The organism is Pseudomonas sp. NFACC43 (assembly GCF_900119645.1).
Classification (GTDB): Bacteria; Pseudomonadota; Gammaproteobacteria; order Pseudomonadales; family Pseudomonadaceae; genus Aquipseudomonas.
In genome coordinates, this window is the sequence record NZ_FPKK01000001.1 from 552,876 (window position 1) to 610,546 (window position 57,671).

A 57,671-nucleotide genomic window follows, 5' to 3' on the forward strand; every position below is an offset into this window, starting at 1 on the left:
TGCTGGCCGGCCGATACCTGGAGCGCCGGGCCCGGGAACGTACCGCCGCCGCCACCGCGCAACTGGTCAACCTGTTGCCCGCGTCGTGCCTGCGCCTGGAAGACAACGGCCAGAGTGAACGCATCCTGCTCAGCGAGTTGCGCGTCGGCGACCGGGTACTGGTACAGCCCGGCGCGACCCTGCCGGCCGATGGCCGGATCCTCGACGGCCAGTCCAGTGTCGACGAGTCGCTGCTGACCGGCGAATACCTGCCCCAGCCTCGCCAGGCGGGCGATGCAGTCACTGCCGGCACGCTCAACGTCGAAGGAGCGCTGACGGTCGAAGTACTGGCCCTGGGACAAGACACTCGGTTGTCGGCCATCGTGCGCCTGCTGGAACGAGCCCAGGCCGAAAAACCGCGCCTGGCGGAAATCGCCGACCGCGCCGCCCAGTGGTTCCTGCTGTTTTCCCTGATCGCCGTGGCCGCCATCGGCCTGTTGTGGTGGCAACTGGATGCGTCCAGGGCATTCTGGATCGTCCTGGCGATGCTGGTCGCCACTTGCCCTTGCGCATTGTCCCTGGCGACCCCCACCGCCCTCACGGCCGCCACCGGCTCCCTGCACAAGCTCGGGCTGCTGTTGACCCGCGGGCATGTGCTGGAGGGATTGAATCAGATCGATACGGTGATTTTCGACAAGACCGGCACCCTCACCGAAGGTCGCCTGGCCTTGCGTGCCATTCGTCCGCTGGCCGCCCTGGACAGCGACCAGTGCCTGGGCTTGGCCGCAGCCCTGGAAAACCGCTCCGAGCATCCCATCGCCCGCGCCTTCGGGCGTGCGCCCCTGGCCGCCGAGCAAGTGCAAAGCACCCCGGGGCTGGGCCTGGAGGGATGGGTGGCCGAACGACGCCTGCGCATCGGCCACCCCGGCTTCGTTTGTGAGTTGAGCGGCGCCACCGTTCCATCGATGCCAGACGAACCCGGTCAATGGCTGCTGCTGGGCGATACCGACGGGCCGCTGGCGTGGTTTGTCCTGGACGATCGGCTACGCGCCGATGCCCCGGCACTGCTGGCGGCCTGCAAGGCGCGCGGCTGGCGTACGCTGCTGCTGTCGGGCGACAGCTCGCCGATGGTGGCCGGCGTGGCGGCCGAACTGGGCATCGACGAGGCCCGGGGTGGCCTGCGCCCGGACGACAAACTGGCGGTGCTGCAGCAGTTGCACCAGCAGGGTCACAAGGTACTGATGCTCGGCGACGGCGTGAACGACGTGCCGGTGCTGGCGGCCGCGGACATCAGCGTCGCCATGGGCTCGGCCACCGACCTGGCCAAGACCAGCGCCGACGCGGTGCTCCTGTCCAACCGCCTCGACGCCCTGGTCCACGCCTTCGCCCTGGCCCGCCGCACCCGCCGGGTGATTATCGAGAACCTGGCGTGGGCCGCGCTGTACAATGGCCTCATGCTGCCGTTCGCCGCCCTCGGCTGGATCACACCGGTTTGGGCGGCGGTCGGTATGTCCATCAGTTCGTTGACCGTGGTGTTGAATGCGCTGAGGCTGACTCGCCAGCCCCGGGCGCCCGTTTGCGCCACCACCCCCGACACCCGCCCGCTGCCGGCCTGAGCCGCGCGGGCATGGAGTTCCGACAATGCCAGCTCTGTATGTGATGATCCCGGCGGCACTGCTGATCGTCGCCATCGCCGTCTACATCTTCTTCTGGGCCGTGGACAGCGGGCAGTACGACGACCTCGACGGCCCGGCCCACAGCATCCTGTTCGACGACCAGGACCCGAACCACAAGGCCGCGGTGGACGAGGCCGACGGTCAACCCCGCGAACCGGACGACAAGGCCCCTCCTCATGCTTGAGCTGGCGCCGCAACTGGTCTCGGCGGTCATTCTCGGCCTGTTGGGCGGTGGGCACTGCCTGGGTATGTGCGGCGGCCTCATGGGCGCCCTGACCCTGGCGATTCCCAAGGAACAGCGCAGCCGGCGCTTGCGGCTGCTGCTGGCGTACAACCTGGGACGGATCCTGAGCTATGCCACCGCCGGACTGCTGATCGGCCTGGCCGGCTGGGCTGTCGCCAACAGCGCAGCGGCGATGATCCTGCGGGTCCTGGCCGGCTTGCTGCTGATCGCCATGGGCCTGTACCTGGCGGGCTGGTGGAGCGGCCTGACCCGTATCGAAAGCGTCGGTCGCGGGCTGTGGCGGCTCATCCAGCCCGTCGCCAATCGCTTGCTCCCTGTTTCGAGCCTGCCTCGGGCCCTGCTGCTGGGCGCGTTATGGGGCTGGCTGCCGTGCGGCCTGGTCTACAGCACCCTGTTGTGGTCGGCGAGCCAGGGCAACGCGCTGGACAGCGCGCTCTTGATGCTTGCCTTCGGCCTCGGCACCTGGCCGGTACTGCTCGCCACGGGCCTGGCGGCAGAGCGCGTCACGGCGCTGTTGCGCAAGCGCAGCGTGCGCGTGGCCGGCGGGCTGCTGGTGATGGTCTTCGGCCTCTGGACCCTGCCGGGGCCGCACCAGCATTGGCTCATGGGGCACTGATCGGCAACCGTCATCCCTCGCAGGCTCGCTCGTACACTCACCACGCCCCTGCCCACAGTCGACGCCCGTTGATGCAAATCAAGACGCTCCCCCGCTGGCATCCCTAGACTCGCCCCATGCCAGTTTATCCGGGGAACGCCCGCATGCTCGACGCCATTCGTTGGGACCCAGACCTGATCCGCCGCTATGACCTGGCGGGGCCTCGCTACACCTCGTACCCGACCGCGGCGCAATTCACCAGCCAGGTGGGGACCTTCGACCTGCTCCACGCCCTGCGCGAGAGCCGCAAGGCATTGCGGCCACTGTCGCTGTACGTGCACGTGCCGTTCTGCGCGAACATCTGCTACTACTGCGCCTGCAACAAAGTCATCACCAAGGACCGGGGCCGTGCCCACGCCTACCTGCAGCGCCTGGAACAGGAAATCCAGCTGATCGGTTGCCATCTGGACCCGACCCAGCGCGTGGAACAGTTGCACCTGGGCGGCGGCACGCCAACGTTCCTCAGCCATGACGAGTTGCGCCAGTTGATGGCCAAGCTGCGCAAGCACCTGAATCTGCAGGACGACGATTCCGGCGACTACGGCATCGAGATCGATCCACGGGAAGCCGACTGGTCCACCATGGGCCTGTTGCGGGAACTGGGATTCAACCGGGTCAGCATCGGCGTGCAGGACCTCGACCCTGCCGTGCAGCGGGCCGTCAATCGCCTGCAAAGCCTGGATGAAACCCGCGCCGTGATCGAGGCGGCCCGCACCTTGCAATTTCGCTCGATCAACATCGACCTGATCTACGGCCTGCCCAAACAGACCCCGGAAAACTTTGCCCGCACCGTACAGGAGGTCATCCAGCTGCAGCCCGATCGCCTGTCGGTGTTCAATTATGCCCATCTGCCGGAGCGCTTCATGCCCCAGCGGCGCATCGACAGCCAGGACCTGCCGAGCCCCGTGCAAAAGCTGGCCATGCTGCAAGGCACCATCGAACAGCTGACCGCCGCCGGTTACCGCTACATTGGCATGGACCACTTCGCCCTGCCCGACGACGACCTGGCGATCGCCCAGGAAGAGGCCACCCTGCAACGCAATTTCCAGGGCTACACCACCCATGGCCACTGCGACCTGATCGGCCTCGGCGTGTCGGCCATCAGCCAGATCGGCGACCTGTACTGCCAGAACAACAGCGATTTGAACCAGTACCAGAACACCCTGGCCGACGGCCAACTGGCGACCAGTCGCGGCCTGCTCTGCACCGCCGACGACCGCCTGCGGCGGGCGGTGATCCAGCAGTTGATCTGCCATTTCAACCTGGAATTCGCCGAGATCGAGCGAGCCTTCGACATCGATTTCGTCGAGTACTTCGCCTCGGTGTGGCCATCCCTGCAAGTCATGGCCGACGATGGCCTGATCGAGCTCGACAGCGAACACATCAGGGTCCTGCCCGCCGGGCGCCTGCTGGTGCGCTCGGTGTGCATGGTGTTCGACGCCTATCTGGAGCAGCAAAATCGCCAGCGCTTCTCCCGCGTGATCTGAGCGCGACAATTTGACGACGAAAGCGCACTGGCCGGGTTGCCTGAGCTGGGTTACCCTTACGGCTGATGTGTGTTTTTCCCACAAGGATTAAAGAAATGTCCGAGCCCGTCAAATTGCGCGCACACAACCAGGCCCATTGCAAGGATTGCAGCCTGGCCCCTCTATGCCTGCCACTTTCTCTGAATCTGGAGGACATGGACGCGCTGGACGAAATCGTCAAGCGGGGCCGCCCCTTGAAGAAAGGTGAGTTCCTGTTCCGCCAGGGCGACACGTTCGACTCCGTGTACGCCGTGCGATCGGGCGCCTTGAAGACGTTCAACCTCAGTGACAGCGGCGAGGAGCAGCTCACCGGTTTCCACCTGCCCAGCGAGCTGGTGGGCCTGTCAGGCATGGACACCGAAAGCCATCCGGTCTCGGCCCAGGCGCTGGAAACCACCTCGGTCTGCGAGATTCCGTTCGAACGCCTCGACGAACTGGCGCTGCAACTGCCACAGCTGCGTCGCCAACTGATGCGGGTGATGAGCCGCGAGATCCGCGACGATCAGCAGATGATGCTGCTGCTCTCGAAAAAGACCGCCGACGAGCGCATCGCCACCTTCCTGGTCAACCTCTCCGCGCGCTTCCGTGCCCGGGGCTTCTCCGCCAACCAGTTCCGCCTGAGCATGTCGCGCAACGAAATCGGCAACTACCTGGGCCTGGCCGTGGAAACCGTGTCGCGGGTATTCACCCGCTTCCAGCAGAACGAACTGATCGCTGCCGAAGGCAAGGAAATCCACATCCTCGACCCGATCCAGCTCTGCGCCCTGGCCGGCGGCTCGATCGACGGCTGATGAATGCGAGCGGCTGAGGGTTTCCCTCGGCCGCGCTATACTGCCGCGTTTGCAGCCTTGCCAGGACACCTCGACGATGGTCTTCGACTCCTTCGACATCAAATCCCTGATCCGCCCCGTAATCGATTTCCCCAAGCCCGGCGTGATCTTTCGCGACATCACCCCACTGTTCCAGTCCCCCACCGCCCTGCGGCTGGTCATGGACAGCTTCGCCCACCGCTATGTCGAAGCCGACTTCACCCACATCGGCGCGATGGATGCCCGGGGCTTCCTGATCGGCTCGATCCTGGCCTACCAGTTGAACAAGCCATTGGTGCTGTTTCGCAAGCAAGGCAAGCTGCCAGCCGATGTGCTGGCCGAGGGTTACCAGACCGAATACGGCGAAGCCTTCCTTGAAGTGCACGCCGACAGCCTGTGCGAGGGTGATTCGGTGGTGATGTTCGATGACCTGATCGCCACCGGCGGCACGCTGATCGCCGCCGCCAACCTGATCCGTCGCATGGGCGCCAAGGTCCATGAAGCCGCCGCGATCATCGACCTGCCGGAACTGCTCGGTTCCCAGCGCCTGGAAGACATGGGCATCCCCACCTTCTGCCTGACGCAGTTCTCCCTCAGCGAAAAATAACGGGCAGGCAACCATCGAACCTGTGGGAGCGAGCTTGCTCGCGATGGCGGTTTATCAGTCGCATGGAGGTTGGCTGATCCACCGCTATCGCGAGCAGGCTCGCTCCCACAGGTACTGTGTAGCGGTTACAACGCGATCGGCTTGCGACCGGCAAACGAATGCGCCAGCGTCCCGCCGTCCACCAGCTCCAGCTCCCCACCCAGCGGCACGCCATGGGCGATGCGTGAGGCGACCAGGCCTTTGTTGCTCAGCAGCTGGGCGATGTAGTGCGCGGTGGCTTCGCCCTCCACTGTCGGGTTGGTGGCCAGGATCACTTCCTTGAAGGTGCCGGCCTCTTCGATGCGCGCCATCAGCTCAGGAATGCCGATGGCTTCCGGCCCCAGGCCGTCGAGGGGCGACAGATGTCCCTTGAGCACGAAATAACGCCCACGAAACCCGGTCTGCTCCACCGCGTACACGTCCATCGGCCCTTCCACGACGCACAACAGGCTGTCGTCCCGCCGCGGGTCGGCGCATTGGGGGCACAGGTCGTCCTCGGTGAGGGTCCGGCACTGACGGCAATGCCCTACCCCTTCCATGGCCTGGCTCAAGGCCTGGGCCAGGCGTGAGCCGCCGCTGCGATCACGCTCGAGCAACTGCAACGCCATGCGCTGGGCCGTTTTCTGACCCACGCCCGGCAAGGTTCGCAGGGCATCGATCAGTTGGCGAATCAAAGGGCTGAAGCTCATTGAGGAAATATCCGACATGACAACGAGACGCGGTTTATACCCGCGCCTCCGATTAGCGTCAAATACTCAATCCTGTGCCACCCGCACTACCAGCTTGCCGAAATTGCGTCCCTCCAACAGGCCGATAAACGCCTGCGGTGCGTTCTCGAGGCCATCGACCACGTCTTCGCGGAACCTCACCTTGCCGTCCCGGACCCAGGGTGCCATGGCACTGAGAAATTCCGGCTGCCGGTCGCCGTAGTCGTCGAACACGATAAACCCTTGCATCCGCACCCGCTTGGTCAGCAAGGTGCGCTGCAGGAGCGGCAGGCGGTCGGGACCGTCCGGGGCCTGTTGATCATTGTAGGAAGCGATCAGCCCGCAGAGTGGAATGCGCGCCTTGGCATTGAGCAGTGGCACCACGGCATCGAAAACCTTGCCGCCGACATTTTCATAATAGATGTCGATCCCCTTGTCACAGGTCCGGGCCAGCTCCTCGGCAAAATCCGCGCGTTTATGATCGACGCAGGCATCGAACCCCAGCTCCTCCACCACGTATCTGCATTTCTCGCTGCCGCCGGCCACGCCTACCACCCGCAGCCCCTTGATCTTCGCCACCTGGCCGACCACCGAGCCGACGGCGCCCGAGGCCGCCGCCACGACCAGGGTTTCCCCGGCCCGGGGCTGGCCGATGTCCATCAACCCCATGTAGGCGGTCATGCCCGGCATGCCCAGCACACCCAGGGCCATCGACGGGCTGGGCAGCCCGGAGGGAATGGGGATGATGTTGCGGCCGTCACTGATGCTGTGGCTCTGCCAGCCCGTTACCCCCACCACCAGGTCGCCTTCCTGGAATTTCGGATGCAGGGAGCGCTCCACGCGACTGACGGCCCCGCCGGTCATCACTTCATCGATCTGCACGGGCGCGGCATAGGACGGTGCGTCGCTCATTCGCCCGCGCATGTAGGGGTCCAGGGACAGGAACAGTGTCTTGAGCAGGACCTGCCCTTCTGCCAGGTCCGGTAATGTCACCTGCTCGATGCGGAAATTCTCCGGGACGGGCGCCCCCTTGGGACGGGAAGCAAGAACGATGCGCTGGTTGGTTATCGATGCCTGTGACATGGAAACGTCTCCTTGATCGTGGATGGGCGTGCATAGGCAGCAGACCACTGCCCAAGGGGCAGCGTTCGATGTTTGTGCGCTCGGCCCGCGACGCCAGGAATTTCTGAAGCGGACACAAAAATGCCAGGCGCGGTGCCTGGCATTGTGTGTAGCCCATCCCCGTCGGGATCGCGAATCAGAACGGCAGCTTCATGCCCGGTGGCAGTTGCATGCCGGCGGTCATGCCGGACATCTTTTCCTGGCTGTTGGCTTCGATCTTGCGCACCGCGTCGTTGACGGCGGCGGCGAACAGGGCCTCAAGCATTTCCTTGTCGTCTTCGCTCAGGCCTTCGACCACGCTTGGATCGATGCTGACGCGCTTGATGTCGTGGCGACCGGTCATGACCACGGTCACCATGTCACCGCCGGATTTGCCGGTGACTTCGGCGTTGGCCAGCTCTTCCTGCATCTTGGCCATTTTTTCCTGCATCTGCTGTGCCTGCTTCATCAGGCCGGCCATGCCACCTTTCATCATGGGAATCACCTCGAAAGTACTTGGATAGATACCGCGCCCGAACCGTCCGGTCCGGCGCTTTCAGTTATGAGCCCTGGCTGACCGGGGCCTCGACAGGTTCGATAGTATCGTGACGGACCACGGCGCCGAACTGTTGCATCATCTGCTGGATGAACGGATCGTTGTGGATCGACTCCTCGGCCTCGCGCTGACGGTCGGCACGGCGTCGTGCCGCCGCCTGGGCCGGGGTTTCCTGCTCGGGCTTGATCAGCTCGATGCTCAGGGTCAGGGTGCGCTGATGATACTGGTTCAGCGCATCGTTGAGGCGACGCTGCTGGGTCGCGTTGAACAGCGCACTGTGGGCCGGATCCAGGTGCAGCAGCCAATGGTCGCCTTCCACGGAAATCAGCGTGCAGTTGGCGGCGATACTGCCGGTCATGCCGGAAATCGGCAGTTTCGCAAACAGCTCCAGCCATTGCAGGGCCAGCCCGGTGGCCGGCATCGCGGCAGGTTCCGGCTCGGGTTCGGGCGTCGGCTCGCGGGCATGCTCGCTGGCCAGGTCGTCCAGATAGCTGTAGGCCGAGTCCAGGTCCGGCTCGATGTAGTCTTCATCCAGCGGAGGCTCGTCGTCCAGGTCAGTGCCAGGGGTGGCGAGATCGACCTCGGCCGCCGTCGGCTCCGGCATGGGGGCCGCGACCCACTCGGGGGCGTCGGGCACCACACTGTCCGGGGTCGGCATGGGGAGCGGCGGCAGCTCGGGCTGCTGGGCTGTGGTATCCAGCACAGGCTGCCGGGCAGGCGGCTGGACGATCTCAGGCTCGACCGGATCGTTCCAGGGCAGGTCGATGACTGCTTCGGCAACCGGTTCGGGAGCTGGCTCTGGTTCGGGCACAGGCTGCGCAGCCGCGACAACAGGTGTCGGGGCCGGTTGCGCAATGGCTGCTACCGTAGCCGGGGCAGAAACCACTGCCGGCGCAACAACAGGCGCGGCAGCCACTGGCCTGGTGGAATCAGCTGTGGCCTGGCTGATCCCCACTGGCTTTAGCACCGGCCTCGGCGCGTCCGCCGTATCGGCGGGCCGGAACGCCAGCATTCGCAACAGCACCATTTCGAAGCCGCCTCGCGGATCCGGCGCCAAAGGCAGGTCGCGACGGCCGATGAGGCCCATCTGGTAATAGAACTGCACGTCTTCGGTTGGCAAGGCCTGGGCCAGGGCCAATACCCGATCACGGTCGCCATGGCCATTGTCGACACCTTCAGGCAAGGCCTGGGCGATGGCGACACGGTGCAATACGTTGAGGATTTCCGACAGCACGCCATTCCAGTCCGGGCCTTGCTCGGCCAGGTGACGCACGGCTTCGAGCAACGCCTTCGCGTCGCCTTCGATCAGCGCATGCAGCACGTCATAGACCTGGCCATGGTCCAGGGTACCGAGCATGGCCCGCACGTCGGCGGCCATCACCTTGCCTTCGCCAAAGGCAATGGCCTGGTCGGTGAGGCTCATGGCGTCACGCATCGAACCGTCGGCGGCGCGCCCCAGCAGCCACAATGCGTCGTCTTCGAACGGCACGTTCTCGACACCCAGCACATGGGTGAGGTGCTCGACGACCCGCTCCGGCGTCATGTTCTTGAGGGAGAACTGCAGGCAACGGGACAAAATTGTCGCGGGAAGTTTCTGCGGGTCGGTGGTCGCCAGGATGAACTTGACGTAGGGCGGCGGCTCCTCAAGCGTCTTGAGCAGCGCATTGAAGGAATGGCTGGAGAGCATGTGCACTTCGTCGATCAGGTAGACCTTGAAGCGCCCACGGCTCGGGGCGTACTGCACGTTGTCGAGCAGTTCGCGGGTGTCTTCGACCTTGGTGCGACTGGCGGCGTCGATCTCGATGAGGTCGACGAAACGGCCCTCGTCGATCTCGCGACAGACCGAACATTCGCCACAGGGCGTGGAAGTGATGCCGGTTTCGCAGTTCAGGCACTTGGCGATGATCCGCGCAATGGTGGTCTTGCCCACGCCCCGCGTCCCCGTGAACAGGTAGGCGTGGTGCAGCCGCTGGCTGTCCAAGGCATTGATCAGAGCCTTGAGCACATGGGTCTGGCCGACCATTTCGCGGAACGAGCGCGGACGCCATTTACGTGCAAGAACCTGATAACTCATCGAAAACCGTCGCAACGAAGGAACAGAAGCGGCTAATGCTAGCGGAGCAGGGGCGAAATTGCATCCGGTGCGCTCGCCTAATCTGACTAAGCTGTGGATCATGACTCGGTTGTCGACAGGATTCGCGGGATCAGGAGAGCGTATGCACGGGGCCATGGGGGCTTTGCTGTTGTTGAGTACGGGTTGTCTGGCCGCCGAAACGCCCTTGCGATTTGCCGTCACCGACGGCTGGGCCATGCCCATGGTACAGATCGAACGGGGCCGTCCGACCCAGGGCATCATGCCCGACATCATGACCAGCCTGGCGACCCAGGCAGGCATGCCGGCCGAGTTCCACGTGCTGTCTCGGGCCAGGCTCGACTCGGCCATGCAGAATGGCGAAGTCGATATGCGCTGTTATGTCAGCCCCGACTGGGTGGATGGCAACGGCAATTATCTATGGAGCGTCCCGCTGTTCTTCCAGCGCGACCTGCTGATCGGCACCACCAGCGTGTCCACGCAACTGTCGCCGGCGGCACTGGCACCACAACCGATCGGCACGGTGCTGGGCTATACGTACCCGACCTTGCAGCCGCTGTTCGACAGCGGCCACTTGCGGCGCGACGATGCGCGTAGCCAGGAGCAGGTGCTGGCCAAGCTGCTTGCCGGTCGCTATCGCTATGGCGTGAGCAATCAATGGGCACTGGACTGGTTCAATCAACGGCATGGGGCTGACCGTCAACTGCACGAGGTGGCTGTTCTCCAGGAACAACAGCTGGGCTGCTACCTGCGTAACGATCCCGGTCTTGCGACACAACGCATTCTGCGCACCCTGGAAAAAATGAAAGCGTCGGGGGAAATCGACGCCATCATCCGGCTCTATACCGGCCGCAACGCCGCATCGCAGGCAGAGACCGAGTCGCCCTGAATGCCGGGCCGTTGCTTCCACTGCGGCGGTGGAACAAAGCCCCTTACCCACCCTGGTATCTGCTCGGGGGGCATGGGTCGGGCAATGAAATACCCTTGAGCCACTTCACACCCCAGCCGCAGCAACAATTGCCCATGTTCCAGGCTGTCCAACCCCTCGGCCACCACCTGGCGCCCGAATGCCTGAGCCAGACCGATCACGGCGCGGGTCAGGGCCAGGTCGTCCCGGTCCTCCAGGATGTCGCGGACAAAGGTCTTGTCGATCTTGATGGTCTGGGTGCGCAGGTGCTTGAGGTCATTGAGGGAACAGTGGCCCGTTCCGAAGCCTCCCAGGGAAAACACCACGCCCAAGGCCTGGCAGGCCTGGAGACAGTCGCTGACGTGGGCCAGGTTTTCCACCGCGACGGATTCGACGATCTGCAGGTCCAGCATGCGCGGCGACACCGTCGGGTGTCGTTCCAGCACCTGCCGCAGGCGCTCCACGAAATCCGCGCGCTGGAAGTGCCGCGCCGAGATGTTGATGCTCACCGGCCAACACTGCCCCGCCTGCTGCCATTGCTGCAACTGGGTCATGACCTGCTCCATGACCCATTCGCCGATGTCGACGATCAGGTCGGTTTCTTCCACCAGGGGCAGGAACTCCCGGGGCGGCACCAGTCCACGTTGCGGATGTTTCCAGCGCAGCAGCGCCTCGAGACCGACCACGCAGCCATCGCGCATATTGACCTTGGGCTGGAAATGCAGCCGCAACTCGTCGTCCACCAATGCCTGCCGGACTCGCTCGACGGACTGGTACGTGGCCTGTACCTCCCTGTCCCGGGACACATCGAACAGATGGAAACGATTGCGACCGCTCTGCTTGGCCACGTACATGGCCTGGTCGGCGTGGCGCAGCAAGGTTTCGGCATCCTCGTCGTCCCACGGGTACAGCGTGACACCGATGCTGGCGAACACCTTGATACTCTTGCCATCGATCACGTAGGGCGCGGAGACGGCGATCAGCACCCGGTTCAAGGCGCCATGCAGCTCATCCATCCCACGCACATGACGCAGCACCAGTACGAACTCATCCCCGGCCAGCCGCGCCACCACGTCCTCGCCACGCACGATACTGCGCAGCCGCCTGGCCACCTCCACCAGCAGCCGGTCGCCACTGGCGTGGCCATGACCATCATTGACGGCCTTGAAGCCGTCGAGGTCGAGCATGCATATCGCCAGGGGCAGGTTTTCCGCCCGGGAAAAGGCCAGGGACTGATTCAACAAGTCCGACAGGTAGGTGCGATTGGGCAGCCCGGTCAGCACATCGTGTCCGACCCGCCATTGCAGGGAATGCAGTTGCCGACGCTTCTCGCTGACATCGAAACGAATCGCCAGGTAACGCTCGATCCGCCCTGTCGTATCGTCGGCCACCGGTACCAGGGTGGTGTCGACCCAATGCAAGGTTCCGTCCTTGGCCCGGTTGCAGATCTCGCCTTTCCAGATCTGGCCCAGGGCAATGGTGCGCCACATGGCGCTGAAGAACTCGCCAGGGTGCTGTCCGGAGTTGAGCAGGCGATGATTTTCGCCCAGCAGTTCATCGCGCCGGTAGCCAAAGAGAAGACAGAACTGATCGTTGACGTAGGTGATACGCCCGTTCAAATCGGTTTCGGAGAAAATCGCGGCTGCGTCAACGGCTCTGCGGTACTTCTTATCCATCGAAGCAGTCATCCATGAGTCATGGCTGGGCAGACGAAACAGCCAACTCGCTTCGAACACCTCGAAATGAGTTGGAGCGCGGGCCGTGCCGGCGATTGGGGTCAAGCCTCTACCGTTTGTCGCGACAATAAACGCAAGCGCTGTGTTTTTCGCGCATCCCGGTGTCTGATGCAGGTCACCAAATACCCGTGCCAAAGGCCGATTCTACGAAACACATCACATTTTGCAAAGCAAAGTGATGGAACATGCGGTTGCCTAATGCAAAAATCTATCGTTAAGTTCTTGATTCTAAATGGGAATTGAGCGATGCGAATTTCGAGCTTGGGGGCGGCCATCAGACGCTATCGCAAAGTAGCGGGGCTGACTCAGGCTGAACTGGGCGAAAAGACCGGCTTTGACCCCAAAACCATCAGCCGTTTCGAAACCGGCACCTACACCCCCAGCGTCGAAGCGCTGATCCTGCTTGCCAAGGCGCTGGACGTACAGCTCAAGGCATTTTTTGTCGATATGAACGACGAAGACGAACAACGCGCCTACCTGTTCGGCGTCATCCACAAAGCCACGCCAAAGGACCTGGGGAAGCTGATCGCGGCGGTAGACCAGGCGCTGTCCAAGCCTTAGGGCATGTCCCCTGAAATCCAGGGGAGCAGGTCATCGGCCAGTCAACGCTCCCCCTTCGCCCGATCCACGGCAATCACGACCAGCGATATCACCACGAACCCCACCAGCACCATGGCCGCATTGCCAAGCGCCTGCATATAACCCAGCCGATTCACTTCGATGAACGGATAGGGATAGGTGTCCAGCAGATGGCCGCGCACCAGGGCGTAGATGAAATAGGCCAACGGATAGATCAGCCACGGCCAGGCGTTGCGCCAATGCAGCCCCTTGGGAACGCAGAACCACCAATAGATCACGAACACCACTGGCATCACGTCGTGGAGCAACTCGTCGGCCACCCATTGCCAGCCCTGGGGATCCCACACGTTACGCAGCAAGAAATTGTAGGCCAGACCCACCAGCACGATGGCGGCTGCCACGCCGCCTTGTGTCGACGGTCGGAGAAAGAAGCTGCGCAGCGCCGAGCTCCCTGTCGTCGCGGCATAAGTCAACACCACCGCCACCAGGATATTGGTCAGCACCGTGAAGTAACTGAAGAAGATATCCAGCCCACCCGCCAGGCTCTTGCCGGCCTGCCAGCGCGAAGTCAGGATCAAGTAAAGCTGGAGCACCAAGGCAAACCAGGCCAGCCCAGCGGCCAGCTTCACGGCCACATTGCCCTTGCCTTGCGTTAACACCATGTCGTCGCTCATCACGTTGCCCTCCGGCCACGTGGCAGCTGCGACTGCGAAGTCCCTGAAAGGGATGTTCAACGACAGGCTGCCTGTTGGACGAGACCCTAGAAAAGCACCCGCAAGGATTCCACTGTCATTGCTGACAGTTCCGACCAGTGGTCATGCTGCAGGCGGCACAAGGCTGCGAAAGCATTCGAAGAGCAGAACAGGAAGACAAGGAAGGATGAAGTGAGAAGAACCTTGCGAAGGAAGGTTCGGGCGTTATGGAGGCAACCCCACCAGCCACACCCCGGCACACAATGTTCCCGCTGTGGCTGCTTCCTTCCGGATCTGACCAGGTTCACGGGTAATCGTTGCGGGGGGACCGATGGGGTCACCATAACGACGCCCGCCTGACGGCGAGCCGCGCCATTGTACCTATCTGGCAAGAACTTACAACCGTCCGCGCCGGATTAAAAACCGAAGATGTTCAAGCACTTGCCGCGCAGGCAAGGCCCGCGTGGCTATAGCAGCACTTCATCGGCCCGACCGCCCTCCTCCTGGATCACCATGTGGATGAAATGCAGCTTGGTAATCACCGCGGCCGGCAGGACGAAAGGGTAGAAATCCGGCTGGCCCATGCTGCGGGACAGCTCGTTGAGCATGCCGGCCAGTTCGATCCAGGCGTTGACGAAGGACAGGAAGGCCGAGCCACCGGAATGCCCCGGGTCGAACAGGGTGTCGGGCGGGAACGGCTGGTAGTCGAAATCCATGTCCTGGGCGCTCATGCCAAACCCCAGCGCGGTGTCCACCGCGTCCATCATGTGCAGGTAGTGAGCCCAGGTCTCGGCCCAGTCCTCCCAGGGATGCATGGTGGCGTAGGCGCTGACGTAACGGCTTTGCCAATCCTGGGGCGCGCCTTGCTGGTAGTGACGCTCCAGGGCTTCGGAATAACTGGCGCGCTCGTCGCCGAACAATCCACGAAACGGCTCGAGCCAGTGGCTGTTGGCGACCAGCCGGTCCCAGTAGTAATGGCCCACTTCGTGACGAAAATGCCCGAGCAGGGTGCGATACGGCTCGCGCATCTGCTGGCGCACGTATTCGCGATGGGCATCGTCGGCTTCCTTGATGTCCAGAGTGATCAATCCGCTGGCGTGACCGGTGGTCGGCGGGGTGCCGTCAGGGTCGACGCCGATGAAATCGAAGGCCAGGCCAATGTCTTCATCGACACTTTTCGGGACCACCGGCAAACCCAGGGTGATCAGTTGCGCCACCAGGCGGCGCTTGGCGGTCTCGACCTTGCGCCAGCGCTCCGGGTTTTCCGGGAGCGACAGATCCGGAATGGTGCGGTTCAGGCTGCAAGCAATGCACAGTGTGTCCTGGTCATTGGCCGGCAGCAACCAGTTGCAGGCCGCCGGGGTATCCAGATTGGCACAGCGACGGAACAATCCCGCCTGCGGATCGGCATCCAGCGTCCAGGTGCCCGGTTGCTCGCCGGGTTGCAGGGAAGACAGACGGCTCTGTTCGGGCTGATACCCCAGCGCCGCCAGGCAGGCCAGGCATTGGCTGTTGCGAAAGAACAGGGACTGGCCGCAGCGACACGGCCAGATCTTGCTGTTACGCGAACGATCGGCCATGAAAGGCGCGGCGATGCGTGAACTCAGCTGTTCGAAGAAGCGGTACATGGCGATCTTTCTCCCGGGAGCCTGAAGATTAGTGGCCTGTGTGGCTAATTCGTGCCCTCGACGTCAAGTTGACCGTACAGACCACTAGATCACCCCGCGCGCAGGATCGTTCCTGCGCGCATCGCTTCAAACGCGGCAAGGAGCGGCTCGCGTCATGGAGCCCCGCTCCACACCACAGGCCTGCTCAGGACTGGACGGCGATGCCATGCTTGCCCAGGAAAGCCACGAACGCCTCTTCGTCCAGCACCTCGATGCCCAACTCGTTCGCCTTGGCCAGTTTCGAACCTGCCCCCGGCCCAGCCACCACGCAATGGGTTTTCGCTGACACGGAACCGGCCACCTTGGCACCCAGGCTCTCGAGCTTGTCCTTGGCGACGTCGCGACTCATCAGTTCCAACGAGCCGGTCAGCACCCAGGTATGCCCCGCTTCGGGCAAGCCTTCGACGACTTTCTTCTCGCTCTGCCAGTGCATGCCGAAGTCCCGCAGCTGTTTTTCGGCGGCCTCGGCCTGCCGGCGATTTTCGGCGATGGCGAAGAATTCCCGAACGGCATTGGCCTGTTTCTCCGGCAGGGTCTGGCGCATGTCCAGCCAGTCCGCCTCCATCACCGCTTCGAGGGATCCGAACCTGTCCGCCAGTTTCTGCGCCCCACCGGGCCCGACCGAAGGGATGTCCAGCTTGTCCAGGAAACCACCCAGGGTGGTGCTGGCCGAGAATTCCGCCCCCAGTTCGCCCTGGTCCTGGATATCCAGACCGTGGCGCAGCAGTTCCTTGATCACCTGGCGGTTATGCGGGTCTTCGAAGAAGCTGTGGATCTCGTGGGCGACTTCCAGCCCTACATCCGGCAGGTAAGTGAGTACCTGGGGCAACGCTGCCTGAACGCGCTCCAGCGACCCCAGGGAGCGGGCCAGGACCTTGGCGGTTTCCTCGCCGACATCCGGAATGCCCAGGGCATAGATGAAGCGCGCCAGGCTCGGCTTCTTGCTGTCGGCGATGGCCGCCAGCAGGTTCCTGCTGGACAGCTCGGCGAAGCCTTCCAGGTCCACCACTTGCTCGAAGGTCAGGGCGTACAGATCGGCGGGCGAGCCCACCAGGCCCTCGTCCACCAATTGCTCGACACTCTTCTCCCCCAGCCCTTCGATGTCCATGGCCCGGCGCGACACGAAATGAATGATCGCCTGCTTGAGCTGCGCACCACAGGCCAGGCGCCCGACGCAGCGATACACCGCGCCTTCGCTGACGGTCTCGCGTCCCTTGCTGCGCCTGATCAATTGCGTGCGCTCCACGTGGGAACCGCACACCGGGCATTGCTGGGGGATCGCCACGGGACGTGCGTCATCCGGACGACGTTCGGTGACCACTTGCACCACTTGTGGAATCACATCCCCGGCGCGGCGGATGATCACGGTGTCGCCGATCATCAGGCCCAGGCGCGCCACTTCGTCCATGTTGTGCAGCGTTGCATTGGCCACCGTCACGCCGGCCACCTTGACCGGCTTGAGCCGTGCCACGGGCGTCACCGCTCCGGTGCGGCCCACCTGGAACTCGACATCCAGCAGCTCGGTGAGCTCTTCGCTGGCCGGGAATTTATGGGCAATGGCCCAGCGTGGCTCACGGGCGCGGAAGCCAAGCTCGCGCTGGGAAGCGATGCTGTTGACCTTGAACACCACCCCGTCGATTTCATAAGGCAGTGCGTTGCGCCGCTCACCGATGTCGCGGTAGTAGTCCAGGCATTCATCGATGCCATGGGCAAGCTTCAGCTCGCGACTGATGGGCAGGCCCCAGGCCTTGAGTTGCTTGAGGTTACCGATGTGGGTATCGGCGATGTCCGCTGTCACCTGGCCGATGCCGTAGCAGCAGAACTCCAGGGGTCGGTTGGCGGTGATCCTGGAATCCAGTTGCCGCAGGCTGCCGGCCGCCGCGTTGCGCGGGTTGGCGAAGGTCTTGCCGCCCGCCTCCAGCTGCGTGGCGTTGAGCCGTTCGAAGCCGGCCTTGGACATGTACACCTCGCCCCGTACTTCCAGCACGGGTGGCCAGCCGCTGCCCTGCAGCCTGAGGGGGATGTTGCGCACTGTGCGCACGTTGACACTGATGTCTTCGCCGGTAGTGCCGTCACCGCGGGTGGCACCGCGTACCAGCATGCCGTCCTGGTACAACAGGCTGACCGCCAGGCCATCGAGCTTCGGCTCGCAGCTGTATTGCACCGCCGCGCCGCCGCCCAGCAGATCGCCCATGGGCAGGTCGAGCCCCTCGGTCACCCGGCGATCGAACTCGCGCATGGTGGTTTCATCGAAGGCGTTGCCCAGGCTGAGCATCGGAATCTCGTGGCGGACCTGGCTGAACGCAGACAGGGCGACGCTGCCGACACGCTGGGTCGGGGAGTCGCTGGTCACCAGTTCCGGATGCTGCTCTTCCAGGGCCTTGAGTTCATGGAACAGACGATCGTACTCGGCGTCCGGGATGGTTGGTTCATCGAGGACATGGTAACGGTAGTTGTGCTGATCCAGCTCGGTACGCAGCTCTAGGATGCGGGTTTCGACGGCATTCATGGTGTTCTCTCATAAAGCAAAAGAGCAGCCGAGGCTGCTCATTTCAATCAGTCATGCAACGCTCGGCGGAAAACCTGCGGCAACTTAATATTTTGGGAGCTGCTTCGCAGCCCAGCGGGGCGGCGCGACGTTTCGCCAAATCCCCTCGCCACAAAAGCGCCTCGCCAGTTGGCAGCCTCAGCGCTTCTGGGTCAATGCCCGGCGCTCGAATTCGACGATGCGCTGACGGTAATGTTCGATGGTCTGGGCCGTCAGCACGCTGCGTTGGTCATCCTTCAATTCGCCGTTGAGTTCCTGGGACAGCTTGCGGGCCGCCGCGACCATCACGTCGAATGCCTGTTTGGGGTGGCGCGGTCCTGGCAGGCCAAGGAAGAAACTCACCGCCGGGGTGCTGAAGTGATCGATGTCGTCCAGGTCGAACACGCCTGGCTTGACGGCGTTGGCCATGGAAAACAGGACCTCGCCGTTACCAGCCATGCTTTCGTGGCGGTGGAAGATGTCCATCTCGCCGAAGCGCAGGCCGCTTTCCAGGATGTTCTGCAACAGCGCCGGGCCCTTGAATCCGCCCGGATCGCGGCAGATGACGCTGATCACCAGCACTTCTTCTGCCTGGGCCTGGTCCTTGTCGCTGCCGGAAGTCTTGCTTTCGTCCGGGAAATCGTCGCGGCTGCTGAAGCTCGGACCACCGTCCAGGTCGAGGTTGAGGTTCAGGTCGCCCTGGGACGGCTCACTGTTACGCTTGCCGCGCTTGGAGCCCGACTCCCGTGGTTCGCGTGCGGGTGCGCTGACCGAAGGCAGGTCATGCTCGTCCAGCTGCGGCTCCTTGTGGGTGTCCAGCACCCGGGGCGGCCCCAGCAGCTCGGTGTTGTCATCGTCATCCGGCAGGTTCGACAGGCTGCGATCAAGGCGGAACTTGAGCTTCCCCTTGCCGCCGCGCATCCGGCGCCAGCCGTCGAAAAGAATACCGGCAATGACAATGATGCCGATGACGATCAGCCACTCGCGCAGACCGATTTCCATGTAATCCCGTGCCTCTATAAAAATGCTGAAAAATAAGGGGCTTAGCTATTTGCAAACCGCTTTAAAACGTGGCGCCAACTCTATGTTCTGAATGGCGTTTTGCCCACGCATAGGAAAAATTGACATTAAACTAGCACGACCAAAGATAACTTTACACCGTCTGTCGCATAGGCTTGTGCCAATCTGTGATTTGCACGGCACCGTTCAACGGTTAAAAGCCCCGCGGCCCTCCAGGAAGATGTCCGGCTTGCCACTTCAGGCATCCACCATTGCCATGGCCTCCTCGACATCCACCGCCACCAGACGCGAACAGCCGGGCTCATGCATCGTCACCCCCATCAACTGGTCGGCCATTTCCATGGCGATCTTGTTGTGGGTGATGTAGATGAACTGCACCGTTTCGGACATTTCCTTCACCAGCCGCGCGTAACGACCCACGTTCGCGTCGTCCAGCGGCGCATCGACCTCGTCGAGCATGCAGAACGGCGCCGGATTCAACTTGAAGATGGCAAATACCAGGGCCAGGGCCGTCAGCGCTTTTTCACCGCCGGAGAGCAAATGGATGGTGCTGTTCTTCTTTCCGGGTGGACGCGCCATGATCGTCACCCCAGTATCGAGTAGATCTTCGCCCGTCAGTTCCAAATACGCGCTGCCGCCACCGAAAACTTTCGGGAAAAGTGCCTGCAAACCGCTGTTGATCTGATCAAAGGTATCCTTGAAGCGATTTCGGGTTTCCTTGTCGATCTTGCGAATGACGTTTTCCAGGGTCTCCAGCGCTTCCACCAGGTCAGCATCCTGGGCGTCCAGGTAACGCTTGCGCTCGGACTGCTGCTCGTATTCGTCGATCGCCGCCAGGTTGATCGCGCCCAGGCGCTGGATGCGCGCGGCGATGCGCTCCAGCTCCTCCTCGGCGTCTTTCTCGTTGGCGCCGGGCACCAGTGTGGCGAGCACGCCATTGAGGTCGTAACCGTCTTCGAGCAACTGATCCTGCAACGCCTTGCGGCGCACTGTCAGGGCCTGCCACTCCAGGCGTTGCTGCTCCATCTGGCCACGGATCAGTTGCGATTGCTGCTCGGCCTGGCTGCGCCGCTTCTCGGCGTCACGCAGCTCTCGGTCGGCGTCTTCCAGGGCGATCTGCGCAGTCTTGAGTTCTTCGTCGACGCTCATGCGCTTGTCCAGCAGCTCTTCGAGCTTGAGCCGCAGTTCCTCCAGCGGTGCCTCCCCCTCCTCCAGGTTGAGACTCAGCTGTTCGCGCTTTTCAGTCAGGCGCTCGGATTGCATTTCCAGGCGCTCCAAAGCCTGACGGGTGGAATCGTACTGGGCCTGGAGCGAGCCCAGGCGTACCGCCAGTTGATGGGCATGGTCCTTGTGCTGGCGAGCCTCCTGGCGTACCCGATCCAGGCGCTCGCGCAAGCTGTCGCGCTGGGCCAGCAACAGTTCGCGTTGCTCGGTGTCCAGAGCCATGGCATCGAGGGCCTCTTGCAGTTGCAAGCGCGCCTCGCCGATCTGTTCATGTTCCAGTGCCCGTTGCTCGCCCAGCTCGGCGATCTCTTCTTCGAGACGAGTGCGACGCAGGGCCAGTTGTTCGACCTTGGCCTTGCCGGCCGACAGCCCGGCCTTGAGCTCACCCTGATGGCGCGCTTCGTCCTGCAACAGCCGACGCAGGTGTTCACGGCCATTTTCCTGCTGACGTTGCTGCGCCCGCAGGTTCTGCAATTCGCTTTCCAAGGCCTCGACGCTGGCTTCGCGCTCTTCGCGTTCGGCCCCCAGGCGCTGGATCTCCTGGCCTCGGGCAAGCATGCCGCTCTCGGCTTCGCTGGCCCGGCGCACCCGCAGGAAGTGTCGGCCAACCCAATAGCCGTCGCGGCTGATCAGGCTCTCACCCGCCGCCAGTTGTCCGCGCAAAGCCAAGGCCTGTTCGAGGCTATCCACGGGCTTGACCTGGCCCAGCCAGGGCGACAGATCGACCTGGGCCTCGACCTTGTCCAACAGGCTGCCCGGCATCCGCACACCGTCACCGGCCGGACTGAGCAGCCGCAGGTCGCCCTGGGTAAAGCCCGACAGGTCGAAACCGGCGAAATCGTCCACCAGTACCGCCTGCAGGTCGGCACCCAGCACCGTCTCCACCGCCAGTTCCCAACCGGCGTCGACCTTCAGGCCTTCGGCCAAGCGTGGACGCTCGGCCAGATGCTGGTCGCGCAGCCATTCGGCGGTGCCGGTGCCTGGGTCGAGCGCGGCTTGCTGCAAGGCTTCCAGGGAGGCCAGACGCCCATTGAGTCGCTGCAACTCGCCCTGGGCCTGTTGCTGGTTGTGCAAGGCCTGCTGCAAGGCCTGGCGCAACTGTTCAAGGCGTTCGACCTGGGCGTCTTCACTGGCCTGTAAGTCTTCGAGGGTGGCTTCGCTGGCCGCCAGCTGCTCGCTCAGGTCCAGGATCGCCGCGTCTTCCGGGTCGGCCGCCAGCAGGGCGCGCTCTTCGGCCAGGCGCCGCTGGCGCTCGGCCAGGCGCTCCATGCTGGTTTCCAATTGCTGGATGCGCGACTGCTGCACCTCGGCCTGGCGCCGCGGTTCGGCGGAAGTCAGGTTGAAACGGTCCCACTGCTCCTGCCAGCCATGCATGGTCAGCTCGGCTTCCTCCAGGGCAGCGGCAGCCTCTTCGGCCGCGGCGCTGGTAACTTCCTGTTCCGGGGTGAGTCGGTCCAGCTCTTCGCCGAGGGTCAGCAGCAACGTACGGTCGTGCCCCAGGTGAGACTCGGTTTCCAGCCGCGCCCGCTCGGCTTCCTTCAAGTCATCCTGCAACTGACGCAGCCGTTGCTGGCCGTGCTGGATACTCTGCTCGACCCTGGCGATGTCGCCGCCCACCGAATAGAAGCGCCCCTGCACCAGATTGAAGCGCTCGGACAGTTCGTGATGCCCGTCGCGCAGGCGCTCGATGGCCGCGTCGGCGTTGCGCTGCTCGGCCACCAGGGCTTCGAAGCTGACCTCCTGGTTGCCGATGATCGACTCGCGCTGGCCGACCTGCTCATTCAGGGCCTGCCACCGCAGGGCCGAGAGCTGGGCCTTGAGCTGGCGCTCCTCGCCCTTGTATTCCTGGTACTTGCGGGCGGCTTCGGATTGGCGGTGCAACCGTTCGAGCTGGCGATCGAGCTCTTCGCGCAAGTCGGTCAGGCGGGCAAGGTTTTCGTGGGTGCGGCGGATACGGTTTTCAGTCTCGCGCCGCCGCTCCTTGTATTTGGAAATACCCGCGGCTTCCTCGATGAAGTTGCGCAGGTCTTCGGGCTTGGCCTCGATCAGCTTGGAGATCATGCCCTGCTCGATGATCGAATAGCTGCGCGGCCCCAGGCCGGTGCCCAGGAAGATATCGGTGATATCGCGCCGCCGGCACTTGGCACCATTGAGGAAATAACTGTTCTGGCTGTCCCGGGTCACCTTGCGCCGAATGGAGATCTCGGCATAGGCGGCATATTCGCCCACCAGGGTGCTGTCGGAGTTGTCGAACACCAGCTCGATGCTTGCCTGGCTCACCGGCTTGCGACTGGTCGAGCCGTTGAAGATGACGTCGGTCATCGACTCGCCGCGCAGGTTCTTGGCCGAGCTCTCGCCCATCACCCAGCGGACGGCGTCGATGATATTGGACTTGCCGCAACCGTTGGGCCCCACCACCGCCGCCATGTTGCTGGGGAAGTTCACCGTGGTCGGGTCGACGAAGGACTTGAACCCCGCCAGCTTGATGCACTTGAGTCGCACGTCAGGCCGCCGTCAGGGCAGAAACCACCAGATCGCAACTGCGCTGGGCATAGGCCGTCAGCACGATGCGAATCTGCGGCAGGTCACGGGCCAGCACGGCCACGAGCAGGCGCTGGAACAGATCGAGGAACTCGCTCATTTCCGCCTTGCGCTGTTCCAGGGCCAGGAAGTAGGCACGGCTCATGGCCGGCTGCAGGTTCTCGACGGTTTCCTGCAGGTACGGATTGTTGGCGAAAGGATAGGCGGCACGCATCACACTGAAGCTTTCATCGACGAAGGTACGGATGTCCTGTCGGACGAAGGCCTCCTTGAGGCGCTGCTGGATCACCAGGAAGGGCGCCATGTCGGCCTGATCCTTCCAGCCCTGGGCCACGGCGTTGCCCAGCAGGATGTACAGCTCGCTCATCAGCGCGCAGAGGCTGCGTACCTTGTGCTCGGTGAGTTCGGTGACATGGGCGCCACGGCGCGGCAGGATCGCGACCAGATGGCGCCGTTCCAGGATCAGCAAGGCCTCGCGGACCGAGCCGCGGCTGACATTGAGCGCCAGCGTGACCTTCTGCTCCTGGATGCGCTCCCCCGGCCTCATTTCGCCGCGAATGATGCGCTCGGCGAGATGATGGGCGATTTGCTCAGCGAGGCTGTCCGGGGCCTTGAACGTCATGGTTGTCCTTCAAACTCTTCGATTTGCACAAGCGGCGCAGTGTACCGCACTCGATACGTCATGGCGCAGGGCCTGCACCGGGTTTTTGGCACGATATAAGCAAATTTTCAAGGGCCCGGCCTTTGCGCAAGCAGGGCTCGCCCGCGAACGTGGACCGACCGCCGCAGATCCTTGCGCAGGCCGGCATCCGAGCAAGCAAGCCCGTCCCACAAGGATTTGCGCTTAACTGATGGAGAGAGGACATCGCTCGAAGTTCGACCCCGAAACCTGTTGTTCATCGACAAAGCGAATTTTCCTGACCTTAAAGTCAGAAAATCGTTGACCGAAAAGTCAGAACTGATAAATTCGGCCCACGTCGATACAACAATAATGAATCTGCGAGGCCTTCCGTGATCCAGTTTTTACTCAACCAGGAACTCCGTAGCGAGCACAGCCTGGACCCGAACCTGACCGTGCTCAATTACCTGCGCGAGCATGTCGGCCGGTCCGGCACCAAAGAAGGCTGCGCCAGCGGCGACTGTGGTGCGTGCACCGTGGTGGTGGGCGAACTGCACGTAGATGAATCCGGTCATGAGCGCCTGCGCTATCGCAGCCTCAACTCATGCCTGACCTTCGTCTCGTCCCTGCACGGCAAGCAACTGATCAGCGTCGAAGACCTCAAGCACCAGGGCCGGTTGCACAGCGTCCAGCAGGCCATGGTCGATTGTCACGGCTCGCAATGCGGCTTCTGTACCCCCGGCTTCGTCATGTCGCTGTTTGCCCTGCAGAAAAACAGCGAACAGCCCGACGCGCACAAGGCCCACGAGGCCCTGGCCGGCAACCTGTGTCGCTGCACCGGCTACCGGCCGATCCTGGCTGCCGCCGACCAGGCCTGCTGCGGCAAGCAAACGGACCAGTTCGACGCTCGTGAAGCCCAGACCATCGCTCGTCTCAAGGCCATTGCGCCCAAGGAGACCGGCGAACTCAACAGCGGCGACAAGCGCTGCCTGGTGCCGCTGACGGTCGCCGACCTGGCCGAACTCTACGACGCGTATCCCCAGGCGCGCCTGCTGGCCGGCGGCACGGACCTGGCCCTGGAAGTCACCCAGTTCCACCGTACCGTGCCGGTGATGATCTATGTGGGAAACGTGGCCGAACTCAAGCGCATCGAGCGCTTCGACGACCGCCTGGAGATCGGCGCCGCTACCGCGCTCTCCGATTGCTACGAGGCCTTGCAGGCCGAATACCCCGACTTCGGTGAATTGCTGCAGCGCTTCGCCTCGCTGCAGATCCGCAACCAGGGCACCCTGGGCGGCAACATCGGCAACGCCTCGCCCATCGGCGACTCCCCGCCCCTGCTGATCGCCCTCGGCGCGCAGATCGTACTGTGCAAGGGGCAGGTGCGCCGCACACTGGCCCTGGAGGACTATTTCATCGATTACCGGGTCACGGCTCGCCAGGAAAGCGAATTCATCGAGAAGATCATCGTGCCGAGGGCCAGCGCCGAGCAGGCATTTCGCGCCTACAAGGTTTCCAAGCGCCTGGATGATGACATTTCCGCCGTGTGCGCGGCATTCAACCTGCGGATCGACAACGGCGTGGTGCGCGACGCCCGCGTAGCGTTCGGCGGCATGGCCGCGACGCCCAAGCGCGCCAAGCATTGTGAGGCGGCCCTGATCGGCTCTGCATGGAACGACAGCACTGTCGAGCGTGCCTGCGCGGCCCTGGGCGAGGATTTCACGCCGCTGTCGGACTTCCGCGCCAGCAAGGAGTACCGCTTGCTCGGCGCCCGCAACCTGCTGCGCAAATACTTCATCGAACTGCAAACGCCGCACATCGAGACTCGGGTGACCGCTTATGTCTAACCATCACGCCGCAGAAAAGACCCAAGCCGAACTGGCCGAACTGTTCGCCCGCGACCTCACCACTGGCGTGGGCCGCAGCGTCAAGCACGACAGCGCCGCCAAGCATGTGTCTGGTGAAGCCCAGTACATCGATGACCGCCTGGAGTTTCCCAACCAGTTGCACGTCTATGCCCGGCTGTCGGACCGCGCCCACGCCCGGATCCTGCGCATCGACACCACGCCGTGCTATGCCTTCGACGGGGTGCGCATCGCCATTACCCATGCGGATATACCGGGCCTGAAGGACATCGGACCGTTGCTGCCCGGCGATCCACTGCTGGCCATCGATGATGTGCAGTTCGTCGGCCAGCCCGTGCTGGCCGTGGCCGCCCGGGACCTGGAAACCGCGCGCAAGGCGGCGATGGCGGCCATCGTCGAATATGAAGACCTGGAGCCGGTGCTCGACGTGGTCGAAGCCCTGCGCAAGCGTCACTTCGTGCTCGACAGCCACACCCATCGGCGCGGTGATTCGGCCGCCGCCCTGGCCGGTGCCGAACACCGTATCCAGGGCACGCTGCACATCGGCGGCCAGGAACATTTCTACCTGGAAACCCAGATTTCCTCGGTGATGCCCACCGAAGATGGCGGCATGCTCGTCTACTGCTCGACCCAGAACCCCACCGAAGTGCAGAAACTGGTGGCCGAAGTGCTGGGGGTTTCGATGAACAAAGTCGTGGTGGACATGCGCCGCATGGGCGGTGGGTTCGGCGGCAAGGAAACCCAGGCCGCCAGCCCGGCCTGCCTGTGCGCGGTCATCGCCCATCTCACTGGCCAGCCGACCAAGATGCGCCTGCCCCGGGTCGAAGACATGCTGATGACCGGCAAGCGCCACCCCTTCTACATCGAATACGACGTCGGCTTCGACAGCACCGGGCGCCTGCACGGCATCGCCCTCGAACTGGCCGGCAATTGCGGCTGTTCGCCGGACCTGTCCGCCTCTATCGTCGACCGTGCGATGTTCCACGCCGATAACGCCTATTACCTGGGCGATGCGACCATCAACGGCCATCGCTGCAAGACCAATATCGCCTCGAACACCGCCTATCGCGGCTTCGGCGGCCCCCAGGGCATGGTCGCCATCGAGGAAGTCATGGACGCCATCGCCCGACACCTGGGCCTGGACCCGCTGGCCGTGCGCAAGGCCAACTACTACGGCAAGACCGAGCGCAACGTCACCCACTACTACCAGACCGTCGAGCACAACATGCTCGAGGAAATGACCGCCGAGCTTGAGCAAAGCAGCCAGTACGCCGAACGCCGCGAGGCGATCCGCCGCTACAACGCCAACAGCCCGATCCTGAAAAAAGGCCTGGCGCTGACCCCGGTGAAATTCGGCATTTCGTTCACCGCCAGTTTCCTCAACCAGGCCGGCGCGCTGATCCACATCTACACCGATGGCAGCATCCACCTTAATCATGGTGGCACCGAAATGGGCCAGGGCCTCAACACCAAGGTCGCCCAGGTGGTGGCCGAAGTGTTCCAGGTGGAAATGGACCGGGTGCAGATCACCGCGACCAATACCGACAAAGTGCCCAACACCTCGCCCACCGCCGCCAGCAGCGGCGCCGACCTGAACGGCAAGGCCGCGCAGAACGCCGCCGAAACCATCAAGCGGCGCCTGGTGGAGTTCGCTGCGCGGCAGTACAAGGTCAGCGAAGAAGACGTGGAATTCAAAAACGGCCATGTTCGGGTGCGCGATCACATCCTGACGTTCGAGGCGTTGGTGCAACAGGCCTATTTCGCCCAGGTCTCGCTGTCCAGCACCGGTTTCTACAAGACTCCGAAGATCTACTACGACCGCAGCCAGGCCCGTGGCCGGCCGTTCTACTACTACGCCTATGGCGCGGCCTGCGCCGAGGTCATCGTCGATACCCTGACTGGCGAATACAAGATGCTGCGCACCGACATCCTCCACGACGTCGGCGCCTCGTTGAACCCGGCGATCGATATCGGCCAGGTCGAGGGTGGCTTCATCCAGGGCATGGGCTGGCTGACCATGGAAGAGCTGGTGTGGAACGACAAGGGCAAGCTGATGACCAATGGCCCGGCCAGCTACAAGATCCCGGCCGTGGCCGACATGCCCCTGGACCTGCGGGTCAGGCTGGTGGAGAACCGCAAGAACCCGGAAGACACGGTGTTCCATTCCAAGGCCGTTGGCGAGCCGCCCTTCATGCTCGGCATCGCCGCATGGTGCGCCATCAAGGACGCCGTGGCGAGCCTGGGGGATTACAGGCACCAACCGAAAATCGATGCGCCGGCGACGCCGGAGCGGGTGTTGTGGGGGTGTGAGCAGATGCGAGGGTTGAAAGCGGTCAGGACTGAGGAAGCTGAAGTCGAAGTGGCTTCGCTCTAGACCGCGGCGCGGCTATCGCGAGCAAGCTCGCTCCCACAAGGGACTGCGGACACCGTCCCAATGTGGGAGCGAGCTTGCTCGCGATGAGGCCGGAATAGACAAAAGAGATGTCGAGGTGAATATGTACAACTGGATCAGCGCCCTCGCCGACCTGCAGACCCGCGGTGAACCCTGCGTGCTGGTGACGATCATCGAAGAACTGGGTTCCACACCGCGCAATGCCGGCTCGAAGATGGTCATCAGCGCCAGCCAGACCTTCGACACCATCGGTGGCGGGCACCTGGAATACAAGGCCATGGAGATCGCCCGGCAAATGCTCGCCAGCGGCCAGCAGGACACCCATCTGGAGCGTTTCAGCCTCGGCGCCAGCCTGGGCCAGTGCTGCGGTGGCGTCACGGTGCTGCTGTTCGAACCCATGGGCCAGGTGCAGGCACAGATCGCAGTGTTCGGCGCCGGTCATGTCGGTCGCGCGCTGGTGCCGCTGCTGGCGAGCCTGCCTTGCAAGGTGCGCTGGATCGACTCGCGGGAGACGGAATTTCCTGAACAACTGCCCCACGGCGTGCGCAGGATCGTCAGCGAAGATCCGTTGGATGAAGTCGACGCACTGCCGCCCGGCAGCTACTGCATCGTCATGACCCATAACCATCAGCTGGACCTGGAGCTGAGCGCCGCGATCCTCAAGCGCAATGACTTCGCCTATTTCGGCCTGATCGGTTCGAAGACCAAACGGGTCAGGTTCGAACACCGCCTGCGCGACCGCGGCTTCGACAGCGGCGCCTTGCAGCGCATGCGCTGCCCGATGGGCATTGGCGAAGTCAAAGGCAAGCTGCCTGTGGAAATCGCCATCTCCATCGCCGGCGAAATCATCGCCACCTATAACGCGAATTTCGGCCAGCAGACCCGCCGCGCCGAGCCCATTGCCAAACTGCTGCCGGCCTCGCGTCGCAGCTGACCATTTCCGAGAGTTCCCATGCCCCTGACTCGCAAAGCCTACCGTGCCGCCCTGCTCCACAGTCTCGCCGATCCTGCCGAAGCCGGGATCGAAGCGTCCTACGAATACTTCGAAGACGGCCTGCTGGTGGTGGAGAATGGCCAGATCAGCGCCATCGGCCCCGCCTGCGACCTGCTGCCCACACTGGCCGCCGACATCGAGATCGTCCATCACCAGGATGCGCTGATCACTCCTGGCTTCATCGATACCCATATCCATCTGCCCCAGACCGGCATGGTGGGCGCCTATGGCGAACAGTTGCTGGACTGGCTGGACACCTACACCTTTCCCTGCGAGAGCCAGTTCGCCGACAAGGCCCACGCCGACGCGGTGGCGGATATTTTCGTCAAGGAACTGCTGCGCAACGGCACCACCACGGCGCTGGTGTTCGGCAGCGTGCACCCGCAATCGGTGAACGCGTTCTTCGAAGTGGCCCAGAAACTCGACCTGCGGATGATCGCCGGCAAAGTGATGATGGACCGCAATGCCCCGGACTACCTGGTCGATACGGCCGAATCCAGCTACACCCAGAGCAAGGCGCTGATCGAGCGCTGGCATGGCAAGGGTCGCCTGCACTACGCCGTGACACCGCGCTTCGCCCCCACCAGCACACCGGAACAACTGGCCCTGGCCGGTCAATTGCTGAGGGAATATCCCGATCTCTACATGCAGACCCACATCAGTGAAAACCTGCAGGAAGTGCAGTGGGTCAAGTCCCTGTTTCCCGAGCGCAAGGGCTATCTGGACGTCTACGACCACTACCAGTTGCTCGGCCAGCGCTCGGTACTGGCCCATGGCGTGCACCTGTGCGACGACGAATGCGCGCGCCTGGCCGAGACCGGTTCGGCCATAGCCTTCTGCCCGACTTCGAACCTGTTCCTCGGCAGCGGACTGTTCAACCTGCCCATGGCCGAGAAGCATAAGGTGAATGTGGGGCTGGGCACGGACGTCGGTGGCGGTACCAGCTTTTCGCTGCTGCAGACCCTGAACGAAGCCTACAAGGTGATGCAGTTGCAGGGCGCCAGGCTGAGCCCGTTCAAGTCACTCTACCTGGCCACCCTGGGCGGCGCCCGGGCCTTGCGCCTGGAGGATCGGATCGGGACCTTGCAACCGGGTACGGATGCGGACTTCCTGGTGCTGGACTACAACGCCACGCCGCTGCTGAGCTATCGCCTCAAGCAGGCCAAGGACATTGCCGAGCGGTTGTTCGTATTGATGACGCTGGGGGATGACCGGACGGTGGCGCAGACCTATGCGGCCGGTAAATTGGTGCATCAGCGCTAGAATCTCGGCGCCTGTCGGAACGCTATCGCGAGCAGGCCCGCTCCCGCAGGGATTATGTGAACAACACAAATCCACTGTGGAAGCGAGCCTGCTGGCGATGAAGGCGACTGGGAATAACTGGCTCACCCCATCAGAGCTTGGCCGTCGACCGCCCAGGCTTCTTGCTCTGCAGCAGATGCGAGAACACCGCATGCAAATCATCCGACGCGCTTTCTTCGTCGAGGTTGAGCTTGCTGTCGATGTGATCCATGTGGTGCATCATCAGGTCAACCGCCAGCGTGGCGTCCCGGGCCTCGATGGCGTCGATCAGCTGGGTGTGTTCGTCATAGGAACAGTGGGAACGGTTGCCGCTTTCGTATTGGGCGATGATCAGGGACGTCTGGGACACCAGGCTGCGCTGGAAGCTGATCAATGGCGCGTTCTTCGCCGCTTCGGCCAGCTTGAGGTGGAACTCGCCCGACAGGCGAATGCCGGCGCCACGGTCGCCACGGGAAAAACTGTCGCGCTCGTCGCTGACCATCTGCCGCAGTTCGGCCAGTTGCTCGGCGGTGGCGTGCTGCACCGCCAACTCGGTGATGGCCCGTTCCACGAGGCGCCGGGCCATGAACACCTGGCGAGCCTCCTCGACACTCGGGCTGGCCACCACGGCGCCCCGATTGGGTCGCAGCAGCACCACCCCTTCATGGGCCAGGCGAGACAGCGCGCGCCGGATGATCGTGCGGCTGACTCCGAAAATTTCCCCCAGTGCCTCTTCGCTCAACTTGGTACCGGGCGCCAGGCGTTGTTCGAGGATGGCCTCGAAGATATGTGCATAGACAATATCGTCCTGGGTTCCGCTGCGGCCGGCTTTACCTGCTCGCGGTTGTTTCTTGAGGGGTTGCAACTGTTCGTTCATGGGCACTCGGGTCGGGAGAACTGCGGCGAATTGACCGTGACTGTAATACGGCACAGCGGGTCGCTGGCAAGTATCGTGTAAAAAACAGCTCGATTGTACACAACCTCTGATGGCAACACGACTGTACGGCTGTTTGCAGGCATGGCTGTATTGCAATCGACAACTGCGTTGAGTTTAGGCTTAAACCACAAAATCTGAGGCGAGGGGATTGATCCCCGCCGGGTCGCAAAGCGGGCGGTCTCAGCCATACCAGCCTTGTTGCAACGAGACTTTCCAGGACCGCCATGCAGTTCATCGGGGATCAATCCTCTCGCCACACAGTCAGGCTCTAGCTGTTCTACCAATCAGGATCATCCCGCACCATGACCGAAGTCACGACTACGCCACTTCGCCCCTTGGCCGACACCTCCCTCTCGGCCATCGTCGCCGGGTTCATTGCCATGATGACCGGCTACACCAGTTCCCTGGTGCTGATGTTCCAGGCCGGGCAGGCGGCCGGGCTGACCAGCGGGCAGATTTCCTCGTGGATCTGGGCGATTTCCATTGGCATGGCGGTGTGCTCCATCGGGCTGTCGTTGCGCTATCGCACACCGATCACCATCGCCTGGTCGACACCCGGCGCGGCGCTGTTGATCACCAGCCTGGGCGGTGTGAGTTACGGCGAGGCCATCGGCGCCTATATCACCTGTGCAGTGCTGGTGACGATCTGCGGCCTGACCGGCAGCTTCGAACGCCTGGTCAAGCGCATTCCGGCCTCGCTGGCGGCGGCGCTGCTGGCGGGCATCCTGTTCAAGATCGGCAGCGAGATTTTCGTCGCCGCCCAGCATCGCACCGGCCTGGTGCTGGGGATGTTCTTCACCTACCTGGTGGTCAAGCGCGTGTCGCCTCGCTACGCCGTGCTGGCAGCGCTGTTGATCGGTACCGCGCTGGCGAGCGTGATGGACCTGCTGGACTTCAGCGGTTTCGCCCTGGAAGTCGCGACTCCGGTCTGGACCACGCCGCACTTTTCCCTGGCAGCCACCATCAGCATCGGCATTCCGCTGTTCGTGGTGGCGATGACTTCGCAGAACATGCCGGGCATCGCCGTGCTGCGAGCCGACGGCTACAACGTGCCGGCCTCGCCGCTGATCACCAGCACGGGCATCGCCTCCCTGCTGCTGGCGCCCTTCGGCTCCCATGGCATCAACCTGGCGGCCATCAGCGCTGCCATCTGCACCGGGCCCCACGCCCATGAGGATCGCAACAAACGCTACACGGCGGCCGTCTGGTGCGGGGTTTTCTACGCAATCGCCGGCGTGTTCGGCGCAACGCTAGCGGCGTTGTTCGCGGCACTGCCCAAGGAACTGGTGCTGTCCATCGCGGCGCTGGCGCTGTTCGGCTCGATCATCAATGGCTTGAGCATCGCCATGAGCGAAGCCAGGGAACGGGAAGCGGCGCTGATCACCTTCATGGTCACGGCGTCGGGGCTGACGCTGTTCTCCATTGGTTCGGCATTCTGGGGGATCGTGGCGGGGGTGTCGACGTTGCTCATCCTGAACTGGAGCAAGGATTGATCGCCCCCACGCTCAGCGTGGGAACGATCGCTCCAACCGACAGGCGCAAAAAAACCGGCACCCATGAGGGTTGCCGGTTTCGGAACATCAAGCGACCGGGTTGATCTGCTTTTCCGGGTACCACACGTCGATCAGCGGGCTGACTTCAACGCTGGTCAGCTCAGGACGGGCCTTGAGCCAGGCTTCTACAGCCGCGCGCTGCTCTTCGCTGACCGAACCGCGCTTCTGCAGGCAGACCAGACCGTAGTCGTCGCCGCCCACATAACCCAGGCCATTGGCTTCCATGGCTTCTTTCAGGAACGCGTCGAGGAAAGCGTCAATAGCCTCATCGGCCAGATCTTCTTTGAAATCCAGGTTCAATTCGAAACCCAGCTCTTGAAATTCATCCACGCAAAGCTTTTTGCGCAGACGCCGGGAACGGTTAGTCGCCATTGAAACAATCCTCATAAGTAATAACGGCCGGCACTTTACCAGTTTGGAGCACCGTTTGCCCGACTGATCGGCGCAACCGCCTACCGTCGGTAAAAAAATAGCGCCTGGAAGGACTCGGGCACGGCAAAGCCGCTACGCCTTGGGGCATAATGCCGACACATTCATTACCGTTGAGGACGTTCAATTTTCATGTCCTCGTTTTTTCCCCCTCGCCCGCAGGGTTTTATTTCAAATGATCAAGTCTTTGCGTCCACTGCTTCTGGCCAGCCTTCTTCTTCCCCTGGCCCTTCCTGCCTACACCAGCGCCGCCACCATCAATACCGCCCTGTCGCCCAACGTGCAAAAGGCCCTCAAGGCCAGCAAGCTGCAGGACAACGCCCTGTCCCTGGTACTGGTGCCGCTCAACGGCCCTGGCACGCCGACCCTTTATAACGCCGACGTTTCGGTCAATCCTGCCTCCACCATGAAGCTGGTGACCACCTACGCGGCGCTGGAAATGCTCGGCCCCAACCACCAGTGGAAAACCGAGTTCTACACCGACGGCACCCTCAACGGCGGCATCCTCAACGGCAACCTGTACCTCAAGGGCGGCGGTGACCCCAAGCTGAACATGGAAAAGCTCTGGTTGCTGATGCGCGACCTGCGGGCCAACGGTGTGCAGCAGGTCACGGGTGACCTGGTGCTGGACCGCGGCTTCTTCATCCAGCCGCAACTGCCCGAGTTCAACGACGACGGCAACGACGAGAACAAGCCTTTCCTGGTCAAGCCCGACTCCTTGCTGGTCAACCTCAAGGCCCTGCGCTTCGTGGCACGCAATGACGGCGGGCGGGTGCTGGTGTCGGTGGAACCGCCCATCGCCAGCATCCGTATCGATAACCAGGTCAAGGCCGTCAACGGCAAGCAGTGCGCCGGCAACGTGCGCTACAACCCGGTGCCGCAAGCGGACGGCAGCGTGAACGTGACCGTCAGCGGCCAACTCGGTGACGGTTGCAGCTCCCAGACCTATCTGTCGCTGCTGGATCACGCCACCTACACCGCCGGCGCGGTGCGGGCGATCTGGAAAGAACTGGGTGGCAGCATCCAGGGCCAGGATCGCCTGGCCTCGACGCCAAACAATGCCAAGGTACTGGCCCGGGCGTTCTCGCCGGACCTGGCGGAAATCATCCGCGACATCAACAAATACAGTAACAACACCATGGCCCAGCAACTGTTCCTGAGCCTGGGCGCGCAGTTTCGCAACGAAGCCGACGGTGACGACGCCAAGGCCGCGCAACGCGTGGTGCGCCAATGGCTGGCCAAGAAAGGCATCACCGCGCCGCACCTGGTGATGGAAAACGGTTCCGGGCTGTCTCGCGCCGAACGGGTGAGCGCCCGGGAAATGGCAGCGATGCTGCAAGCGGCGTGGCGCAGCCCGTATTCGGCGGAGTTCATCAGCTCGATGCCCATCGTCGGCACCGACGGGACCATGCGCAAGCGCCTCAAGACCACCGCCATGGCCGGTGAGGCCCATGTCAAGACAGGCACCCTGAACACCGTTCGAGCCATCGCCGGCTACAGCCGGGACGTCAACGGCAATACCTGGGCGGTAGTAGCGATCCTCAACGATCCGAAGCCGTGGGGTGCGTCCTCGGTGCTGGACCAGGTGCTGCTGGACCTGTACCGCCAGCCGAAACTGCCGCAGACGGCTTCGGTGCTGTAACCCATCGACCCACAGTGGGAGCGGGCCAGCTCGCCCCCACTGGATCGGCGGCTTCCGACAGTCGCTACTCCAGTTGTGCCTCGACCCGGTCCCGCCCGGCCTGCTTGGCCGCATAGACCCCTGAGTCGGCCCGCAACAGCAACGCATCCGCCCCTTCTCCGGCACGCCAACTGGCAATGCCGAAGCTGGCGGTAATCACACCGACATCCTCGATGGGCGCATTTCGCAGCCCTTCCCACAACCCGATGGCCAGCGCATGGGCGCTTTCACCGTCGGTATCCGGACACAGCACCACGAACTCTTCCCCACCCAGGCGACAGAAGACGTCGGTACGCCGCAGGCGCTGGGTAATGCGAAGGCAGACCGCCTGCAACACCCGATCGCCTACGGCATGGCCGTGCTGGTCGTTGATGCGTTTGAAGTGGTCGATGTCCAGCATGATGACCGAGAGGTCGCCGGAGCCGCGTTCGACCCGCGTCATTTCCGAAGTCAGGCGCTCTTGGAAATAACGCCGGTTGCGGATACCGGTCAGGGCATCGGTCACTGACAGGGCCCGCAGTTCCTCCTCCACGCGCTTGAGATCGGAAATATCCGAGATATAGCCATGCCAGAGCACGCCACCGCCCGGCAACTGTTCGGGCGTCGCCTCGCCACGCACCCAACGCAGCCCCCGCTGCGGCAGTTGCACCCGATACTCTTCGCGCCAGGGGCTCAAGGTATCGGCCGAGGTGCGGATCGAAGCCCGGACCCGGGCACTGTCCAACGGATGAATGCGTGAAAATACCGCCTCCGCGTTCTGGACCAGCACATCGGGCGCCAGCTCATAAATGTCGCGGATCCCGTCGCTGGCATAAATCACGCTGAAGCTGCCGTTGAAGTCCATCTTGAACTGGTAGATACCGCCGGGGACGTGGGCGCTGAGCTTTTTGAGCAGCATATCCCTGGCCGCCAGTGCCTCATGGACACGCTTGCGCTCGGTGATATCGATACAGATCGCCAGGTGGCCGACCCACAACCCCTGGTCGTCAAGCATCGGCGTGGCCAGCATGTTCACTGTCAGGTGGCTGCCGTCGCGGCGCACCAGGGTCCACTCCCGGGCCTGCTGTCCGCCACGCTCGCCGCTCTCCAGCAGCATCGCATGGCAGGTGGGTATCGGCTTGCCATAGCGCGAGGCGAGTTGGGCCGCCCGCGCCTGGAGCTCACGCGGAACGTGCAGGCTCTCGAGGGTCATGCTCTGCAGGACCTCGCTGCTCTGGTAGCCCAGCATGTGCTCGGCCCCGGCGTTGAACGTGGTGATGACACCTCGCAGGTCCGTGGCGATGATCGCCACCTGGGTCGCGGCATCCAGCACACCGCGCAGCTGGCTGTGGGTCCCGCGCAGTTCCTGCTCTCGGGCACGCAGTTCCCGGGTACGTTGTTCCACCAGCGTCAGCGCCCGCTGCCGCTGGCTCACCAATACATAGAGCAGGGCGCTGAGCAGGAAACTGAGCAGGCCGCCCAACACCACCAGGCTCGATACCGAGGAATGGTTGGCTGACAGGAAGATCCGGCTGGGCCGCAGTTCTACCCGATAGTCTCGATCCCCAAGGCGCAACAGGCGAACCGCCGATAAATCGCTGTCACCGGGCGGCTCCGGGGAATCGAACAGCACTTCTTCCCGGACATCGCCGGACAGGTCCAGGACGCGCATGGAGAGGTTTTCATGGTTGGACGCCGGCAAGCCGTCACCCACCAGGCGGCGCATGCTGATGGCAGCCACCACGTAACCGAACGGCTCCCTGGATGCTGCCCTGGTCACCGGGGCAACCAGCAAGACGCCACGGGCGAAGGCCGGATCGCCTCCCAGCAGATCCAGGGGCTGCGAGACCGCCAGGGCATCGCGCTGGCGCGCCTGTTCAAGGACCGCCCGACGCGATGGGTCAGACAATAGATCCAGGCCCAATGGCGAGACGAAGGACGGTTGGCTCTGGATGTACAGGACAGGCACGTACTCGCCCCGTTCGGCAGCGGGTCGCAAGCCGCCGCTACCATCCGCCTCACGAATGGAAAACGCATCCAGCCCCTCCTCCCGCGCCTGAAGCTCGAACGCCTGCCGCTCGGCCCCGGTCACCCGAGGCGCCCAGCCGAAAGCCTGGGTACGGCGCAACAGCGCCTCGGCGTAGCCGTGGAATTCGTCGCTGGAGACGCCCGATGAATTGGCAAAGAAGCGTCTGAGGCTATCGAGACGCTGCTCCTGGTCCTGGAAGCGTTCCTCGATGCGGCTGAACCGTTCCTCGGCCTGCAGCTCGAAGCGTTGGCGCAGTTGCTGGTTGAACAGATTGGTCATCGCCCAGGTCAGCAAACCGGTCATGCAAGTGCCCGCCACGAAGACCAGTGAAGCCACCAGCCAGGCCGAGACATCTTCGCTGATAAAGCCCAGGATCCTGGGACGTACCGGATGCAATGCCATAACGCCAACTCGAAGAAAGGGGGCAGGCATCGTTACAGCCCTGGCCACAGGCTTAGTTATAGCTATTAGCCATCACTTTGACCAGCACTAAAAACGGCTGGAAGCCTTGAATTACAAGGCTTCGTGGATCCAATCCGGAAATTTCAACGTGCCATGATCTTCCAGGCGCGGTGGATTTTTCCGTTGCGGGCGAAATCCGGGTCGATGGTGCTGGCGGTGATTTCCTCCACCGCGTAGCGCTCGCCAAGATTGTCCTCGAGTTGGAACTTGCGGAAATTGTTGGAGAAGTACAGCACGCCGCCCGGTGCCAGGCGGGCCATGGCCAGATCCAGCAACTGGACATGGTCACGCTGCACGTCGAACATGCCTTCCATGCGCTTGGAGTTGGAGAAGGTTGGAGGGTCGATGAAGATCAGGTCGTATTCATCGCGGCAGTCCTGCAGCCAGGTCATGACATCGCCCTGCTCCAGCCGGTTCTTGTCGGAGAAACCGTTGAGGGACAGGTTGCGCCGCGCCCAGTCCAGGTAGGTTTTCGACAGATCGACGCTGGTGGTGCTCCGGGCACCGCCCTTGGCGGCATGGACGCTGGCGGTGGCGGTGTAGCAGAACAGGTTGAGGAAGCGTTTGCCGGCGGCTTCCTTCTGGATCCGCAGGCGCATCGGACGATGATCGAGGAACAGGCCGGTGTCCAGGTAGTCGGTGAGGTTGACCAACAGCTTCACGCCTCCCTCGTTGACCTCGGTGAACTTGCCCTGGGTACTCTGGCGTTCGTACTGCCGGGTGCCGCTCTGGCGTTCGCGGCGCTTGATCACTACATGACTCTTGTCGATGTTCAACGCCTGGGGAATGGCCGCCAGGGCATCGAACAGCCGGGCCGAAGCCTTTTCCGGGTCGATGGACTTGGGCGCGGCGTATTCCTGGACGTGCACCCAGTCGTGATACAGATCGATGGCCATGGAATATTCCGGCATGTCGGCATCGTAGACCCGGTAGCAGTCCACGCCTTCGCGCTTGGCCCATTTGCCCAACTGCTTGAGGTTCTTTTGCAGGCGGTTGGCGAACATCTGCCCGCCTTCGCTCAACCGGGCCAGTTCGACCACCGGGGCCGGGGCCGGTTTGATCGGGTTGCCGTTCTTGTTGTACTGACGCTCTTGCGGCGTAGCCGGGGCCTGATCCTGCTCGGCAAGGGCTTGCTCGCGCTCCGCCTGGCGCTGTTCCGGGGTGCGGCGCTCGCCGGTGACGAACTGGTCGGGCAGCACCTTGATCAGCAGCAATTTGCACGGCAAGGCGCCGTTCCAGAAGGAATACTGCTTGTGGCTGCGGATCCCCATGCGCTTGCCCAGGTCCGGGGCACCGGTGAACACCGCCGCCTCCCAGTTCAGGCAAGCCTGGCGCAGACGCTCGCCAAGGTTCTGGTAGAGATACAGCAAGCTGGCCTCGTCGCCCAGGCGCTCGCCATAGGGCGGGTTGCAGATCACCAGGCCTTTCTGGTTCTGGTCCGGCCGCGGCTCGAACGTGGCGACCTCGCCCTGGTAGATCTTGATCCACTCGCTCAGGCCGGCACGCTCGACGTTGTTGCGGCCCGGCTGGATCAGTCGTGGATCGGCTTCGTAGCCGCGAATCCACAACGGTGGCCTGGCCAGCCCGGCAGCGGCGCGGGCGGTGGCTTCTTCATGGAGTTTTTTCCACAACGCCGGCACATGGCCCAGCCACGCAGTGAAGCCCCACTGCTGACGGCGCAGGTTCGGCGCCATGTCGGTGGCGATCATCCCGGCTTCCACCAGGAACGTGCCCACGCCGCACATGGGGTCGGCCAGCGCCCCGCCTTCGGCGGCGATACGCGGCCACCCGGCCCGGATCAGAATGGCCGCCGCGAGGTTTTCCTTGAGCGGCGCAGCGCCCTGCTGCAAGCGGTAGCCGCGCTGGTGCAGGCTGTGGCCGGACAGGTCCAGGGAGAGGATCGCTTCACCGCGATCCAGGCGCAGGTGGATGCGCAGGTCCGGATTGAGCTTGTCGATGGATGGCCGCTCCCCCGCAGACGTGCGCAGCTTGTCGACGATGGCATCCTTGACCTTCAGCGCGCCGAAGTGGGTGTTATCGATGCCCGAACCATGACCGCTGAACTCCACCGCCAGGGTGCCATCGGCTAGCATGTGATCCTGCCAGTCTACATCCAGCACGCCGTGGTACAGGTCGTCGGCGCTCTTCATGGCAAAGCGCTTGAGCACCAGCAACACGCGGTTGGCCAGGCGCGACCACAGGCACAGGCGATAGGCGGTTTCCATGTTGGCCATGCCGCGCACGGCCGAGGTGTGCTCGCGCGCCTCTTCAAGGCCAAGCCCGACGGCTTCCTCGAGCAGCAGGCCTTCTAGGCCCTTGGGGCAGGTGAGGAAGAGTTCGAAACGATCGGACATTGGAATTCCAGAGCCTTTGGCTAAGTGGACAGGCAACGCATTGCCTGTCGGGTTCAATCAGGTGCTTTTCACCTGGGCCTGCACAGTGGCTTTTCGTACAGGTCCAGAGCACCCGGTGGCACGAGAATGTGCCGTTCCACCCTCGCCGCTCGGGTTAAAAAAGCTTAGATGCGGGGGCAGATAAAAAATTCTGTGGAACAAATCGGGGAAAACGCGTCCCTTTCGTCGAATAGTACCCGACGGCCGTACGAGGACATTCTCATTCGCAACAGGATAGCCCCTTCCACGCAGGGCCGATCATACAGGGGTCTTGCTCAAAAGCGGTCAACGAACATCATGTTACTTATCTCCCTAACATCTTTATTGGTACGTGCTTATGACAAAACGATCATTCCATCCATGTGACGCTTTGGTTAGAACTCAACACAGGTTGACGTCGCAACGGCGCCAACACCTTGGCTCGTCACGCCGGCAACGAGCCACCAACGGCAGAATGATTCTGCCCCGGCCTCGATAGAGGTCGACGCTAAGCAACAGTCAACAAGTGAGGGCAACACCCTATGAGAAGACTTAAGCGTGATCCGTTGGAAAGAGCATTTTTACGCGGTTACCAATATGGCGTTGGTGGTAAATCCCGTGAGCTTTGCCCCTTTACTCTACCGTCGGTACGTCAAGCCTGGATCAATGGCTGGCGAGAAGGACGTGGCGACAACTGGGACGGTATGACCGGCACTGCGGGTATCCACAGACTCAACGAACTTCACGCCGTCGGCTGACACAGGGCTTAACACTCAAGAACTCGACAATCTGATACTCACAACGATTTAACCACGCGCGTCCCATCCGGACGGCGGGCTACGGCCCAGGGGCTCCTTCGAGGAGCCCTTTTTAATGCCCGGCTTCCTGTGGCAAACGCCCTTGTGGCGAGGGGATCTATCTCCTCGCCACGGATAGATCGACTCACCACAATAAATCCCTTCGCCGCAGTGGGTTTCAGAGATCAATCAACGCAACGCCGCGATGGCATCCACCGATTCACGAATCAGCGCCGGGCCTTTGTAGATAAAGCCCGAATAGATCTGCACCAGGCTCGCCCCCGCGGTGATTTTTTCGGCGGCGTGGCGGCCTTCCGTGATCCCGCCCGCGGCGATGATCGGCAGCCGTCCGGCCAGTTCGGCGGCCAGTACCTTCACCGTATGGGTGCTCTTGTCGCGCACTGGCGCGCCGGACAGCCCGCCCGCCTCGTCACCGTGCTCCAGCCCCTGGACACCTTCACGCCCCAGCGTCGTGTTGGTGGCGATCACGGCGTCCATTCCGGTCTCCATCAGGGCCTGGGCCACTTGTACGGTCTCCTCGTCGCTCATGTCCGGGGCAATCTTGATCGCCAGGGGAACATGCCGGCCATGAATCGTCGCCAGCTCAGCGCGACGCCGGGCCAGGTCGGCCAACAGCTGCTTGAGCGAGTCACCGAATTGCAGGCTGCGCAGGCCCGGGGTGTTGGGCGAGCTGACGTTGACGGTGACATAGCTGGCGTGGGCGTAGACCTTGTCCAGGCAGATCAGGTAATCGTCGACGGCACGTTCCACCGGGGTGTCGAAGTTCTTGCCGATATTGATGCCCAGCACGCCCTTGTACTTGGCCGCCGCCACGCGGGCCAGCAGATGATCGACGCCGAGGTTGTTGAAACCCATGCGGTTGATGATCGCCTCGGCCTGGGGCAGGCGGAAGAGCCGGGGCTTGGGGTTGCCTGGTTGCGGCCGTGGCGTGACAGTGCCGATTTCCACGAAACCGAATCCCAGTTGCGCGAATCCGTCGATGGCCGCGCCATTCTTGTCCAGCCCTGCCGCCAGGCCGACGGGGTTGGGGAACTGCAGCCCCATCACGGTCACCGGCAACTTCGCCGGCGCCTTGCACAACAGGCCATTGAGGCCCAGGCGCCCGCCCGCGCCGATCAGATCCAGGGACAGGTCGTGGGAGGTTTCCGGGGAAAGTTTGAACAGCAGTTCACGGGCCAGGGTGTACATGGGCGGCTTTGACTCGGGCGACAAAATGAGGCGGCGATTATAGCCGCGCAGCGCCGGTTCAGCGAGGCGCCTGCATAAAACAGCACCGATGGCATATGCCTTGCACCCTTTTCGGTCATCGGCGCTCATACCAACGGCGGAATGAGTGCCACACTGTTTAAAGAGGACAATGGCGTCGTCATCCGGCACTGCTCTGGCAGCAGCCCGGGTACGGCGCTTTTTCATGTGGAAGGTGATGCCCGATGAATGAAGTTCCAGCCACTCCCCTGGCCTGGGTCAATGGCAGCGATGCACCGGAAAAAAGCGTGCTCGATCTCGGCTTCATGGCCCTGAGCGACTGCGCCCCGGTCGTGGTGGCCGCTACCCAGGGGTTCGCCCAACCCTACGGCCTGACCTTGAACCTCAAGCGCCAGGCCTCCTGGGCCAACTTGCGGGACAAGCTGGTCAGCGGTGAAATCGACGCGGCCCACAGCCTGTACGGCCTGGTCTACGCCGTACACCTGGGTATCGGTGGCGTCGCGCCGACCGACATGGCCGTACTGATGGGCCTGAACCAGAACGGCCAGAGCATCAACCTTTCCCATGGCCTGCAGGCCCTGGGCGTGACCAGTCCTGAGGCACTGGAACGCCATGTGCACCAAACTCGCACGAAACTGACCTTCGCCCAGACTTTCCCCACGGGCACCCATGCGATGTGGCTTTATTACTGGCTCGCCGCCCAAGGCATCCACCCCTTGTCGGACGTCGACAGCGTGGTGGTCCCGCCGCCACAGATGGTCGCCCACCTGCAGGCCGGGCGCATCGATGGCCTCTGCGTCGGCGAACCCTGGTGTGCCAGCGCGGTGAAGCAGAACCTGGGCTTCACCCTGGCGACCACCCAGACCATCTGGCCCGATCATCCGGAAAAGGTCCTGGGTTGCACACGAGCATTCGTGGAGCAGTACCCCAATACCGCGCGGGCCTTGGTGATGGCTGTCCTCGAAGCCAGTCGATTCATCGAACAGAGTACCGAGAACCGTCGCAGCACCGCGCAACTGCTGAGCGCGCCCGAGTACCTCGACGCACCGCTGGACTGCATCGAGCCCCGCCTGCTCGGCATCTATGCCGACGGCCTGGGCAACAGCTGGCAGGATCCCCACGCCATGCGCTTCCACGGCAACGGCGAGGTGAACGTGCCGTACCTGTCCGACGGCATGTGGTTCATGACTCAGTTCCGGCGTTGGGGGCTGCTGCGCGAAGACCCGGATTACCTCGCCGTGGCGCGGGAGGTCCAACAGCTCGAGCTGTACCATGAGGCCTGTGCGGCGCTGGGCATCGCGTCCCCACGCCAGGACATGCGCAGCAGCCAGTTGATCGACGGCATCCGCTGGGACGGTTCCGATCCGGCCGGGTATGCCCGTGGCTTCAAACTGCACGCCTTGAGCGATGCGGCTCCCCTTCTCGCCAGCCGCTGACAGGAGCCCCGACCATGTTGCGTATCCTGCTGATCAACGACACCGCGAAAAAGGTCGGGCGCCTCAAGGCTGCCCTGACGGAGGCCGGATTCGACGTCATCGACGAATCCGGGCTGACCATCGACTTGCCGGAACGCGTCGAAACAGTGCGTCCGGATGTCATCCTGATCGATACCGAGTCACCGGGACGAGACGTCATGGAACAAGTGGTGCTGGTCAGCCGCGACCAGCCACGACCGATCGTCATGTTCACCGACGAGCACGACCCGGATGTGATGCGCCAGGCGATCAAGTCCGGCGTAAGCGCCTATATCGTCGAAGGCATCCACGCCGCGCGCCTGCAGCCGATCCTCGACGTGGCCATGGCCCGCTTCGAAAGCGACCAGGCCCTGCGGGCCCAGCTCCTGGCACGGGACCAGCAACTGGCCGAACGCAAGCGCATCGAACTGGCCAAGGGCATGCTGATGAAGATGAAAGCCTGCAATGAGGAACAGGCCTACACCCTGATGCGCCGCCAGGCCATGAGCCGCCAGCAGAAGCTGATCCAGGTGGCGGAGCAGATCATCGCGATGAATGAGCTGCTGGGCTGAAAACCTTGAAGCACCTGGCCTGGCGCCATCGCAAGCCAGCTCGCTCCCACAGTTGATCCGGGGTATCCACAGATATTGTGTTCACCCCAGCCCCTCTGTGGGAGCGAGCTGGCTCGCGATAGTCCTCAGCCCAATCCCTCCTGTTGGCACAGATCTCGCTTAAGCAATCTCACCGGTAGCCAACGGCGGTTGCCCACCTACGACAAAGACGTCGCACACCCTGCTCGCCCCCAGGCGGCCCGGGTTGCGGCGTTTTTTTTGCTTTGGCCCCACCGTCCGGGGTCGGTGGGGTCGCCATGACGGCGCACCACCTCGAAGCACTGACTCATTACCCGAGACTTTTACCGCTGAGGTGCGCGATGAATTCAAGCTTCTGGAAATCCGGCCACACCCCGACCCTGTTCGCAGCCTTCCTCTACTTCGACCTGAGCTTCATGGTCTGGTACCTGCTCGGCCCACTGGCGGTGCAAATCGCCACCGACCTGCAACTGACCACCCAGCAGCGCGGCCTGATGGTGGCGACGCCGATCCTGGCCGGCGCCGTACTGCGCCTGCTCATGGGCCTGCTGGCCGACCGGATCTCCCCCAAAACCGCCGGCATGGTCGGCCAGGTGATCGTGATCGGTGCGCTGTTCTGCGCCTGGAAACTGGGCATCCACAGTTATGAGCAGGCATTGCTGCTGGGCCTGTTCCTGGGCGTGGCCGGCGCATCGTTCGCCGTCGCCCTGCCGCTGGCCTCCCAATGGTATCCGCCGCAGCACCAGGGCAAGGCCATGGGCATCGCCGGTGCCGGTAACTCGGGCACCGTGCTGGCCGCGCTGATCGCACCGGTCATGGCCGCCACGTTTGGCTGGACCAACGTATTCGGCTTCGCCCTGATCCCTCTGGGCCTGACCCTGGTCCTGTTCGCCTGGCTGGCCAAGAACGCGCCGGAGCGGCCGAAAGCCAAATCCATGGCCGATTACCTCAAGGCCCTGGGTGACCGTGACAGCTGGTGGTTCATGTTCTTCTACAGCGTGACCTTCGGCGGCTTCATCGGCCTGGCCAGCGCCCTGCCTGGCTACTTCAACGACCAGTACGGCCTGAGTCCGGTGACAGCCGGCTACTACACCGCCGCCTGCGTCTTCGGCGGCAGCCTGATGCGCCCGCTGGGCGGCGCCCTGGCGGACCGTTTCGGTGGCATTCGCACCCTGCTGGGCATGTACACCATCGCGGCGGTGTGCATCGCCGCGGTGGGCTTCAACCTGCCAAGCTCCTACGCGGCGCTGGCCCTGTTCGTCTGCACCATGCTGGGTCTGGGGGCGGGTAACGGCGCGGTGTTCCAACTGGTGCCGCAGCGCTTCCGTCGCGAAATCGGGGTCATGACCGGGCTGATCGGCATGGCCGGCGGTATCGGTGGCTTCGCCCTGGCGGCGGGCATGGGGGCGATCAAGCAGAGCACCGGCAGCTATCAACTGGCGCTGTGGCTGTTCGCCAGTCTCGGCGTATTGGCCTGGTTCGGCCTGCACGGCGTCAAGCGCCGCTGGAGGACCACCTGGGGTTCGGCCGCCGTTACTGCGGCCCGGGTATAACCAACCACCATGAGCCTGCAACTGAGTTTCGCCGAAGCCAGTGCCATCGGCCCGCGCGAGGAAAACCAGGACGCCCTGCGCCTGGTCACGCCAGCCCCGGCCCTGGCCGCCAGCAAGGGCTACCTGTTCGCCATCGCCGACGGCGTGAGCCAATGCGCCGATGGCGGCCTGGCCGCCCGTTCGACGTTGCAGGCGCTGGCCCTGGATTACTACGCCACGCCACAGACCTGGGGGGTGGCCCAGGCCCTGGATCGGCTGTTGCTGGCACAGAACCGCTGGTTGCAGGCCAACGGTGGCGGACAGCCCCTGCTTACCACTGTCAGTGCCCTGGTGCTACGGGGCCGACGCTTCACCCTGGCCCATGTGGGCGATTGTCGGGTCTACCGCTGGCACGCCGATCAGTTGCAACGGGTCAGCGAAGACCACGTCTGGGAACAGCAGGGCATGCAGCACGTGCTCAAGCGTGCCCTGGGGCTGGACCAGCACCTGATCCTCGACTTCCTCGACGGCGAACTGCGCACCGACGAAACCTTCGTCCTGCTCAGCGACGGCGTCTGGGCGGTATTGGGGGACACGGCCATCGCCGGCATCCTGCGCGACCAACCGGACCTGGACCTCGCGGCCCAGACGCTGGTCAACGCCGCACACCTGGCCGGCAGCCAGGACAACGCCAGCGCGCTGCTGGTACGGGTCGATGCACTGGGTGAAGCAAGCATCGGCGATGCGCTGATTCAACTGCAGCAATGGCCCCTTCCCCCGGCCCTGAAACCAGGCCAGGTGTTCGAAGGCTGGCGGATCGAAGGGCTGCTCGGCCAGAGCCAGCAATCGTTGCTGTATCGGGTACACGACAGTCAGGGCCAGCCGTGGCTGTTGAAAACCCTGCCTGGGCACCTGCGGGACGACACCCGGGCCGGGCAGGCGCTGCTCTCCGAGGAATGGTTCCTGCGCCGGGTCGCAGGCCGGCAGTTTCCGGAAGTCCATGGGGTTGCCCAACGTCAGCACCTGTACTACGTGATGCGTGAATACCCGGGCATCACCCTGGCCGAACTGTTCGACCGGGGCGGCACCTTGCCGTTGGCCCGATGGCAAGACCTGGCGCAGCGGCTGGTACGGGCCGTGGGGTTGCTGCACCGACGGCAGATCTACCATCGCGACATCAAGCCGGAAAACCTGCACCTGGGGGACGATGGGGAACTGCGCCTGCTGGATTTCGGCCTGGCGTATTGCCCGGGACTGTCGGAGGACCAGGCCAATGTCTTGCCGGGAACCCCAAGTTATATTGCCCCGGAAGCCTTCGGCGGTATCGCCCCCACCGCACAGCAGGACCTGTATGCGGTCGGCGTGACCTTGTACTTCCTGCTGACGGGGCATTACCCCTACGGTGAAATCGAGGCCTTCCAGCGGCCGCGCTTTGGCGTGCCGGTCAGCGCCAACCGTTACCGGCCGGACCTGCCCGAATGGCTCGGGCAAAGCCTGGAGCGGGCCGTTGCCGCCGATCCTGGCCAACGCTTCGAAACCGCCGAGGAATGGCTGTTATTGCTGGAACAGGGCGAGCGCCGCAGCTTGAGCGTCAGGCCCCGTCCGCTGCTGGAGCGCGAACCGCTGAAAGTCTGGCGGACGTTGGCGCTGGTGTCGTTGGTGGTGAATGTCGTGCTGCTGTTTCTGGTGTTTCACAGCTGAGATCCGGTCGCGCCTGTCGCGCGCAAGCTCGCTCCCGCAGGGTGTGTGTGTCCACCGCAGATCCAATGTGGGAGCGAGCTTGCTCGCGATGGCAGCCCGATCGTCCATACAACTGCTCCTGCAAGACGCTCCATTACCGGGCAACACGCTTTGATTCGGTGCAATAAATCCCTCCAAAACCCGCTCAATCAACCCGCTGCTCAATGAATCCGCGCCTTCGAGCCAGTTGGCACAACCACTGCATAAATCCCTTTCAACAGACATAAGGCAACGCCTCCAACGATGAAGGCGGTGCTTCCCGAGAGAACGGGACCAGGACAAAGGCGTCCTCGCTAGCTTGCTAGCGGGACGCCTTTTTTTGTTTTCGTGAAAATTGCCGAGCCAGTCCGATCGCCGTGATGAAACGGACATGAGCTTGCGGAGAACCCTGATGAAAAAACTCAAACTGGTGATGATCGGCAATGGCATGGCCGGGGTTCGAACCCTCGAGGAACTGCTCAAGCTGAGCAACGAGCTGTACGACATCACGGTGTTCGGTGCCGAACCCCACACCAATTACAACCGCATCCTGCTCTCCCCCGTACTGGCCGGCGAACAGACGTTCGAAGATATCGTGCTCAACGACCTGGCCTGGTACCAGGACAACAACATCAACCTGCTGCTCAATCGCAAGGTGGTGCAGATCGATCGCGTCAAACGCCGGGTCATCGCCGAGGACGGCAGCGAAGCCGAATATGACCGCCTGTTGATCGCCACCGGCTCCACCCCGTTCATCCTGCCGATTCCCGGCAACACCCTGGACGGTGTGATCGGTTACCGCGACATCGCCGACACCCAGGCGATGATCGACACCGCCAAGACCCACAGGCACGCCGTGGTCATCGGCGGCGGCCTGCTGGGCCTGGAAGCGGCCAACGGCCTGAAGCTGCGCGGCATGGACGTGACCGTAGTGCATCTGGGCGAATGGTTGCTGGAGCGGCAACTGGACAAGACCAGCGGCCAGTTGCTGCAGACCGCCCTGGAGAATCGCGGCCTGAAATTCCGCCTCAGCGAGCAGACCCAGGCCCTGCACGACGCCGGCAATGGCCGGGTCGGCTCGGTGCAGTTCAAGAACGGCGACATCATTCCCGCCGACCTGGTGGTGATGGCCGCCGGTATCCGCCCCAATGTCGAACTGGCGGAAAAGGCCGGCATCCCGTGCAACCGCGGGATCCTGGTCAACGACACGATGCAGACCTACGACCCGCGCATCTACGCCATCGGTGAATGCGCCAACCATCGCGGCACCGCCTACGGTCTGGTCGCACCGTTGTTCGAACAGGCCAAGGTCTGCGCCAACCACCTCGCCCAACTGGGCTTCGCCACTTACAAAGGCTCGGTCACCTCGACCAAGTTGAAAGTGACTGGCATCGACCTGTTTTCCGCCGGCGACTTCATGGGCGGCGAAGGCACCGAAACCATCACCCTTTCCGACCCCATCGGCGGCGTCTACAAGAAGCTGGTGATCAAGGATGACGTGCTGGTCGGTGCCTGCCTGTACGGCGATACGGCAGATGGCGGCTGGTATTTCCGCCAGATCCGTGAAAACCATGCCATCAGCGAGATCCGCGATCACCTGATGTTTGGCGAGAACGCCTTGGGCGACGTTGGCCACCAAGGCCAGGACAAGGCCATGAGCATGGCCGACAGCGCCGAGGTCTGCGGCTGCAACGGCGTGTGCAAGGGCACCATCGTCAAGGCGATCCAGGAACACGGGCTGTTCAGCGTCGATGATGTGAAAAAACACACCAAGGCTGCCAGCTCCTGTGGCTCCTGCGCCGGCCTGGTGGAACAGATCCTGATCAACACCGTCGGTGGCGCAGCGGACGTCAAGCCGAAAAGCGAAAAGGCCATCTGCGGTTGCAGCGACCTCAACCACGGCCAGATTCGCCAGGCGATCCGCGACCAGCACCTGCTGACCATCGCCGGGACCATGAGTTACCTGAACTGGCGCACCCCGAACGGCTGTGCCACCTGCCGTCCGGCATTGAACTACTACCTGATCTCCACCTGGCCCGGCGAAGCCCAGGACGATCCACAATCGCGGCTGATCAACGAACGCGCCCATGCCAACATCCAGAAGGACGGCACCTACTCCGTGGTCCCGCGCATGTGGGGCGGCGTGACCAATCCTTCGGAACTGCGACGCATCGCCGACGTGGCCGACAAATACAACGTGCCCATGGTCAAGGTCACGGGCGGGCAGCGCATCGATTTGCTCGGAATCAAAAAGCAGGACCTGCCGGGGGTCTGGAAAGACCTCGACATGCCGTCCGGCCACGCCTACGGCAAATCCATCCGCACCGTGAAGACCTGCGTAGGCAGTGAGTTCTGCCGCTTCGGCACCCAGAACTCGACCCAATTGGGCATCGAGCTGGAGCATGACCTGTTCAACATGTGGTCGCCGCACAAGGTGAAACTGGCCGTTTCCGGCTGCCCGCGCAATTGCTCGGAAGCCGGTATCAAGGACGTCGGCATCATCGGCGTCGACTCCGGCTGGGAGATGTACATCGGTGGCAACGGCGGGATCAAGACCGAGGTGGCGGAGTTCTTCGTCAAGCTCAAGACCGCCGAAGAAGTGCGCGAATACAACGGCGCTTTCCTGCAGCTGTACCGCGAGGAAGCCTTCTACCTTGAACGCACTGTGCATTACATGCAGCGAGTCGGCATGGAGCACATCAAGAAAGCCGTGCTGGAAGACCCCGAGCGGCGCAAGGCCCTCCACGAACGCCTGAAGTTCTCCCTGTCGCTGGAACAGGACCCTTGGAAGCAACGCCTGGAACAACCTCAGCTCAAGAAAGAGTTCGAGGTCATTCCCGTGAAAAACCTGGAGGTGCCGGCATGAACTGGCTGGATATCTGCGCACTGGAGGAGATCAACATCCTCGGTTCGCGCATCATCAATGGTCCTGAAGGCGATATCGCGATTTTCCGCACCAGCGACGATGAAGTGTTCGCCCTCGATGACCGTTGTCCGCACAAGGGCGGGCCGTTGTCACAAGGCCTGGTCTACGGCAAGCGCGTGGCCTGCCCGCTGCACAACTGGCAGATCGACTTGGAAAGCGGTCAGGCCCAAGCCCCCGACGTGGGCTGCGCCCATCATCATTCGGCCCGGGTCGAAAACGGCCGGGTGCAGTTGGCCCTGCGGGACGCAAGCTGATGAACCGCCAGACCACTGCCTCGACCTGCTGTTACTGCGGGGTCGGTTGCGGCGTCCTGATCGAGCATGACGACGAGCGCATCCTCGGCGTCAGCGGCGATCCGGCCCATCCGGCCAATTTCGGCAAACTGTGCAGCAAGGGTTCCACCCTGCACCTGACCGGCGACCTGGCCGCCCGCGCCCTGTATCCCGAATTGCGCCTGGGCAAGGGCCTGGCCCGGGCCCGTACCGACTGGGACAGCGCCCTGGATCACGCCGCCAGCGTGTTCGCCGATACCATCGCCGAACATGGTCCGGACAGCGTGGCCTTCTACATATCCGGCCAACTGCTGACCGAGGATTACTACGCTTTCAACAAACTCGCCCGGGCGCTGGTGGGTACCAACAACATCGACAGCAATTCCCGGCTGTGCATGTCTTCGGCCGTGGTGGGCTACAAGCGCAGCCTGGGTGCCGATGCCCCCCCTTGCAGCTATGAAGACCTGGAACTGAGCGACTGCGTGATGATCGTCGGCAGCAACATGGCCTACGCGCATCCGATCCTGTTTCGACGCCTGGAAGCTGCAAAATCCCAACGGTCCCAGATGAAAATCATCGTCATCGATCCCCGTCGCACCGACACTTGCGACCTGGCGGACCTGCACCTGGCGATCCTGCCGGGCACCGATGTCGCCCTGTTCCATGGGATCTTGCACTTGCTGCTGTGGGAAGACTGGGTCGACCGCGACTTCATCAAGGCCCATACCGAAGGCCTGGCGGACCTGAAGAACCTGGTGCGCGACTACACTCCCGCCATGGTCGCCCAGTTGTGCGGCATCAGCGTCGAGCAATTGCATCAGTGCGCCGAGTCCATCGGCAACGCGTCGAGCTTCCTGTCGTTGTGGTGCATGGGCCTTAACCAATCCACCGCCGGCAGCGCGAAAAACAGCGCACTGATCAACCTGCACCTGGCCACCGGACAGATCGGCCGGCCGGGCGCCGGTCCTTTCTCGCTGACCGGCCAGCCCAATGCCATGGGCGGTCGCGAAACCGGCAGCCTGTCGAACCTGCTGCCCGGTCATCGCGAAGCCGCCAATCCCGAGCACCGGGCCGAAGTCGCTCGCTACTGGGGCGTCGAGCAGCTACCCGCCACCACGGGCCTGAGCGCCATCGAACTGTTCGAGCAGGTGCGCAACGGCAAGGTCAAGGCACTGTGGATCGCCTGTACCAACCCTGCCCAATCGATGCCGGACCAGACAGCGGTGCGAGAGGCCCTGCAGGCCTGCCCGTTCGTGGTCCTGCAAGAGGCTTTCCGCACCACCGAGACCGCCGGATTCGCCGACCTGCTGCTGCCGGCAGCCAGCTGGGGCGAGAAAGAAGGCTCGGTGACCAACTCCGAGCGGCGCATTTCCCACGTTCGTCGGGCCGTTGCCGCACCGGGCGAAGCCCGAGCGGACTGGGCAATCACCGTGGATTTCGCACAACGCCTGGAAAAACGCCTGCGCCCCGGCCAACCCAGCCTGTTCGATTTCGATGCGCCGGCCCAGCTGTTCGACGAATACAAGCAACTGACCCGAGGTCGCGACCTGGACCTGTCGGGCATCAGCCATTCGCTGATCGACCAGTTGGGTCCTCAGCAATGGCCGTTCCCGGAGGGCGCCACCGAAGGCACTCCGCGCCTGTATGTGGATGGGATTTTCCCTACCGACAGCGGCCGTGCCCGCTTCGTGGCCGACCCCTATCGCGCCGCCAGGGAGCTGCGCGATGCCCGCTTCCCGTTGACCCTCAACACCGGCCGGCTGCGGGACCAGTGGCATGGCATGAGCCGCACCGGAACCGCTGCGCAGTTGTTTGGCCATGTGAACGAGGCCGTGCTGAGCCTGCATCCCGACGAACTGCTTCGCCATCGCCTGCAGGCCGGCGACCTGGTCAGCCTCAAGAGCCGTCGCGGCGCCGTGATCGTGGCCGTGGACAGCGATGAAAGCGTGCGCCCCGGACAGGCGTTCCTGCCCATGCACTGGGGCGACCGGTTCCTCAAGGGCGGGGTCAATACCCTGACGCAACCAGCCTTCGATCCCTTGTCGAAACAGCCGGAACTCAAGCACAGCGGCGTGCGCCTGGAACCGGTGAACCTGCCCTGGCAGCTTTACGCCCTGGTCGAAGGCGATGTCCAGCTGCACCTGGAGACCTTGCGACCGCTGTGTGAGGCGTTTGCCTACGTCAGCCTGAGCCTTACCGGCCGTGAGCGTCCGGCGCTGCTGATTCGCGCCGCCAGCGCCCTGGCCCCCGAACCGCAATTGCTGCACGCGATTGACGAACAACTGGGCCTGATCGAGGGGCCGGTGCTGGCCTATGACGATCCGCGTCGCGCCATCGGCAAACGTGTCCGCATCGAAAACGGCCGTATAACGGCCATCCGCCTGGCCGGCGAAACCCTGGCCCGGCACTGGCTGCAGAACCTGTGGCTGGAAGGCCGTGCCGACGAGCAGTTGCGACGCTGGTTGCTGGCGCCCTTGAGTGCACCACCAGGCAATACCGGCGCCGCGCTGGGCGGCGGCAAGACCCTGTGCAACTGCATGAACGTCAGCCAGCGAGCGGTCTGCGCGGGCATCGAACGCGGCCTGGACCTGCAAGGGCTGAAACAGGAACTGGGTTGCGGCACGCAATGCGGTTCCTGTGTACCGGAAATCAAGCGTCTGCTGGTCGCCACTGCGCGACCAGTGGCGGCAGTCTCGTGAGGAAAACACTATGAACGCAAAAGTCTGGCTGGTGGGTGCAGGTCCTGGCGACCCGGAATTACTGACCCTCAAGGCCGTGCGCGCCCTGCACGAAGCCGACGTGGTGCTGATCGACGATCTGGTCAATGGCGCCGTGCTTGAGCATTGCCCCACCGCACGCGTCATCGCCGTGGGCAAACGCGGCGGATGCCGATCCACGCCACAAGCTTTCATCCATCGCCTGATGCTGCGCTATGCCCGCCAAGGCAAATGCGTGGTACGCCTCAAGGGCGGCGACCCGTGCATTTTCGGCCGGGGTGGTGAAGAGGCGCAGTGGCTACGTGAACACGGTGTCGACGTTGAGCTGGTCAACGGCATCACCGCCGGCCTGGCGGGCGCCACCCAGTGCGACATCCCGCTGACCCTGCGCGGGATCGCCCGGGGCGTGACGCTGGTCACGGCCCACACCCAGGACGGCAGCAGCCTGAACTGGCAGGCGCTGGCCCAGAGCGGGACGACCCTGGTGGTGTACATGGGGGTGGCGAAACTGAGTGAAATCCGCGAGCAACTGCTCAAAGGTGGCCTGGCGGCGAATACCCCGGTGGCCATGATCGAAAACGCTTCCCTGCCCCACCAGCGGGACTGCCGCAGCGACCTAGCCTCGATGGAAGCCGACGCCAGCACGTTCGAGCTCAAGAGCCCGGCAATCCTGGTCATCGGGGCAGTAGCGGCTGGCGCGCAGTTAACCCAGGCACAACAGACCTGGGTCCAGGCAGCAGCGTTGTAACCGCAAACAACAAACCTGTGGGAGCGAGCCTGCTCGCGATAGCGGTCAGTCAGTCAACCTCTCTGTTGGATGATCCGACGCATCGCGAGCAGGCTCGCTCCCACAATTGATCGTTAGCGCTCACAGAATCACCACTCACCGCAGCTATTGGTTCCTCATTTCATAAATCGCAGGCAAAGAAAAACCCGGCCTGAGCCGGGTTTTTCCACAAGCCTTGGGCTAATTACTTGCCTTGGGCTTCTACTTGAGCTTCTACGCGACGGTTTACAGCGCGGCCAGCTTCAGTGGCGTTGTCAGCGACTGGGCGGGATTCGCCGTAGCCAACAGACTGAACGCGGGACGATTCAACACCGTACTGGTTGGTCAGAACTTCCTTAACGGCTTTTGCACGACGCTCGGACAGCTTCTGGTTGTAAGCGTCAGTACCGACGGAGTCAGTGTGACCTTCAACAGTGGTGCTGGTCGATGGGTACTGCTTCATGAAGTCAGCCAGGTTCTTGATGTCGCCATAGCTGTTTTCTTTGACGACCGACTTGTCGAAGTCGAACTTCACGTCCAGCTCGACACGAACGACTTCAGCAACAGCTGGGCAGCCATCAGCGTCAACGGTTACGTTGGCTGGGGTGTCAGGGCACTTGTCGACGTTGTCGCACACGCCGTCATTGTCGCTGTCGGAGCAGACTTCAGCCGGAGCTGGAACTGGAGCAGCGGCAGGCTTGGAACCGCCACCGAAGTTCACACCGATACCGACGCTAGGAGCCCACTCGGTGTCGCCCTGGTCGATGTTGTACTGAGCTTCAACGCCAGCACGGGCGTAGAAGTTGTCGGTGAAGTACAGCTTGGCACCGCCGCCCACGTTGGCGAAGGTGGAACGGTTACGGCTGTTGCTGCCGTTCTGGTCGATGCTCTGGTCGGAGAAACCGGCCGAGACGTATGGACGCAGCATGTCACCTGGGTTGTTGAAGTGGTACAGGGCATCCAGAGCGGTGTTGGCGCCCTTGACGTTGGTACCGTCTTCAGTGCGTGCGTTGTGCACTTCGTCGTAGGCCAGACGCAGTTCTACGTCGTCGGTCAGGAAGTAACCGATCGAACCGCCGAAAAGGTTGCCGTTGTTTTTGAAGTCACGAGCGCTGTCGAATTGCTCTTTCTTGGCGAAGCCTTCGATTTCAACTGCGCCTTGGCCTTGTGCCAGCGCGCCGAACGAAGTAGCGGCAATAAGAGAACCAATGGCAAAGCCCAAGGTGTTTTTCAGTTTCATCCGTTAAATCCCCATCTGGTGATTGTGAAGCAGTCCCGCAAACCGGGGGACAACTCGGCGGCAAGTCTATCAGAACTTGCCTACACGTAAGAGATATTTGCGCCGAAGTTAAGTTTCAGCAATGCCTGCAAATTTCTCACGCAGCTTATCGAGAGCGCGCTTGTAACGCATTTTTGTCGCGCTCAAACCCATGTGCATTATGTCTGCGATCTCCTGGAACTCCAGTTCTGCGACAAATCGTAGCACCAGAATCTCCCTGTCGATCGGGTTCACATAAACCAGCCAGCGATCGAGTCCACCCTTTTCCTCGGGCTTGGGCGCCTTTTCATCAGACGCTTCCTCGAGAGGGTCCAGGCTCAACGCGTCCATCAAGCGACGCTTTCGCCGTTCCTTGCGATACTGTGTGATGCATTCGTTGTAGGTGATGCTATATAGCCATGTCTTGAACTTCGATTTCCCCTCGAAGTTCTTCAGGCCGTAAAGCACCTTCAACATCACCTCCTGACAGACATCGTCAGCATCGCGATCGTTCCCCAGATAACGTGCACAGACGTTAAATAATGTTCTCTGGTAACGGCGCATCAACTCTTCGTAAGCACGTGTTACGTGGAACAGCTCCGTATGCGCGCGCGCAACCAACTCCTCATCGGAGAGATCACGGGGGTCATAGCGCGTGGATAGCGATTGGGGTTTGTTCAAAACAAGTCGGGCCGACGGTCTAGGTCAATGTGCGCCGCAGCCTGCGATAGCAGGCATTTTGCGGCGGCATACATTAGCAGAGTTTGCCGGGTTAGCGGCTACTCACATGCTGCTCCAGCAGGATCCGATTGGAGAGCGACACCAGTTCGCCCTCATCGGTCAGCAATGTGGTCTTCACCGTGCCGATCTCCTCGATCTGGCCTTCGACCTCGCCAACACGCACTTGTTGTCCAACCTCATACAGCTCACGCACATAGATTCCCGCAAGAATCTGGCCGGCGATTTCCCGGCTTCCCAGTCCCATGGCCAGCGCAATCGCCAGACCAACGGTAATCAATACGATCACGATCACATGGTTGAGCAGGTCGGTCTTGACCTCCAACTGGCTGATCGCGACGGAAATGCTGATGATGATCACCAGGCCCTGGGCGATACGTCCAAGACCCGATGCATAATCCAACCCCACGCCTTCGGCCGCGCCGCGCACCAGGCCGTTGACCAGTTGCGCCAGCAGCACCCCTACCAGCAACACCAGCGCAGCGCCGAAAACCTTCGGCAGATACAGCGCAAGCATATCGAGCGTAGCTGAAACTCGTTGCAGGCCAAGGGATTCGGCTGCGGAAACCAGGAAAATAAGCAATACGAACCAATAGACGATCTTGCCGATCAGCGTCGAGATCGGCACCTGGATACCGCCACGGGACAGCAGCTTGGTCAGGCCGGTGCCCCCCATCAGACGGTCGAGGCCCAGCTTGGCGAGCAGCTTGGACAGCAGCGTGTCGAGCAGCTTGGCCACCACGAACCCCAGCAACACCACCACCAGGGCGCCGAACAGGTTGGGGATGAAGTTAGCCACCTTGGTCCACAACGCAGTCATTGCCGCGACAAGGCTCTGGGTCCAGAGATTCAATTCCATATTCAGTCAGCCTTATGAGCGGTGCGAGTAGCAGGTTTACGACGGGAAACCGGCGAGACATGGGCCGAGCCGTTGTTCAAGGCGATCATCAGCGCGGGCAACCAGCGGCCCAGCAGGCTGAAAAGATCGCCGGCGCCGACCTGGCGGTTGGCGGTTTTCAGTACACGTCCCAGGCAGGCATCGTCGTCGCGGCTGGACGGCGAGGCCTTGAGCATGTCGCGCAAAGACTGTTCAAACGGATCGTGCATATGCACCTCTCGTGATGTCTGTGGAAGACGCGATCAGAATTCTTCGGGTCACATGAAACCCATCACACCCAGCGCAAGCGGCGGAACAGCCACCATTGCCCCAACGCCACGCAGACCATCAGCAGGCAAGCGGCGAGGAAGCCGTACGGGCTTTCGGAGAACGGAATACCGCCCACGTTGATGCCCAGCAGACCGGTGAGAAAACTCATCGGCAGGAAAATCCCGGTGATGATGCCGAAGCGGTACATGGTGCGGTTCATGCGCACGGAAAGACGCCGGTCCTCGGCCTCCAGCACCAGCCCCACGCGCTCGCGGGCCAGTTCCAGCTCCTCGAGGTAGCGGGTCAGGCTGTTGTTCAGTTCATTCCAGTAGTCACCGTCGTCTTCGACGAACCAGGGCAACTTGAGCCGCGACATCTGGCCGAAAATGTCCCGCTGTGGAGACAGGAAGCGCTTCAGTCCGGCCGCCCGCCGACGGATGTGCAAAATGGCGTCGTGCTCGGGGGTGTACCGTTCGTCGGCATCGAGTTTTTCTTCCTCGCCGTCGACGATTTCCGAGAGATGGGACACCAGGTCCTGCACTTTGTCGGTCAGGTATTGCGCCATATAAAGGATGAGTTCCGAAGAGTTTCTCGGCCCCTCGCCCTCGGCCAGGTGCGCCAGCAGTTCATCGGTGGCGCGCAATGGACGAAGGCGCAGGGAAATCACCCGCTGGGCAGACGCGAAGATGCGCACCGAGACCATGTCTTCCGGCTCGGCCCCCGGGTTGAGGTTGATCCCCCTGAGAAACAGCAGCAGCTCGGCGTCGGGCAATGGCAGCAGGCGTGGCCGGGTGTTCTCCTCGAGCAGCAGGTCACAGTTGAACTCGCTGAGGCCGCTGGACTTGCGCAGCCAGGTGTGGGTCTGCGGATGACTGCGATCCCAATGCAACCACAGGCTTTCATGCGCCTGCAGTTGCAGATCGTCCAGTTCGGTCCGGGCTATCGAACGCGCACCACCTTTACCATCCAGCACCAGGGCATGCACCAGCCCCCATTGCGCGTTTTCTTCCTCGAACATCCTCATCCCTTACGGCTTTGACGCTTCATTCAG

Annotated in this window: 45 protein-coding genes and 1 other RNA gene (2 of these 46 cut by a window edge); 23 read left to right on the forward strand and 23 right to left on the reverse strand. The window is 62.8% G+C overall.

Annotation, left to right across the window (positions count from 1 at the left end; genetic code table 11):
* From BT179_RS02390 to BT179_RS02415, 6 genes are all read left to right on the forward strand, one after another.
* Positions 1–1,595, forward strand: partial view of a heavy metal translocating P-type ATPase gene (locus BT179_RS02390; protein ID WP_072430345.1) — the 3' portion only. 856 nt of this gene lie to the left of the window's left edge; the window shows 1,595 of its 2,451 coding nt (coding positions 857–2,451); its start codon lies beyond the left edge, outside the window; the stop codon is at positions 1,593–1,595.
* A 25-nt stretch (positions 1,596–1,620) separates the two neighbouring features.
* Entirely contained in the window at positions 1,621–1,839 is a 219-nt protein-coding gene (ccoS, locus tag BT179_RS02395) for a cbb3-type cytochrome oxidase assembly protein CcoS (RefSeq protein WP_053158784.1), read from the forward strand.
* Positions 1,832–2,515, forward strand: coding sequence for a sulfite exporter TauE/SafE family protein (locus BT179_RS02400; protein ID WP_072389057.1), 684 nt, complete (start codon positions 1,832–1,834; stop codon positions 2,513–2,515). Before ccoS ends, BT179_RS02400 begins: the two co-directional genes overlap by 8 nt.
* A 143-nt stretch (positions 2,516–2,658) precedes the next feature.
* Positions 2,659–4,041, forward strand: coding sequence for an oxygen-independent coproporphyrinogen III oxidase (gene hemN / locus BT179_RS02405; protein ID WP_072430344.1), 1,383 nt, complete (start codon positions 2,659–2,661; stop codon positions 4,039–4,041).
* Between the two features lie 95 nt (positions 4,042–4,136).
* A complete protein-coding gene (fnr, locus tag BT179_RS02410) occupies positions 4,137–4,871 on the forward strand; it encodes a fumarate/nitrate reduction transcriptional regulator Fnr (RefSeq protein WP_072389061.1) in 735 nt (244 codons plus the stop codon).
* 76 nt (positions 4,872–4,947) lie between these two features.
* Positions 4,948–5,496 carry an adenine phosphoribosyltransferase gene (locus BT179_RS02415; RefSeq protein ID WP_072389063.1) on the forward strand — a complete coding sequence of 183 codons (549 nt, stop codon included), beginning with the start codon at positions 4,948–4,950 and terminating at the stop codon, positions 5,494–5,496.
* 125 nt (positions 5,497–5,621) lie between these two features.
* On the opposite strand, the gene recR is transcribed toward BT179_RS02415, so the two are convergent.
* From recR to dnaX, 4 genes are all read right to left on the reverse strand, one after another.
* Positions 5,622–6,224: a recombination mediator RecR gene (gene recR / locus BT179_RS02420; RefSeq protein ID WP_072389065.1), complete on the reverse strand. Its 603-nt coding sequence runs from the start codon at positions 6,222–6,224 to the stop codon at positions 5,622–5,624.
* A 66-nt stretch (positions 6,225–6,290) separates the two neighbouring features.
* Positions 6,291–7,325 (reverse strand): NADP-dependent oxidoreductase, encoded by a 1,035-nt coding sequence (locus tag BT179_RS02425; RefSeq protein WP_072389067.1) that lies wholly within the window; start codon positions 7,323–7,325, stop codon positions 6,291–6,293.
* Between the two features lie 175 nt (positions 7,326–7,500).
* The gene (locus BT179_RS02430) at positions 7,501–7,839 is read right to left on the reverse strand and encodes a YbaB/EbfC family nucleoid-associated protein (protein ID WP_053153324.1); all 339 of its coding nucleotides are present in this window, start codon (positions 7,837–7,839) and stop codon (positions 7,501–7,503) included.
* A 64-nt stretch (positions 7,840–7,903) separates the two neighbouring features.
* A complete protein-coding gene (gene dnaX / locus BT179_RS02435) occupies positions 7,904–9,973 on the reverse strand; it encodes a DNA polymerase III subunit gamma/tau (RefSeq protein ID WP_072430343.1) in 2,070 nt (689 codons plus the stop codon).
* 142 nt (positions 9,974–10,115) lie between these two features.
* Between dnaX and BT179_RS02440 the strand changes: the two genes are divergently transcribed.
* The gene (locus BT179_RS02440) at positions 10,116–10,880 is read left to right on the forward strand and encodes a substrate-binding periplasmic protein (RefSeq protein WP_072389070.1); all 765 of its coding nucleotides are present in this window, start codon (positions 10,116–10,118) and stop codon (positions 10,878–10,880) included.
* Here BT179_RS02440 and BT179_RS02445 read toward each other — a convergent pair.
* The gene (locus BT179_RS02445; protein WP_072430342.1) at positions 10,832–12,574 is read right to left on the reverse strand and encodes a putative bifunctional diguanylate cyclase/phosphodiesterase; all 1,743 of its coding nucleotides are present in this window, start codon (positions 12,572–12,574) and stop codon (positions 10,832–10,834) included. The two genes, BT179_RS02440 and BT179_RS02445, sit on opposite strands and share 49 nt — an antisense overlap.
* 306 nt (positions 12,575–12,880) lie before the next feature.
* Here BT179_RS02445 and BT179_RS02450 point away from each other — a divergent pair, with 306 nt between their 5' ends.
* A complete protein-coding gene (locus tag BT179_RS02450; protein ID WP_072389072.1) occupies positions 12,881–13,195 on the forward strand; it encodes a helix-turn-helix domain-containing protein in 315 nt (104 codons plus the stop codon).
* Between the two features lie 41 nt (positions 13,196–13,236).
* Here BT179_RS02450 and BT179_RS02455 read toward each other — a convergent pair whose 3' ends face one another.
* The 7 genes from BT179_RS02455 to BT179_RS02485 all read right to left on the reverse strand — a co-directional run bounded on the left by BT179_RS02455 (position 13,237) and on the right by BT179_RS02485 (position 23,506).
* Positions 13,237–13,887 carry a Pr6Pr family membrane protein gene (locus BT179_RS02455; protein WP_072389073.1) on the reverse strand — a complete coding sequence of 217 codons (651 nt, stop codon included), beginning with the start codon at positions 13,885–13,887 and terminating at the stop codon, positions 13,237–13,239.
* A 255-nt stretch (positions 13,888–14,142) separates the two neighbouring features.
* An RNA gene (gene ffs / locus BT179_RS02460) (signal recognition particle sRNA small type) lies at positions 14,143–14,239 on the reverse strand.
* Positions 14,240–14,372: 133 nt separating this feature from the next.
* The gene (locus BT179_RS02465; protein WP_072430341.1) at positions 14,373–15,533 is read right to left on the reverse strand and encodes a zinc-binding metallopeptidase family protein; all 1,161 of its coding nucleotides are present in this window, start codon (positions 15,531–15,533) and stop codon (positions 14,373–14,375) included.
* Positions 15,534–15,717: 184 nt separating this feature from the next.
* Positions 15,718–18,081, reverse strand: a complete 2,364-nt coding sequence (gene ligA, locus BT179_RS02470) for an NAD-dependent DNA ligase LigA (RefSeq protein ID WP_072430340.1) — start codon at positions 18,079–18,081, stop codon at positions 15,718–15,720.
* A gap of 177 nt (positions 18,082–18,258) precedes the next feature.
* Positions 18,259–19,101 carry a cell division protein ZipA gene (gene zipA, locus BT179_RS02475; protein WP_072389076.1) on the reverse strand — a complete coding sequence of 281 codons (843 nt, stop codon included), beginning with the start codon at positions 19,099–19,101 and terminating at the stop codon, positions 18,259–18,261.
* A gap of 255 nt (positions 19,102–19,356) precedes the next feature.
* Positions 19,357–22,845 (reverse strand): chromosome segregation protein SMC, encoded by a 3,489-nt coding sequence (gene smc, locus BT179_RS02480; RefSeq protein ID WP_072430339.1) that lies wholly within the window; start codon positions 22,843–22,845, stop codon positions 19,357–19,359.
* A gap of 1 nt (position 22,846) precedes the next feature.
* A complete protein-coding gene (locus BT179_RS02485) occupies positions 22,847–23,506 on the reverse strand; it encodes a GntR family transcriptional regulator (RefSeq protein WP_072389078.1) in 660 nt (219 codons plus the stop codon).
* A 389-nt stretch (positions 23,507–23,895) separates the two neighbouring features.
* Between BT179_RS02485 and xdhA the strand changes: the two genes are divergently transcribed.
* The 4 genes from xdhA (at position 23,896) to guaD (ending at position 30,017) form a co-directional block, all read left to right on the forward strand.
* Positions 23,896–25,350 carry a xanthine dehydrogenase small subunit gene (xdhA, locus tag BT179_RS02490; RefSeq protein ID WP_072430338.1) on the forward strand — a complete coding sequence of 485 codons (1,455 nt, stop codon included), beginning with the start codon at positions 23,896–23,898 and terminating at the stop codon, positions 25,348–25,350.
* Positions 25,343–27,742, forward strand: coding sequence for a xanthine dehydrogenase molybdopterin binding subunit (xdhB, locus tag BT179_RS02495; RefSeq protein ID WP_072430337.1), 2,400 nt, complete (start codon positions 25,343–25,345; stop codon positions 27,740–27,742). Before xdhA ends, xdhB begins: the two co-directional genes overlap by 8 nt.
* Positions 27,743–27,863: 121 nt before the next feature.
* A complete protein-coding gene (xdhC, locus tag BT179_RS02500) occupies positions 27,864–28,694 on the forward strand; it encodes a xanthine dehydrogenase accessory protein XdhC (RefSeq protein WP_072430336.1) in 831 nt (276 codons plus the stop codon).
* An 18-nt stretch (positions 28,695–28,712) separates the two neighbouring features.
* Positions 28,713–30,017, forward strand: coding sequence for a guanine deaminase (gene guaD, locus BT179_RS02505; RefSeq protein WP_072389086.1), 1,305 nt, complete (start codon positions 28,713–28,715; stop codon positions 30,015–30,017).
* A 130-nt stretch (positions 30,018–30,147) separates the two neighbouring features.
* Here guaD and BT179_RS02510 read toward each other — a convergent pair whose 3' ends face one another.
* Positions 30,148–30,912 (reverse strand): GntR family transcriptional regulator, encoded by a 765-nt coding sequence (locus BT179_RS02510; protein WP_003183531.1) that lies wholly within the window; start codon positions 30,910–30,912, stop codon positions 30,148–30,150.
* A gap of 362 nt (positions 30,913–31,274) precedes the next feature.
* Here BT179_RS02510 and BT179_RS02515 point away from each other — a divergent pair, with 362 nt between their 5' ends.
* Positions 31,275–32,465, forward strand: a complete 1,191-nt coding sequence (locus BT179_RS02515; protein WP_072389088.1) for a benzoate/H(+) symporter BenE family transporter — start codon at positions 31,275–31,277, stop codon at positions 32,463–32,465.
* Between the two features lie 87 nt (positions 32,466–32,552).
* Here BT179_RS02515 and BT179_RS02520 read toward each other — a convergent pair whose 3' ends face one another.
* Complete coding sequence (locus BT179_RS02520; protein ID WP_072389090.1) at positions 32,553–32,897, reverse strand: YggL family protein; 345 nt, start codon at positions 32,895–32,897, stop codon at positions 32,553–32,555.
* Positions 32,898–33,129: 232 nt separating this feature from the next.
* Between BT179_RS02520 and dacB the strand changes: the two genes are divergently transcribed.
* The gene (gene dacB / locus BT179_RS02525) at positions 33,130–34,596 is read left to right on the forward strand and encodes a D-alanyl-D-alanine carboxypeptidase/D-alanyl-D-alanine endopeptidase (protein ID WP_072389093.1); all 1,467 of its coding nucleotides are present in this window, start codon (positions 33,130–33,132) and stop codon (positions 34,594–34,596) included.
* A 64-nt stretch (positions 34,597–34,660) separates the two neighbouring features.
* Here dacB and BT179_RS02530 read toward each other — a convergent pair whose 3' ends face one another.
* Both BT179_RS02530 and rlmKL read right to left on the reverse strand, forming a co-directional pair.
* Entirely contained in the window at positions 34,661–37,045 is a 2,385-nt protein-coding gene (locus tag BT179_RS02530) for a sensor domain-containing diguanylate cyclase (RefSeq protein ID WP_072389095.1), read from the reverse strand.
* Between the two features lie 143 nt (positions 37,046–37,188).
* Positions 37,189–39,459 carry a bifunctional 23S rRNA (guanine(2069)-N(7))-methyltransferase RlmK/23S rRNA (guanine(2445)-N(2))-methyltransferase RlmL gene (rlmKL, locus tag BT179_RS02535; protein WP_072430335.1) on the reverse strand — a complete coding sequence of 757 codons (2,271 nt, stop codon included), beginning with the start codon at positions 39,457–39,459 and terminating at the stop codon, positions 37,189–37,191.
* Positions 39,460–40,019: 560 nt separating this feature from the next.
* Between rlmKL and rmf the strand changes: the two genes are divergently transcribed.
* Positions 40,020–40,235 (forward strand): ribosome modulation factor, encoded by a 216-nt coding sequence (rmf, locus tag BT179_RS02540; protein WP_003223300.1) that lies wholly within the window; start codon positions 40,020–40,022, stop codon positions 40,233–40,235.
* A gap of 228 nt (positions 40,236–40,463) precedes the next feature.
* Here rmf and BT179_RS02545 read toward each other — a convergent pair whose 3' ends face one another.
* On the reverse strand, positions 40,464–41,483 hold the full coding sequence (locus BT179_RS02545) for a quinone-dependent dihydroorotate dehydrogenase (RefSeq protein WP_072389099.1): 1,020 nt from the start codon (positions 41,481–41,483) through the stop codon (positions 40,464–40,466).
* Between the two features lie 242 nt (positions 41,484–41,725).
* Between BT179_RS02545 and BT179_RS02550 the strand changes: the two genes are divergently transcribed.
* The 8 genes from BT179_RS02550 to cobA all read left to right on the forward strand — a co-directional run bounded on the left by BT179_RS02550 (position 41,726) and on the right by cobA (position 53,459).
* Positions 41,726–42,937: a CmpA/NrtA family ABC transporter substrate-binding protein gene (locus BT179_RS02550; RefSeq protein WP_072389101.1), complete on the forward strand. Its 1,212-nt coding sequence runs from the start codon at positions 41,726–41,728 to the stop codon at positions 42,935–42,937.
* A gap of 14 nt (positions 42,938–42,951) precedes the next feature.
* Positions 42,952–43,527 (forward strand): ANTAR domain-containing response regulator, encoded by a 576-nt coding sequence (locus BT179_RS02555; RefSeq protein WP_053153356.1) that lies wholly within the window; start codon positions 42,952–42,954, stop codon positions 43,525–43,527.
* A gap of 359 nt (positions 43,528–43,886) precedes the next feature.
* Positions 43,887–45,098: a nitrate/nitrite transporter gene (locus tag BT179_RS02560; protein WP_072389103.1), complete on the forward strand. Its 1,212-nt coding sequence runs from the start codon at positions 43,887–43,889 to the stop codon at positions 45,096–45,098.
* Between the two features lie 9 nt (positions 45,099–45,107).
* Positions 45,108–46,778, forward strand: a complete 1,671-nt coding sequence (locus tag BT179_RS02565; protein ID WP_072389105.1) for a bifunctional protein-serine/threonine kinase/phosphatase — start codon at positions 45,108–45,110, stop codon at positions 46,776–46,778.
* A 430-nt stretch (positions 46,779–47,208) separates the two neighbouring features.
* On the forward strand, positions 47,209–49,662 hold the full coding sequence (nirB, locus tag BT179_RS02570) for a nitrite reductase large subunit NirB (protein WP_072389107.1): 2,454 nt from the start codon (positions 47,209–47,211) through the stop codon (positions 49,660–49,662).
* Complete coding sequence (gene nirD / locus BT179_RS02575) at positions 49,659–49,976, forward strand: nitrite reductase small subunit NirD (protein ID WP_072389109.1); 318 nt, start codon at positions 49,659–49,661, stop codon at positions 49,974–49,976. Before nirB ends, nirD begins: the two co-directional genes overlap by 4 nt.
* Positions 49,976–52,693 carry a nitrate reductase gene (locus tag BT179_RS02580; RefSeq protein WP_072389111.1) on the forward strand — a complete coding sequence of 906 codons (2,718 nt, stop codon included), beginning with the start codon at positions 49,976–49,978 and terminating at the stop codon, positions 52,691–52,693. The genes nirD and BT179_RS02580 overlap by 1 nt, the downstream gene beginning before the upstream one ends.
* A gap of 10 nt (positions 52,694–52,703) precedes the next feature.
* Positions 52,704–53,459 carry a uroporphyrinogen-III C-methyltransferase gene (gene cobA, locus BT179_RS02585; protein WP_072389113.1) on the forward strand — a complete coding sequence of 252 codons (756 nt, stop codon included), beginning with the start codon at positions 52,704–52,706 and terminating at the stop codon, positions 53,457–53,459.
* A 223-nt stretch (positions 53,460–53,682) separates the two neighbouring features.
* Here cobA and BT179_RS02590 read toward each other — a convergent pair whose 3' ends face one another.
* The 6 genes from BT179_RS02590 to rraA form a co-directional block, all read right to left on the reverse strand.
* Complete coding sequence (locus BT179_RS02590) at positions 53,683–54,717, reverse strand: OmpA family protein (protein ID WP_072389115.1); 1,035 nt, start codon at positions 54,715–54,717, stop codon at positions 53,683–53,685.
* Between the two features lie 108 nt (positions 54,718–54,825).
* Positions 54,826–55,416 (reverse strand): RNA polymerase sigma factor SigX, encoded by a 591-nt coding sequence (gene sigX / locus BT179_RS02595; protein ID WP_053155315.1) that lies wholly within the window; start codon positions 55,414–55,416, stop codon positions 54,826–54,828.
* Between the two features lie 91 nt (positions 55,417–55,507).
* Positions 55,508–56,332 (reverse strand): mechanosensitive ion channel family protein, encoded by an 825-nt coding sequence (locus BT179_RS02600; protein ID WP_072389117.1) that lies wholly within the window; start codon positions 56,330–56,332, stop codon positions 55,508–55,510.
* Positions 56,333–56,334: 2 nt separating this feature from the next.
* The gene (locus tag BT179_RS02605) at positions 56,335–56,586 is read right to left on the reverse strand and encodes a CrfX protein (protein WP_371128572.1); all 252 of its coding nucleotides are present in this window, start codon (positions 56,584–56,586) and stop codon (positions 56,335–56,337) included.
* A 56-nt stretch (positions 56,587–56,642) separates the two neighbouring features.
* Positions 56,643–57,638 carry a zinc transporter ZntB gene (locus tag BT179_RS02610; protein ID WP_072430333.1) on the reverse strand — a complete coding sequence of 332 codons (996 nt, stop codon included), beginning with the start codon at positions 57,636–57,638 and terminating at the stop codon, positions 56,643–56,645.
* A 25-nt stretch (positions 57,639–57,663) separates the two neighbouring features.
* On the reverse strand, positions 57,664–57,671 hold the end of the coding sequence (rraA, locus tag BT179_RS02615) for a ribonuclease E activity regulator RraA (protein WP_072430332.1). It continues 484 nt past the right edge of the window; the window shows 8 of its 492 coding nt (coding positions 485–492); its start codon lies off the right edge, out of view — the gene reads right to left on this strand; its stop codon occupies positions 57,664–57,666.

Excerpts from the sequence above, each read along its gene's own strand:
- cobA (WP_072389113.1), top strand. The coding sequence starts at position 52,704 with ATGAACGCAAAAGTCTGGCTGGTGGGTGCAGGTCCTGGCGACCCGGAA.
- ccoS (WP_053158784.1), top strand. The coding sequence starts at position 1,621 with ATGCCAGCTCTGTATGTGATGATCCCGGCGGCACTGCTGATCGTCGCC.
- BT179_RS02530 (WP_072389095.1), bottom strand. The coding sequence starts at position 37,045 with ATGGCATTGCATCCGGTACGTCCCAGGATCCTGGGCTTTATCAGCGAA.
- xdhB (WP_072430337.1), top strand. The coding sequence starts at position 25,343 with ATGTCTAACCATCACGCCGCAGAAAAGACCCAAGCCGAACTGGCCGAA.
- BT179_RS02455 (WP_072389073.1), bottom strand. The coding sequence starts at position 13,887 with ATGAGCGACGACATGGTGTTAACGCAAGGCAAGGGCAATGTGGCCGTG.
- BT179_RS02400 (WP_072389057.1), top strand. The coding sequence starts at position 1,832 with ATGCTTGAGCTGGCGCCGCAACTGGTCTCGGCGGTCATTCTCGGCCTG.
- rlmKL (WP_072430335.1), bottom strand. The coding sequence starts at position 39,459 with ATGTCCGATCGTTTCGAACTCTTCCTCACCTGCCCCAAGGGCCTAGAA.
- BT179_RS02445 (WP_072430342.1), bottom strand. The coding sequence starts at position 12,574 with ATGGATAAGAAGTACCGCAGAGCCGTTGACGCAGCCGCGATTTTCTCC.
- BT179_RS02550 (WP_072389101.1), top strand. The coding sequence starts at position 41,726 with ATGAATGAAGTTCCAGCCACTCCCCTGGCCTGGGTCAATGGCAGCGAT.
- BT179_RS02610 (WP_072430333.1), bottom strand. The coding sequence starts at position 57,638 with ATGTTCGAGGAAGAAAACGCGCAATGGGGGCTGGTGCATGCCCTGGTG.
- BT179_RS02415 (WP_072389063.1), top strand. The coding sequence starts at position 4,948 with ATGGTCTTCGACTCCTTCGACATCAAATCCCTGATCCGCCCCGTAATC.
- BT179_RS02440 (WP_072389070.1), top strand. The coding sequence starts at position 10,116 with ATGCACGGGGCCATGGGGGCTTTGCTGTTGTTGAGTACGGGTTGTCTG.
- BT179_RS02515 (WP_072389088.1), top strand. The coding sequence starts at position 31,275 with ATGACCGAAGTCACGACTACGCCACTTCGCCCCTTGGCCGACACCTCC.
- recR (WP_072389065.1), bottom strand. The coding sequence starts at position 6,224 with ATGAGCTTCAGCCCTTTGATTCGCCAACTGATCGATGCCCTGCGAACC.
- BT179_RS02485 (WP_072389078.1), bottom strand. The coding sequence starts at position 23,506 with ATGACGTTCAAGGCCCCGGACAGCCTCGCTGAGCAAATCGCCCATCAT.
- BT179_RS02590 (WP_072389115.1), bottom strand. The coding sequence starts at position 54,717 with ATGAAACTGAAAAACACCTTGGGCTTTGCCATTGGTTCTCTTATTGCC.
- fnr (WP_072389061.1), top strand. The coding sequence starts at position 4,137 with ATGTCCGAGCCCGTCAAATTGCGCGCACACAACCAGGCCCATTGCAAG.
- dacB (WP_072389093.1), top strand. The coding sequence starts at position 33,130 with ATGATCAAGTCTTTGCGTCCACTGCTTCTGGCCAGCCTTCTTCTTCCC.
- BT179_RS02520 (WP_072389090.1), bottom strand. The coding sequence starts at position 32,897 with ATGGCGACTAACCGTTCCCGGCGTCTGCGCAAAAAGCTTTGCGTGGAT.
- BT179_RS02545 (WP_072389099.1), bottom strand. The coding sequence starts at position 41,483 with ATGTACACCCTGGCCCGTGAACTGCTGTTCAAACTTTCCCCGGAAACC.
- xdhC (WP_072430336.1), top strand. The coding sequence starts at position 27,864 with ATGTACAACTGGATCAGCGCCCTCGCCGACCTGCAGACCCGCGGTGAA.
- BT179_RS02510 (WP_003183531.1), bottom strand. The coding sequence starts at position 30,912 with ATGAACGAACAGTTGCAACCCCTCAAGAAACAACCGCGAGCAGGTAAA.
- BT179_RS02560 (WP_072389103.1), top strand. The coding sequence starts at position 43,887 with ATGAATTCAAGCTTCTGGAAATCCGGCCACACCCCGACCCTGTTCGCA.
- nirB (WP_072389107.1), top strand. The coding sequence starts at position 47,209 with ATGAAAAAACTCAAACTGGTGATGATCGGCAATGGCATGGCCGGGGTT.
- ligA (WP_072430340.1), bottom strand. The coding sequence starts at position 18,081 with ATGAATGCCGTCGAAACCCGCATCCTAGAGCTGCGTACCGAGCTGGAT.
- BT179_RS02565 (WP_072389105.1), top strand. The coding sequence starts at position 45,108 with ATGAGCCTGCAACTGAGTTTCGCCGAAGCCAGTGCCATCGGCCCGCGC.
- dnaX (WP_072430343.1), bottom strand. The coding sequence starts at position 9,973 with ATGAGTTATCAGGTTCTTGCACGTAAATGGCGTCCGCGCTCGTTCCGC.
- BT179_RS02555 (WP_053153356.1), top strand. The coding sequence starts at position 42,952 with ATGTTGCGTATCCTGCTGATCAACGACACCGCGAAAAAGGTCGGGCGC.
- hemN (WP_072430344.1), top strand. The coding sequence starts at position 2,659 with ATGCTCGACGCCATTCGTTGGGACCCAGACCTGATCCGCCGCTATGAC.
- BT179_RS02580 (WP_072389111.1), top strand. The coding sequence starts at position 49,976 with ATGAACCGCCAGACCACTGCCTCGACCTGCTGTTACTGCGGGGTCGGT.
- BT179_RS02600 (WP_072389117.1), bottom strand. The coding sequence starts at position 56,332 with ATGGAATTGAATCTCTGGACCCAGAGCCTTGTCGCGGCAATGACTGCG.
- BT179_RS02465 (WP_072430341.1), bottom strand. The coding sequence starts at position 15,533 with ATGTACCGCTTCTTCGAACAGCTGAGTTCACGCATCGCCGCGCCTTTC.
- rmf (WP_003223300.1), top strand. The coding sequence starts at position 40,020 with ATGAGAAGACTTAAGCGTGATCCGTTGGAAAGAGCATTTTTACGCGGT.
- nirD (WP_072389109.1), top strand. The coding sequence starts at position 49,659 with ATGAACTGGCTGGATATCTGCGCACTGGAGGAGATCAACATCCTCGGT.
- zipA (WP_072389076.1), bottom strand. The coding sequence starts at position 19,101 with ATGGAAATCGGTCTGCGCGAGTGGCTGATCGTCATCGGCATCATTGTC.
- BT179_RS02430 (WP_053153324.1), bottom strand. The coding sequence starts at position 7,839 with ATGATGAAAGGTGGCATGGCCGGCCTGATGAAGCAGGCACAGCAGATG.
- BT179_RS02450 (WP_072389072.1), top strand. The coding sequence starts at position 12,881 with ATGCGAATTTCGAGCTTGGGGGCGGCCATCAGACGCTATCGCAAAGTA.
- guaD (WP_072389086.1), top strand. The coding sequence starts at position 28,713 with ATGCCCCTGACTCGCAAAGCCTACCGTGCCGCCCTGCTCCACAGTCTC.
- BT179_RS02425 (WP_072389067.1), bottom strand. The coding sequence starts at position 7,325 with ATGTCACAGGCATCGATAACCAACCAGCGCATCGTTCTTGCTTCCCGT.